The 49,761-nt window shown below is 40.2% G+C and carries 43 protein-coding genes, 1 tRNA gene and 3 pseudogenes; 25 read left to right on the top strand and 22 right to left on the bottom strand.

Annotation, left to right across the window (positions count from 1 at the left end; all coding sequences use genetic code 11):
* A pseudogene (locus GBN19_RS06590) lies at window positions 1-126 on the bottom strand (IS3 family transposase); the annotation flags it as partial.
* A gap of 278 nt (window positions 127-404) precedes the next feature.
* Between GBN19_RS06590 and GBN19_RS06585 the strand changes: the two are divergent.
* From GBN19_RS06585 to GBN19_RS06575, 3 genes are all read left to right on the top strand, one after another.
* The gene (locus tag GBN19_RS06585; RefSeq protein ID WP_151777573.1) at window positions 405-1,328 is read left to right on the top strand and encodes a patatin-like phospholipase family protein; all 924 of its coding nucleotides are present in this window, start codon (window positions 405-407) and stop codon (window positions 1,326-1,328) included.
* Window positions 1,329-1,422: 94 nt separating this feature from the next.
* On the top strand, window positions 1,423-1,896 hold the full coding sequence (locus GBN19_RS06580) for an NfeD family protein (RefSeq protein WP_151710620.1): 474 nt from the start codon (window positions 1,423-1,425) through the stop codon (window positions 1,894-1,896).
* 4 nt (window positions 1,897-1,900) lie between these two features.
* The gene (locus GBN19_RS06575) at window positions 1,901-2,755 is read left to right on the top strand and encodes an SPFH domain-containing protein (protein ID WP_151710619.1); all 855 of its coding nucleotides are present in this window, start codon (window positions 1,901-1,903) and stop codon (window positions 2,753-2,755) included.
* A 36-nt stretch (window positions 2,756-2,791) separates the two neighbouring features.
* On the opposite strand, the gene GBN19_RS06570 is transcribed toward GBN19_RS06575, so the two are convergent.
* Window positions 2,792-3,715, bottom strand: coding sequence for a polyprenyl synthetase family protein (locus tag GBN19_RS06570; protein ID WP_375707860.1), 924 nt, complete (start codon window positions 3,713-3,715; stop codon window positions 2,792-2,794).
* A gap of 7 nt (window positions 3,716-3,722) precedes the next feature.
* Window positions 3,723-4,064, bottom strand: a complete 342-nt coding sequence (locus GBN19_RS06565) for a zinc ribbon domain-containing protein YjdM (RefSeq protein WP_111894820.1) — start codon at window positions 4,062-4,064, stop codon at window positions 3,723-3,725.
* Between the two features lie 244 nt (window positions 4,065-4,308).
* Between GBN19_RS06565 and GBN19_RS06560 the strand changes: the two genes are divergently transcribed.
* Window positions 4,309-5,664, top strand: a complete 1,356-nt coding sequence (locus GBN19_RS06560) for an amino acid permease (RefSeq protein WP_151777572.1) — start codon at window positions 4,309-4,311, stop codon at window positions 5,662-5,664.
* A 125-nt stretch (window positions 5,665-5,789) separates the two neighbouring features.
* A tRNA-Arg gene (locus GBN19_RS06555) sits at window positions 5,790-5,865 on the top strand.
* A 241-nt stretch (window positions 5,866-6,106) separates the two neighbouring features.
* On the opposite strand, the pseudogene GBN19_RS06550 reads toward GBN19_RS06555, so the two are convergent.
* A pseudogene (locus tag GBN19_RS06550) lies at window positions 6,107-7,194 on the bottom strand (IS4 family transposase).
* Between the two features lie 108 nt (window positions 7,195-7,302).
* Here GBN19_RS06550 and GBN19_RS06545 point away from each other — a divergent pair.
* The 5 genes from GBN19_RS06545 (at window position 7,303) to GBN19_RS06525 (ending at window position 14,195) form a co-directional block, all read left to right on the top strand.
* Window positions 7,303-8,532: an MFS transporter gene (locus GBN19_RS06545; RefSeq protein WP_151777571.1), complete on the top strand. Its 1,230-nt coding sequence runs from the start codon at window positions 7,303-7,305 to the stop codon at window positions 8,530-8,532.
* 240 nt (window positions 8,533-8,772) lie between these two features.
* On the top strand, window positions 8,773-10,239 hold the full coding sequence (locus GBN19_RS06540; protein ID WP_151777570.1) for a DcaP family trimeric outer membrane transporter: 1,467 nt from the start codon (window positions 8,773-8,775) through the stop codon (window positions 10,237-10,239).
* 259 nt (window positions 10,240-10,498) lie between these two features.
* Window positions 10,499-12,157: a phosphoethanolamine transferase gene (locus tag GBN19_RS06535; protein WP_151777569.1), complete on the top strand. Its 1,659-nt coding sequence runs from the start codon at window positions 10,499-10,501 to the stop codon at window positions 12,155-12,157.
* A 21-nt stretch (window positions 12,158-12,178) separates the two neighbouring features.
* Window positions 12,179-12,853 (top strand): response regulator transcription factor, encoded by a 675-nt coding sequence (locus GBN19_RS06530; RefSeq protein WP_151710613.1) that lies wholly within the window; start codon window positions 12,179-12,181, stop codon window positions 12,851-12,853.
* A 10-nt stretch (window positions 12,854-12,863) separates the two neighbouring features.
* Window positions 12,864-14,195, top strand: a complete 1,332-nt coding sequence (locus GBN19_RS06525; RefSeq protein ID WP_215903481.1) for an ATP-binding protein — start codon at window positions 12,864-12,866, stop codon at window positions 14,193-14,195.
* Here GBN19_RS06525 and GBN19_RS06520 read toward each other — a convergent pair.
* Both GBN19_RS06520 and GBN19_RS06515 read right to left on the bottom strand, forming a co-directional pair.
* Window positions 14,192-14,980: a lipopolysaccharide kinase InaA family protein gene (locus GBN19_RS06520; RefSeq protein ID WP_151777568.1), complete on the bottom strand. Its 789-nt coding sequence runs from the start codon at window positions 14,978-14,980 to the stop codon at window positions 14,192-14,194. The two genes, GBN19_RS06525 and GBN19_RS06520, sit on opposite strands and share 4 nt — an antisense overlap.
* A gap of 149 nt (window positions 14,981-15,129) precedes the next feature.
* Complete coding sequence (locus GBN19_RS06515) at window positions 15,130-16,317, bottom strand: ammonium transporter (protein WP_151777567.1); 1,188 nt, start codon at window positions 16,315-16,317, stop codon at window positions 15,130-15,132.
* Window positions 16,318-16,595: 278 nt separating this feature from the next.
* Between GBN19_RS06515 and GBN19_RS06510 the strand changes: the two genes are divergently transcribed.
* Window positions 16,596-16,955, top strand: a complete 360-nt coding sequence (locus tag GBN19_RS06510; RefSeq protein ID WP_151777566.1) for a YidH family protein — start codon at window positions 16,596-16,598, stop codon at window positions 16,953-16,955.
* A 191-nt stretch (window positions 16,956-17,146) separates the two neighbouring features.
* Window positions 17,147-18,169, top strand: a complete 1,023-nt coding sequence (locus tag GBN19_RS06505; protein WP_151777565.1) for a molecular chaperone DnaJ — start codon at window positions 17,147-17,149, stop codon at window positions 18,167-18,169.
* A 38-nt stretch (window positions 18,170-18,207) separates the two neighbouring features.
* On the opposite strand, the gene GBN19_RS06500 is transcribed toward GBN19_RS06505, so the two are convergent.
* The 3 genes from GBN19_RS06500 to GBN19_RS06490 form a co-directional block, all read right to left on the bottom strand.
* A complete protein-coding gene (locus tag GBN19_RS06500) occupies window positions 18,208-18,897 on the bottom strand; it encodes an HNH endonuclease (protein WP_151777564.1) in 690 nt (229 codons plus the stop codon).
* A complete protein-coding gene (locus GBN19_RS06495; protein WP_151777563.1) occupies window positions 18,890-20,362 on the bottom strand; it encodes an AAA family ATPase in 1,473 nt (490 codons plus the stop codon). The genes GBN19_RS06500 and GBN19_RS06495 overlap by 8 nt, the downstream gene beginning before the upstream one ends.
* Window positions 20,363-20,427: 65 nt before the next feature.
* Window positions 20,428-23,334, bottom strand: a complete 2,907-nt coding sequence (locus GBN19_RS06490; RefSeq protein ID WP_151777562.1) for a valine--tRNA ligase — start codon at window positions 23,332-23,334, stop codon at window positions 20,428-20,430.
* A 127-nt stretch (window positions 23,335-23,461) separates the two neighbouring features.
* Here GBN19_RS06490 and GBN19_RS06485 point away from each other — a divergent pair, with 127 nt between their 5' ends.
* Entirely contained in the window at window positions 23,462-24,169 is a 708-nt protein-coding gene (locus GBN19_RS06485) for a hypothetical protein (RefSeq protein ID WP_228271228.1), read from the top strand.
* 11 nt (window positions 24,170-24,180) lie between these two features.
* Complete coding sequence (locus GBN19_RS06480) at window positions 24,181-24,987, top strand: SDR family oxidoreductase (RefSeq protein ID WP_228271227.1); 807 nt, start codon at window positions 24,181-24,183, stop codon at window positions 24,985-24,987.
* 50 nt (window positions 24,988-25,037) lie between these two features.
* Here the strand turns inward: GBN19_RS06480 and adeC are convergent, their stop codons facing one another.
* The 6 genes and pseudogenes from adeC to sdsA form a co-directional block, all read right to left on the bottom strand.
* Entirely contained in the window at window positions 25,038-26,492 is a 1,455-nt protein-coding gene (gene adeC, locus GBN19_RS06475) for an AdeC/AdeK/OprM family multidrug efflux complex outer membrane factor (RefSeq protein ID WP_151777577.1), read from the bottom strand.
* Complete coding sequence (locus tag GBN19_RS06470) at window positions 26,492-29,671, bottom strand: efflux RND transporter permease subunit (protein WP_151777561.1); 3,180 nt, start codon at window positions 29,669-29,671, stop codon at window positions 26,492-26,494. The genes adeC and GBN19_RS06470 overlap by 1 nt, the downstream gene beginning before the upstream one ends.
* A 12-nt stretch (window positions 29,672-29,683) precedes the next feature.
* Complete coding sequence (locus tag GBN19_RS06465; RefSeq protein WP_151777576.1) at window positions 29,684-30,934, bottom strand: efflux RND transporter periplasmic adaptor subunit; 1,251 nt, start codon at window positions 30,932-30,934, stop codon at window positions 29,684-29,686.
* Window positions 30,924-31,571: pseudogene (locus GBN19_RS06460) on the bottom strand (phosphatase PAP2 family protein). Before GBN19_RS06460 ends, GBN19_RS06465 begins: the two are co-directional and overlap by 11 nt.
* A gap of 181 nt (window positions 31,572-31,752) precedes the next feature.
* Complete coding sequence (locus GBN19_RS06455) at window positions 31,753-33,798, bottom strand: site-specific recombinase (protein WP_151777559.1); 2,046 nt, start codon at window positions 33,796-33,798, stop codon at window positions 31,753-31,755.
* A gap of 14 nt (window positions 33,799-33,812) precedes the next feature.
* The gene (gene sdsA, locus GBN19_RS06450; protein WP_151777558.1) at window positions 33,813-34,790 is read right to left on the bottom strand and encodes an All-trans-nonaprenyl-diphosphate synthase; all 978 of its coding nucleotides are present in this window, start codon (window positions 34,788-34,790) and stop codon (window positions 33,813-33,815) included.
* Between the two features lie 320 nt (window positions 34,791-35,110).
* Between sdsA and rplU the strand changes: the two genes are divergently transcribed.
* The 7 genes from rplU (at window position 35,111) to GBN19_RS06415 (ending at window position 40,798) form a co-directional block, all read left to right on the top strand.
* Entirely contained in the window at window positions 35,111-35,422 is a 312-nt protein-coding gene (gene rplU / locus GBN19_RS06445) for a 50S ribosomal protein L21 (RefSeq protein ID WP_045792690.1), read from the top strand.
* An 18-nt stretch (window positions 35,423-35,440) separates the two neighbouring features.
* Window positions 35,441-35,698: a 50S ribosomal protein L27 gene (gene rpmA, locus GBN19_RS06440; protein ID WP_004899948.1), complete on the top strand. Its 258-nt coding sequence runs from the start codon at window positions 35,441-35,443 to the stop codon at window positions 35,696-35,698.
* 197 nt (window positions 35,699-35,895) lie between these two features.
* Window positions 35,896-36,591, top strand: coding sequence for an outer membrane lipoprotein chaperone LolA (lolA, locus tag GBN19_RS06435; RefSeq protein ID WP_151709078.1), 696 nt, complete (start codon window positions 35,896-35,898; stop codon window positions 36,589-36,591).
* 120 nt (window positions 36,592-36,711) lie between these two features.
* A complete protein-coding gene (locus GBN19_RS06430; RefSeq protein ID WP_151777557.1) occupies window positions 36,712-37,485 on the top strand; it encodes an RsiV family protein in 774 nt (257 codons plus the stop codon).
* Between the two features lie 105 nt (window positions 37,486-37,590).
* Entirely contained in the window at window positions 37,591-38,862 is a 1,272-nt protein-coding gene (gene serS / locus GBN19_RS06425; protein ID WP_151777556.1) for a serine--tRNA ligase, read from the top strand.
* Window positions 38,863-38,917: 55 nt separating this feature from the next.
* Complete coding sequence (cysG, locus tag GBN19_RS06420) at window positions 38,918-40,291, top strand: siroheme synthase CysG (protein ID WP_151709075.1); 1,374 nt, start codon at window positions 38,918-38,920, stop codon at window positions 40,289-40,291.
* A 36-nt stretch (window positions 40,292-40,327) separates the two neighbouring features.
* Window positions 40,328-40,798 (top strand): tRNA (cytidine(34)-2'-O)-methyltransferase, encoded by a 471-nt coding sequence (locus GBN19_RS06415; RefSeq protein ID WP_111894762.1) that lies wholly within the window; start codon window positions 40,328-40,330, stop codon window positions 40,796-40,798.
* A gap of 16 nt (window positions 40,799-40,814) precedes the next feature.
* Here the strand turns inward: GBN19_RS06415 and GBN19_RS06410 are convergent, their stop codons facing one another.
* A complete protein-coding gene (locus GBN19_RS06410) occupies window positions 40,815-41,195 on the bottom strand; it encodes a winged helix-turn-helix transcriptional regulator (protein WP_151709074.1) in 381 nt (126 codons plus the stop codon).
* 118 nt (window positions 41,196-41,313) lie between these two features.
* On the opposite strand from GBN19_RS06410, the gene GBN19_RS06405 reads away from it, so the two are divergent.
* Window positions 41,314-41,868 carry a flavodoxin family protein gene (locus tag GBN19_RS06405; protein ID WP_375707859.1) on the top strand — a complete coding sequence of 185 codons (555 nt, stop codon included), beginning with the start codon at window positions 41,314-41,316 and terminating at the stop codon, window positions 41,866-41,868.
* 68 nt (window positions 41,869-41,936) lie between these two features.
* On the opposite strand, the gene GBN19_RS06400 is transcribed toward GBN19_RS06405, so the two are convergent.
* The 6 genes from GBN19_RS06400 to rpoD all read right to left on the bottom strand — a co-directional run bounded on the left by GBN19_RS06400 (window position 41,937) and on the right by rpoD (window position 48,413).
* The gene (locus GBN19_RS06400; protein WP_151777555.1) at window positions 41,937-43,343 is read right to left on the bottom strand and encodes an APC family permease; all 1,407 of its coding nucleotides are present in this window, start codon (window positions 43,341-43,343) and stop codon (window positions 41,937-41,939) included.
* Between the two features lie 245 nt (window positions 43,344-43,588).
* Window positions 43,589-44,773: an iron-containing alcohol dehydrogenase gene (locus GBN19_RS06395; protein WP_151709072.1), complete on the bottom strand. Its 1,185-nt coding sequence runs from the start codon at window positions 44,771-44,773 to the stop codon at window positions 43,589-43,591.
* A 4-nt stretch (window positions 44,774-44,777) separates the two neighbouring features.
* A complete protein-coding gene (locus GBN19_RS06390) occupies window positions 44,778-45,281 on the bottom strand; it encodes a hypothetical protein (protein ID WP_151777574.1) in 504 nt (167 codons plus the stop codon).
* A gap of 75 nt (window positions 45,282-45,356) precedes the next feature.
* The gene (gene lipB, locus GBN19_RS06385; RefSeq protein WP_151709071.1) at window positions 45,357-46,025 is read right to left on the bottom strand and encodes a lipoyl(octanoyl) transferase LipB; all 669 of its coding nucleotides are present in this window, start codon (window positions 46,023-46,025) and stop codon (window positions 45,357-45,359) included.
* A gap of 58 nt (window positions 46,026-46,083) precedes the next feature.
* Window positions 46,084-46,371 carry a YbeD family protein gene (locus GBN19_RS06380; protein WP_151709070.1) on the bottom strand — a complete coding sequence of 96 codons (288 nt, stop codon included), beginning with the start codon at window positions 46,369-46,371 and terminating at the stop codon, window positions 46,084-46,086.
* A gap of 95 nt (window positions 46,372-46,466) precedes the next feature.
* Window positions 46,467-48,413 (bottom strand): RNA polymerase sigma factor RpoD, encoded by a 1,947-nt coding sequence (gene rpoD, locus GBN19_RS06375; protein ID WP_228271225.1) that lies wholly within the window; start codon window positions 48,411-48,413, stop codon window positions 46,467-46,469.
* A gap of 283 nt (window positions 48,414-48,696) precedes the next feature.
* On the opposite strand from rpoD, the gene GBN19_RS06370 reads away from it, so the two are divergent.
* The 3 genes from GBN19_RS06370 to GBN19_RS16290 form a co-directional block, all read left to right on the top strand.
* Window positions 48,697-48,900: a PA3496 family putative envelope integrity protein gene (locus GBN19_RS06370; RefSeq protein WP_151709068.1), complete on the top strand. Its 204-nt coding sequence runs from the start codon at window positions 48,697-48,699 to the stop codon at window positions 48,898-48,900.
* A 69-nt stretch (window positions 48,901-48,969) separates the two neighbouring features.
* On the top strand, window positions 48,970-49,494 hold the full coding sequence (locus tag GBN19_RS06365) for a YecA/YgfB family protein (protein WP_111894744.1): 525 nt from the start codon (window positions 48,970-48,972) through the stop codon (window positions 49,492-49,494).
* Between the two features lie 108 nt (window positions 49,495-49,602).
* Window positions 49,603-49,761 (top strand): transposase domain-containing protein (locus tag GBN19_RS16290; RefSeq protein WP_171494441.1); only part of this gene is annotated, 159 nt, incomplete at its 3' end.

The raw sequence follows: 49,761 nt of genomic DNA, 5'->3' as shown, positions 1-49,761 counted from the left end.
GATTTGGTTTTGATGTAAATCGAATTGAGTAGAAAGTTCAGCGAGTGTGTGGTCGCCTTTAATTGCTGCGAGAGCAACTTTAACTTTAAACTCTGCTGAATGATTACGACGTTTTCTTCGTGTCATGGTTGACTCCAAAAACAAGCATTTCCCATGCTTATTGGGGAGTAGATTATCACTTATAGGCATGGTCTAAAATCCTAGACCCACATCATTTACACTCAGACCGTAGACAGCATTTTTTAATACATCCTCAACACACCATCATTTAAATTTAGAAAAAAGTGAAGCCAAGAAATGGCTCTTCTCCCCATTTACGCAAACTTTTGTAAAAATACTGGTTAATATTTGTTTTTTTTGCTGAGATATGCGCTCCCATTTTTCATGCATATAATACCGTTAATATGATACTTAAAATAACACGTTGGTCTTGTATTGCCTTATTGGGCGCAGGGCTGTTGGGATGTGACACAACAGGTTCAAAAAAAACGCCCATTCCAACCATTAAACCTCGTGAACCTGTGATTGCCCTTGCCTTAGGCGGTGGCGGTGCCAAAGGTTTTGCACATATTGGGGTGATTAAAGTTCTTGAATCGCATGGGATTAAACCCAAGATTGTTACGGGAACCAGTGCAGGAAGTTTTGTCGGCAGTATTTATGCCAGTGGCAAAACGCCATATCAGTTGCAACAACTTGCTATGCAACTCAAAGAGTCAGACTTACGTGATCTCACTTTTAACCGTCAGGGCATCGTACTTGGGCAAAAACTCCAAGATTATGTCAATGCCAATGTTGGCAATAAGCAAATTCAGCAATTTCCAATACGTTTTGCAGCTGTTGCCACTCGTCTAGACAACGGTAAAAAAACTGAATTTATTCGTGGTAATGCAGGACAAGCTGTTCGTGCATCTTGCAGTATTCCCAATGTCTTTGTTCCTACAACGATTGCAAATGTAAAATATGTCGATGGCGGACTTGTCAGTCCAATTCCTGTTGGTACAGCGAAAAGTATGGGGGCAGATATTGTGATTGCCGTTGATATTTCTGCCCGTCCAACAAAAACAGGCGCAGGAAACATGCTGGGTTTACTGGATCAAACCATCAATATTATGGGACAGCAAAGTATTAACCAAGAATTACAACAAGCGACTGTGGTGATTCAACCCAAAGTCGGGAATTTAGGTGTGCTCGATTTAAGCTCAAGTCAAAATGCCATTTTAGAGGGTGAACAAGCCGCTCAGCGTAAAATGCCAGCGATCGAAGCTGCGATTGCCAACTTCAAAAAATCTCCTGCTGCACTACGCCCTGCACCTCGCGCACGTTTCTAAAAACATTCAACAAACATATTCTTTAGCTGCATCATCTGCTACATTAGTGGATGATGCAGTTTTTGCAAATAAAACCAATAAATAGAGACGACTTATGCATATTGTATTAGAGCCTTGGCACTGGGTTGTTTTAGGCGTTGCTTTAATGCTGATAGAACTGGTCGTGCCTACTTTTGCCGCCATTTGGTTTGGTATCGCAGCAATTATGGTCAGTATTTTATATTGGCTTTTCCCTTGGATGGGCTTTGCCACACAAATTGTGACGTGGACTGTTTTATCTATTTTATGCACGATTCTTTGGTTTAAATTTATCAAACCATTATCAATTGATAAAACCAAAGCAGGTCTGCCACGTGAAGCGACAATTGGGCAAATTGGCATGGTCATTCAGACTGATTTGAATCATGAACAAATCAAAGTTCGCTTTTCCCTCCCTGTATTGGGAACAGATGAATGGTTATGCCGTAGCACTTCCTCTCATTTACAAGTAGGTGACCGTGTCATTGTGACTGATATTTTAGGCAATGATCTTTTGGTTGAAGCCTACTCATCACAACAAGGAAAATAAAAACATGAGCGCAAGTATTATTGGTTTAGCACTGTTAGCTTTTGTTGCAGTGACAATTTTTAAAGGTGTCAGAATTGTACCGCAAGGTAACAAGTGGATTGTGCAGCGTTTGGGAAAATACCACACGACCCTTGGGCCGGGTTTAAGTATCATCATTCCTTATATTGATGATATTGCATACAAAGTGACCACCAAAGATATTGTCTTGGACATTCCTTCCCAAGAAGTAATTAGTCGCGACAATGCAGTATTGCTGATGAATGCAGTGGCATACATCAACCTCACTACCCCAGAAAAAGCGGTGTATGGGATTGAAAATTTTAATATTGCCATTCAAAACCTAGTTCAAACCTCATTACGTTCGATTGTTGGTGAAATGGATCTTGATGATGCTTTGTCGTCACGTGACCACATTAAAGCCAAACTGAAAGCTGCGATTTCCGATGATATTGCAGACTGGGGAATTACCTTAAAAACCGTTGAGATTCAAGATATTCAACCGTCTTCAACCATGCAGGCGGCAATGGAAGCCCAAGCAGCAGCGGAACGTCAGCGTCGTGCAACAGTCACCAAAGCAGACGGTGAAAAACAAGCCGCGATTTTGGAAGCGGATGGTCGTTTAGAAGCATCACGTCGTGATGCAGAAGCTCAGGTGGTCTTGGCTGAAGCTTCACAAAAAGCCATTGCCATGGTCAGCTCTGCTGTAGGTGATCAAGAAATTCCAGTATCTTATTTGTTGGGTGAACAGTACATTAAAGCCATGCAGGATATGTCGAAATCCAACAATGCTAAAACTGTGGTTCTGCCTGCCGATGTGTTGAATACCATTCGTGGGATTATGGGGCGTGACTTAAAATAGTCTCTCAGAAATAAAAAAGCGGCTAATGCCACTTTTTTAATGTGCTCTTGCCAGTAAAAACTGGGTAATTGCATGGAGTTGCTGAGCATCTTCACCAAAATGGCTTAAAGCTTGTAGTGCTTGATCGTGCAGTTGCTGTGCATAGGCTTGTGCAGCATCTAAACCCAACAGTGCAGGATACGTCGATTTCTCAACTTCAAGATCTTTCCCTGCGGTCTTACCTAAGACTTCAGTATCGGCTGTAATATCCAAAATATCATCTTGCACTTGAAAGGCCAGACCAATCGCTTGACCAAACTGACGCAATTGAGGAATGGCTAAATCTGTACCTTTAAAAATGGTCACCGCTGCCATCATGATTGCCGCCTGAATCAAAGCACCCGTTTTGTTGCGGTGAATATTTTCCAGTGCTTCTTGATCAACCCGCTTTCCTTCAGCTTGTAAATCAAGCACTTGACCACTGACCATTTTGGAACTCGCCGTCGCCAAAATCTGCATTTGTTTTAAAACAATACTTGGCTCAATCACGACACCTGTATCGAATAAACGGCTACCAAGTACTTCATACGCCATCGACTGTAATACATCACCCGCCAGCAAAGCCGTATTTTCCCCAAAAGCGACATGGCAAGTGGGCTGTCCACGGCGCAATGAGTCATTGTCCATACACGGTAAATCATCATGAGCCAATGAATAACAATGAATCAGTTCCACTGCAACCGCAGCGCGGCGAACTGCTGCCGATGGTGCATGAGTCTGTAAAGCAGCTGTGGCATAACACAGCGCAGGGCGCACTCGCTTACCGCCTAGCATGACAGCATGATAGACCGCCCCTTTTAAAGGTTCTGGCAATGCAAAAGCATCCAGCGCTAAAGTGAGGTCTTGCTGAATTTGTTGCTGTGCAGATTTTAAAACGTCTGCGGATATGGATGCGAGTGTTGACACATCTGCCTCGGACATATAGAAATTACGCTTTTTTGACGAATTCTGATTTAAGTTTCATAGCACCAATCCCTGTGATTTTACAGTCAATATTGTGACCATCAGTGGCATCGGCAAGTAAGCGAATATTTTTAACTTTTGTACCAACTTTAACGACTGAAGATGAACCTTTGACTTTTAAATCTTTGATGACTGTAACGCTGTCACCATCTTGTAAGGGCTGGCCATGTGCATCTACAATCTGTGCGCTGCTTTCAGTCGCTGCTTCGCCTTCTTTCCATTCATAAGAACATTCTGGACAGATCAATAAATCACCATCAGCATAGGTATATTCTGACTGACACTTTGGGCAAGCAGGAATGGTCATGTAATCAACCTCAAAATAAAAGGCATTATCGCCTGAATGTTGATTTTTTTCAAAAATATCTGAACATCTCTAATAAAATGTGCATATTGAGCCATAAATAGACTATTTTTTAATCATTAAATCTTGATGTTTTTCAAAAAGTTATAATACAAAGGTCGCACATCGATGAGTCACGCTTAACGCTAGGCTAAATTATAGCAATCTATTACAATACAAAATCTTGTGAATTACCGAGCATACGATTTTGAGTAACGAGTCATCGAAATTACAGCGTGGCTTAAAGAACAGACATATCCAACTGATTGCAATGGGTGGTGCAATTGGTACGGGTCTGTTTCTAGGCTCCGCACAAGTCATCCAATCTGCTGGGCCATCAATTATTTTAGGCTATGCAATTGGTGGTTTAATTGCTTTTTTAATTATGCGTCAACTGGGGGAAATGATTGTTCATGAGCCAACAACAGGTTCATTCAGTCACTTTGCGTATAAGTATTGGGGGAATTTTCCAGGCTTCTTAACAGGCTGGAATTACTGGATTTTATATATTTTGGTGGCAATGTCCGAACTGACGGCGGTTGCCAAATATATTAACTATTGGTGGCCATTTATCCCTGCGTGGGTGTCAGTTCTGTTCTTCTTTATTGTGATTACCCTTGTGAACTTGGGTAATGTCAAATTCTATGGAGAATCTGAATTTTGGCTGGCGATCATTAAAGTCACTGCTGTGATTGCCATGATTATTTTCGGCATCGTGCTATTGGTCACGGCTGATCCAAGCTCAGGTTCAACCATTACTAATCTTTGGACACATGGTGGTTTCTTCCCGAAAGGTTTTGATGGCTTATTTTACATGCTGGCCTTCATTATGTTTGCCTTCGGTGGGATTGAACTGATCGGGATGGCAGCAGCCGAAGCTGAACAACCTGAGAAAACCATTCCGAAAGCCATTAATCAGGTGGTTTTCCGTGTTCTGATTTTCTATGTCGGTTCACTGACGATTTTATTATCGCTGGTGCCTTGGGATAAACTGGAACTTGATGGTTTAGATAAAAGCCCATTCGTGATGATTTTCAGTCAGTTAGGTATTGGCTGGGCAGCTAGTATTTTAAACTTCATTATCTTAACGGCTGCACTTTCTGTGTATAACAGCGGTATGTACGCCAACAGCCGTATGTTGTTTGGTTTGGCTGAACAAGGCAATGCACCAAAAGTATTTTTAAAAGTTAATAAAAGTGGTACGCCAATTCCTGCGGTGTTGTTCTCTGCACTGATGATTTTTGCATGTGTATTGCTGAACTACTTTGTTCCTGAAGATGCTTTAGGACACTTGATGTATATCGTGGTCGGTGCTTTGGTACTGAACTGGGCGATGATTGCCTTGACTCACTTGAACTTCAAAAAAGTGGTGATTGCTGAAGGGATTAAAACCAAATATCCATCATTCTTATACCCAATCACGAACTACATCGTTTTAGGGTTTATTGCTGCTGTACTCTACATTATGTGGATGAAGGGCTTTAAAGAGTCGGTGATTATGATTCCAATCTGGATCGTGCTCATGTTTGTCCTCTATAAAATGCTTGCAGCGAAAAAATCTTGATGAGAATGGGTTTATTCAGAATTTTCAAAAATGAATAAACCCAATTTTCTGAGTATTTTTAAAAAGTTATTACTCAGCAATAACTTTTTTTTTATTTAAGTTTGAGGTAGAGTAATGCCTGAGTTGCGGTCTTAGCTTAACTGGATAGAGCAGTTGCCTCCTAAGCGACCGACGTGGGTTCGAGTCCCGCAGACCGCACCAACTTATAGTTTATTTTTAACTTTTACAGTCCAAATAAGATACCAACTAAAAATAAAATCAATAACTTAAATAAAGTTATTATCTACCCAAGTATAAAATACCCTATTGGAATTTAGATTTTTTTGCGGTATTTTTTACGGTAAGACTACTGATCAAAAAAATTTATACCGCAAAAATGCCAAAAATCGTTATTCCATTTACAGATACAAAGATTAAGACCATCCTCTGTACACGACAAATTTCATAGGGCCCTTGTCCTATCAGGCTTTTTCTTTCTTAAAATTGCGAGCACTTTCTTAAATTCTTCTTTTTTCCAAAACCAATCAAACGTAGAATAGCCATCTGAACATAGTCCAAACCGTAGCGAAATAAACTTACTGAAAGTCGTCCATGCTTCTTTATTTTTATCGTTTTTTCGATCATGTTGCCATTCACCTGTTCAATAGCACCAACAGAAACCGATAGCTCGCACTGCTATCAATTTCTTGACTCGTCTAGGGTCTGTTAAACGAGTATTTTCAAGATTGAATCCACGTCCTTTGAGACAACTAAATAAGGTTTCGATTTCCCAGCGTAATGCATAATCACGAATAGCAGAAGCATTAAACATAGGAGAAACAACAAGTAAAAGTTCTCCATCTTCTAATCGTAACGCACTAATATACAGTTTCACTCGACCAACCCAAATACGTCATTTACGACATTCAGTTTGACCAACTTGAAGATGACGAAATAAATCACTAATTTTATGATTCTTGGATAAGTGATTGGTCACAATAAAGTTTTTTTAACACGTATACAGAAGTTAATGTCATTTTCAATTCACCATGTAAACCACTGCTCACCGATAAACTCTCTGTCTGCGAACACATTCACAATACGGTTTTTACCAAAAATGGAGATAAAGCGTTGAATCAAAGCAATACGCTCTTTTGTATCTGAATTGCCACGTTTATTGAGCAATGTCCAAACAATAGGTATCGCTATTCCACGATAGACGATGGCTAACATCAAGATATTGATATCTCGTTTTCCCCATTTCCAGTTGGTTCTATCCAAAGTTAAGTGGACTTTATCGAATGAAAATATATTGAAAATTAACTGAGAAATTTGACGATAATCGAAATACTGATCTGCAAAGAAGCGTTGTATACGTCGATAAAATGATTGTGGTAAGCACTTGATGGGTAAGGCTTTAGATGCAGAAGAAAGATTACATGTCTGTTTTACAATTAATGCAATCATAATCAGTGTAAAACATTTTACATGTGACTTGTTCCACTTTAGATATTTATTTAAGATGAGATGTAACTCATTGAAATGTGTCATCATATTCGTCGTCAGAAAACAAGTATTATGCCATTATTTCAATGAGTTATCTTTTTTTGTCGTGTACAAAGCAAATAGATAGATCATCACTGAGCTGTTTAGGATCGCATGGACAATAAAATACCTAACATTTATTTGCTTTTATTTACATTGTATTGGGCGCAGGGCTTACCTGTCGGCTTTATGACACATGCTTTACCTGTGTTGTTACGTGCAGAAGGGGTGTCATTGGCAAAAATTGGTGGATTCGGTTTGTTGATGTTACCTTGGGCACTTAAAGCATTGTGGGCGCCATGGATTGACCAAAGACATCGCTTTCGATTTTGGATTTTATGGACTCAATTTTTTAGTATTATTCTTTTAATTATTCTTGCAAATTTATCTATTTTAAATTTACAACAACCCACTCAGCTCTATGTATTTTTTATTGTGCTGTTTTTGCTCAATAGTGCAGGTGCAACCCAAGATATTGCGACAGATGGCCTCGCGGTTCATCTTCTTCATAACCACCAACAGCATTGGGGAAATGCTTTACAGGTCATTGGCTCTCGGCTTGGTTTTATTGTGGGAGGCGGAGCAATGTTGTGGGCTGTGGGGATTTGGGGGTGGCATAATAGTTTTCTGGGTTTGGCTGTATTGATTGTACTCAATACAATTCCGATTCTCTTTTATCGACAGCATTCAGCATCATTCAATCATTTGAAAAGTAATACGATAAGCCAACGAAGTTGGCGAATCTATTTTGATTATTTTATTAAACAAAAACAACAATTAATGTGGTTGTTGGTTTTGTTGAGTTTTAAAATTGCGGATGGTTTACTGGGGCCTATGTCAAAAACCATGATGGTTGATCTAGGCTTATCTTTATCACAAATTGGGCTTTTTATCTCAATACTTGGTGCGGTTGCTGCCCTGATAGGCGCTTGTGTCGCGGCTGGTATGTTGCGTTTTCTTAGAAGAGATCAGGCATTGATTTGGCTGAGTAGTATGAAATTATTAAGCTTATTGGGTATGGTTTGGCTTGCCATCGAGTTGCAGTCACAGCATGTTGTTTCGCATTTTCTTATTTATCTATTACATGCTTTTGAAGAGTGTTGCTCTGCCATGTTACTGGTGGTTATATTTACATTAATTATGCAGTATTGCCGTATGGAATATGCTGCAACTGATTTTACTTTACAAGTTTCTGTTATGGCATTGATGAATGGGTTTTTTTATTTTTTAGGTGGAATTATCACGCAATATATAGGCTATAGCAAAATGAGTAGTTGTGTAGTTTTAATTGGTTTTATAAGTTTATATCTTATTTTTAAGTGGAAAAATGGATATATGAAATGAGAATCATATTTGAAAACTAGACGAAAATTATAAAAAAGTAATTTTTTTCGTAATTGATCTTGGAAAAAAGTAAATTTAACATTATTTTTTGTGAGCTTCTACGACTTAAGCTGTATAGAAATATATGGAATAAGTAACGAAGATTAAATTTCTTAAGGGATTGTCATAATTTTGTTACCTTAGTTTGGAATAGTAGCGATACTTTCAAAACAACAAGTTTTTATTGGAATGGAGAATACTGTGGTCAAGGTAAAAACATTAGCACTTTCAGTGGGTGCAGCTTTAGCTTGGGGAACACTTGGTTCAGCACATGCTGCAACAACAACACAACAAGTTGCAGATTTGAAAGCGCAAGTTGCGGAACTGCAACAAATGGTGCAACAGCTTTCTAGCCAACAACAATCACAAGCAGTGCAATTGCAACAAACAGCAGAAATTGCAGCAGCAAAACCAGCGCCAGTTGTAGCGCCAGTCGCAGCTAGCACAAAACCAGGTTGGTTTACCCTTCCAGATGGTCAAACTCAAGTTAAACTTTATGGTAGCGTTCGTGTAGATGCAACTTACGATACTAAAGCGAACCCTACTTCAAGTATCTACAACAATACCAACAGTGTTCCGCTTAACTCCGCAAATGGTACGAAGAACAACTTAAACGTAACAGCAGCAACTTCACGTATTGGTTTAGACATTGTACGTCCAACTGAATATGGTGATTTGGTTGGTAAAATTGAAGCTGACTTTGCAGGTAATGCAACAAATTCGTCATACATTAACGGAAATGGTACTTTCCGTGTTCGCCATGCTTATTTCTCATTGGGTAAATGGTTAGTGGGTCAAACGACTTCTCCATTCGTCAATACCGATACAGCACCTGAAACTGTCGACTTTAATGGTCCAATGGGCTATGGTTCACAACGTAATGTTCAAGTTCGCTATACACAACCAATCACGGCTAACCAAAAATTATTGTTAGCACTTGAAGGCGGTGATGTTGATAATATTAATAGTAGTAGTAATACATATACAGCAACTACTACAACTGGCTCATTTGGTGCTACTGGAATTACTACAAACTCAGGCGGTAACCGTTTACCTGCTTTAACTGCACGTTATGATATTGCAACTGCTGATAAAAAAGGTTTATTGCAAGTTCATGGTTTGGTTCATGAAAACCGTGTTTCTGTAGCGACAGCAAGTAACAATACAGGTACTAATATTGATGAAACCAAATTAGGTTGGGGTGTTGGTGTTGGTGGTAAATATAGCTTTACACCAAATGACACTGTATTTGCAAACTATTATCATGTAAAAGGTGATAATAAATATTTACTCTATACTAACCCTGCATACGTTGCTGCAATTAATGGAACCAGTTTGAAGGATACAACAGATGTATCTATTTATGAAAGTGAATATGATACAGGCTTATTGGGCTATTCACACAAATGGTCACCACAATGGCGTTCAACTGTAGCAGCAGGTGCAATTTGGTATAAAAATGATAATGATTACGCAGCTAAAGCACCAAATTTGAATAAGAAACTATATAACATTATTGTAAATAGCTTCTATTCACCAGTGAAAAACGTCGACTTAGGTGTTGAATATACTTATGGTCAACGTGAAACATTTGCAAGCAAAACGCCAATTACAGATAATCAAGGCGATTACTCTCGCGTAAACTTGATGGCTAAATATAACTTCTAATTCTTTTTCTAGAATTTTAAGTTCAAACCGTAGTCAATTGACTGCGGTTTTTTTATGCCTATTTCATTCCAAATAGATTGATTGATCAATAATATTTTTAATTTGATAATATATTAGAAAAATATCTGAAGCTTTTTTTTAGCATTTAAATCATAACTAAAGAAATAGCTAAAAAACCGCTATGAGGTCTATAAGTTGTTGTTTAAGTGTTTTTTAAGTTAGTCCTTATACATTGCAAGTTCCTTGCGGAAGAATAAATATGTTGAAAATTTTTAGTCAGGTTAAGACTCGACTTAAACCAATCAGCCTGAGTCGCTTCAATTTTATTATTGCGGCATGGTTAGCGCTTGCGCTCAATTTCACTTTTTATCAGCAATCTTTACATTATGCTGATTTAACAGGGGCACACAGTGCAATTTTTGCAATCGGATTGGGTTTAGTTTTAACACTGTATTATTTCATTTTTATGCAGATTTTATCTTGGCAGTGGAATAAAAAATGGATTGCCTGTCTTTTGCTGTTTATTGGGGGATGCAGCGCATATTTTGTGAATAGTATGGGGATTATGATTACTCCAGAACAGATTCAAAATATGATGCAAACTGATCATACCGAAGCATTAAACTTGCTCTCTTGGCAATATTTAGTGTGGTTTGTGCTGATGGTCGTTTTACCGATTGGCGTTGTAATCATTTTGCCTGTCAAAAAAGATACTTTATTGCCACTACTGGGTAAAAAGTTCGGGAGTATTATTGTCGCTGTTGCATTGGCAGGTGGTGCAGTCTACTTAAATTATATTAATTTTAGTTCATTATTTCGTGGGCATCGTGAGGTGAAAAACCTGATTTCACCCAATAATGTGTTTAGCTCAGGACTAAGTTATTATAAAAAGTTATCCTATAAACCTTTGCCTTTGCTGCAATATGGTTTGGATGCTCGGCATAATACAGCAGCCACTGTAAATCAGAAGCCTAAGTTAATGGTTTTGGTGGTTGGTGAAACAGCGCGCGCTGAAAGTTTCTCATTAAATGGTTATAGCAAAAATACCAATCCTGAATTGGCAAAAGTCACAGGATTAATTAATTTTACCCAAGCTAGCTCTTGTGGCACAGCAACAGCAGTTTCAGTTCCGTGTATGTTCTCAGGTATGCCACGTACAGAATATGATGAACGTTTGGCATCGCATCGAGAAGGTTTACTGGATATTGCCAAACGTGCAGGTTATCAGATTACATGGATCGAAAATGATTCGGGTTGTAAAGGGGTTTGTAATCGCGTCAATAATTTCGTAATTCCTGACGATATTAAGAAAAAATATTGTGAAAATCGTGATTACTGTTTAGATGGGGTATTACTTGAAAGTTTACAACGTTATTTAGAGCAGATTCCTGCAACTGATCACAGACCACAATTGGTGGTGTTGCATCAAATTGGCAGTCATGGTCCTGCATACTATCAACGGACAACCCCTGAGTTTGCGCCTTTTCAGCCAATTTGTGATACCACTGCGATTCAGAGCTGTGAACGAAGCAAATTGATCAACAGTTATGATAATAGTATCGTGTATACAGATCATATCTTAAGCAAAATTATTGGCGTATTAGCCCAAAATGATAAATATCAAACGGGTTTTTGGTACTTATCGGATCATGGAGAGTCAACAGGGGAAAATGGTTTGTATTTGCATGGTGCACCTTATGCATTAGCACCATCACAACAAACACATATTCCAATGATGATGTGGTTTTCTCCCGAATGGCAACGTTCACGCCCACAACAAGTGGCTTGTCTGATGCAACAGCGGCAAGCCAAACGAGGGCAGGACAACTTATTCCCAACTTTGCTGGGGTTGCTCGATGTTGAAAGTCAAACCATTCAACCTAAACTAAATATGTTGGCACAGTGTGCCAACCCATAAATTGTCAATAGAGTGCATCGCATGTCCAAGATCTTAATTATTGAAGATGACTTCATGATTGCAGAGTCCACCATCACCTTATTGAAATATCATGGTTTTGATGTTGAGTGGGTCAATAATGGTGTTGATGGTCTGACAGAATTATCTAAGCAAACTTTTGATATTGTGTTGCTTGATCTTGGCTTGCCGATGATGGATGGTATGCAGGTTCTCAAGCAGATTCGTCAACGTACCCAAATTCCTGTATTGATTATTTCAGCACGAGATCAGCTCGAAAACCGTGTTGATGGCCTAAATCAGGGTGCAGATGATTATTTGGTCAAACCTTATGAATTTGAGGAGTTATTTGCGCGTATTCAGGCGCTGCTACGCCGTGCAGGTGTGGGAATTAAAGCACCAAGTAATGACAAAGTCTTGCGTAATGGCGATTTGATGTTAGATATTGAACAGCATATTGCCAAATTCAAGGGACAAACCATTGAACTGTCCAACCGTGAATGGGCAATTTTGACTCCGTTGATGTCGCATCCCAATAAGATTTTTTCTAAGTCAAACTTGGAAGACAAGCTATATGATTTTGACAGTGAAGTGTCGAGTAATACGATTGAAGTATATATTCACCACTTGCGTGCCAAATTAGGTAAAGATTTTATCCGAACGATTCGTGGTTTAGGCTATCGTTTAGGGCATAACTGAGTTAGATAAGATGCAAAAACCTAAGTCATTAGGCTCAAAACTGGTTGTATTGACGTCACTCTTGAGTCTGGTGATGGCGTGTATTTTGATGTTTTCGACTTACCATATTGCCTTGAAAGAACTGACCCGCATCCTCGATACCCAAATGCAATTTTTGGCAACCCGAGCGACTACATTCAACTTAAAAAGTACCCATAGCAGTTTTAATCTTGATCATGAATATGAGCGTCAGGAACTGTTTATGGATATTTGGTCATATGATGATATTAATCAATTAAAAACCAATGATTTGCTTGTCCCTCGGGTAAATAAGGCAGGTTTTTATCAGCATGAAACAGACAATGGTACATGGTACACCTATGTGTTACCTACAGCCAAGTTTCAGATCCAAGTCAGCCAGCATGAGCGAACACGTCAGGTTTTGGCTTTAGAGCTAGCAGGAAGTATGGTATTGCCTTACATTTTGATTATGCCTTTTGCGCTGTTTATTATTTTTTGGATTATTCGAGGGAGTTTAAAACCATTAGATGATTTAAAAAATGAACTGGCTCAGCGTGATTCAAATGAGTTAAGTCATATTCAAGAAGCGCAATATCCTATTGAGTTGTTGCCTGCAGTGAATGAAATCAACTACTTATTTGATCGAATTTCTAAAACTCAGCAAGAGCAGAAGCAGTTTATAGCCGATGCTGCACATGAGTTGCGTACTCCAATTACAGCATTGAATTTACAAACTAAAATTCTCTTACGCGATTTTCCTGAAAATACAGCGCTCATCAATCTCAGTAAAGGTTTGGCTCGAATTCAACATTTAGTGAGTCAGTTGCTGGCCTTGGCGAAGCAGGATGCCTCGGTCAATAGCGTGGAAATGTCCAAAAAATTTCGTCTGAATGATGTAGCACTGAACTGCGTTGAACAGCTCATGAATTTAGCGATGGAGAAAGAAATTGACTTGGGATTTGAACGTAATGATCAGGTGATTCTACAAAGTTATGAACCGACTGTTCATTCGATTGTCTATAACTTAATTGATAATGCGATTAAATATACACCTGCAGAAGGTGTCATCAATATTTCGGTTTATGCTGATTCACAACAGCAAAAAGCCTATGTGTGTATTGAAGACAGTGGCCCAGGAATTCCTCAAGAGCAGTATGAACAGGTACTCAAGCGTTTTTATCGCGTCCATCACCATTTAGAAGTTGGAAGCGGTTTGGGCTTGTCGATTGTACAAAAGGCAATTCAACATGTGGGTGGTACACTGCGCTTCGACCGTAGTTTGGAGTTAGGGGGCTTACAAGTACTGGTGGAGTTGCCGACACATTTGGCTGCAAATGACTAATCTTCAGTTTTGAGATTGCTTAAGAAAATCAGAAAAACCTTCATACGTTTACCATCATTGCCTGTTTTTTCAACACCAACACGATTGAGCCAAGCAAAGCGATGTCCTACTTTGTGAAGTTGAAATAAAATATCTTGTCGGTCTTTCAATTCATGTTTGATCAATTGTTCAATGCTTGGGCGTTCCTGCTCATTAAAACGAAATGCTGTAGAAAATAATAAACAAAGCCAGTCACGCGCCTGACAGGTTTCTAAGTCTAAAGTTTGATGAGGGTCAGTTTCAAAATCGATAAATGAAATATTCTGCTGGCTATCGACTAAAATATTACGTGCAAATGCTTCACTTAAATAGCAATTTTTTGCATGGATTTTCTTTAGTGCATGAACTGCTGTTTCAAAAAGTTGTTTACGTTTGTTGAAATCTGGTTCACGTGCCAAAGCGTGGTCGAGTTGCATGAGTTGTTGGTCATGATTGGCAATATCTTGAATCAGTAAACCCGTATCAGATTCTGCTAGCACTTTTGGCACAGAAACCCCAATTTTTTCGAGCTGGCGAATACGTTGAGCTTCACATCGAATAGCATCTGAACCACCATAGTTAGGTACGGGTGCTAGAATTTGCATATTGAGGAGTTTAGAGAACCATTGTAATGGCAGATATAACCACCAAGGATGCCGTTTTGATGCTTTTTTAAGCCATACTTTTAAGCCATCAATTACATACGGCTGAATAGAGCGGCTTTGGTTAGAAACCGTATGTTCTAAAAAATCTTGATATTTGGGCATGCAAACAACGACACCTAATTTAGGCAGTAAACAAAACAAATCGGATTGAAAATGTATCTCAGTTTGCAAAATAAGTATAGGACTATCACCAAAATATTCGGAGGTAGTCCTGAATTTAGCATTCACATTGTTGAGGTAGTTTTTGAAATTTAAAACTTATTTTCTTCAGCATTTGCTGAAATTTTATGAATAGATAAGTCAGCACCGCGATATTCTTCTTCTTGGGTTAAGCGAATCCCCATGGTGACTTTGAGCAAGCCATAAACACAGAATCCACCTGTAAGAGCAATCACGATTGCTAGGAGTGTACCAATGATTTGTGCAACGAAAGACACACCACCTAAACCACCTAATGCTGTTTGCCCAAAAATACCCGCAGCAATGCCACCCAATGCACCACATACGCCGTGCATTGGCCATACGCCTAAAACATCATCGACCTTGAGTTTATTTTGGGTATATGTAAACAGTTTGACAAATACGATACCTGCAATACCACCAATCACTAAAGCGCCAATTGGGTGAACAATATCTGAGCCTGCGCAGATCGCGACTAAGCCTGCAAGTGGGCCATTGTGCAAGAAACCAGGGTCATCTTTGCCCATATAATTGGCTGTAATGGTGCCGCCCACCATTGCCATCAGTGAGTTGATGGCAACCAGTCCTGAGATTGCATCTAAACGCTGCGCACTCATCACGTTAAAGCCAAACCAGCCCACCATGAGAATCCATGAACCAAGCGCTAAGAATGGAATAGATGACGGTGGGTGAGCTGCCACAGCGCCATCTTTACGATAACGCCCATAGCGTGCACCTAGCAAAATGACCGCAGCAAATGCAATCCAACCGCCCATTGCATGGACAACGACTGAGCCTGCGAAGTCATGAAAGCTTGCACCAAAGGTTTGCTGTAACCAGTTTTGGAAACCGAAATTCCCATTCCAAATCAGTCCTTCAAAGAAAGGATAAACCAATCCGACCAGCAATAGGGTTGCGATGGCTTGAGTTCGCATTTTGGCACGCTCTGCGATACCGCCAGAAATAATTGCGGGGATAGCAGCAGCAAAAGTGAGCAGGAAGAAACAACGCATTAGGTTATAGCCATGTTGTTCAGCTAAAACACTGCCCGTATGGAAAAAGTGCTGACCATAAGCAATATAATAACCCACAAAAAAGTAAGCAATCGCAGAAATAGCAAAATCCGATAGAATTTTACTCAATGCATTGACCTGATTTTTATGTCGAACTGTACCCAGTTCTAAAAATGCAAAGCCAGCATGCATGGCTAGAACCAGAACTGCACCGAGCAATAAGAATAAAATATCGAAATTTTGCATTATGGTCGCTTAAAAATAGTGCTAATTTGGAAATATGCACAAGTATAGCGATGCTGATTGCACCAATATAGAAATCATTTGATGGAAATTTTAATCATGAAAATCTAAAAATACATAAGACTCGATATAAGGCATTTTATGCACTAAAACGGAAAAATGGCACAAAAATAGTGCTTAATGATTGGATGTGACCATGATCTTTATGGGTTCATGAAATGCATTTGGCAGGCATAATAAAGTTTTCAAGTTCATCGTATTTCTTTAAACAAGAGGTAAAAATGTCCAATTTGCAAGACCCTCGTGTATTTTTAGCTTTGGAGCGCACCTTACTGGCATGGAATAGGAGCAGTTTGGGGTTAATTGCATTTGGTTTTTTATTGGAGCGTTCAAGTTTGCTGATACATGTGCTTGAACCGACCCAAAACTCGCCTAAAGTTGCATTAAGCAAATGGTTTTCTGTATTGATTGTCCTCTTGGCAGTCGTGATCAGCCTTTTTTCAATACGCCAATATAAAGTTGCGTTGAAGTCGTTAAACCCTTCGGAAATGATTGTTGGTTATCGAACAGATTTACCCGTAATGCTAGGCTTGATTAACATCTTATGTGCAGCGATGCTCTTTGTGATTTTTTTCGTATAGCGATGGCTAAGTAAACTGAATTGTACTTTGACTGTTGATGTGTTTACGCATTCAAAAACTTTCTTAAAACAATGTAAAAGTATCGGAATTGGATGTTTGAAGTATTTATAAAGAGATAATAGCAATGAGTCACATTACTGCGGTGCTTTGTTAATCTTGCTATAGTGTTGCTTTTGCAAGTGTGATTGGCGATGACTTTTGATCTCAAACTAACGGTACAGAAAAAGACTGAACTTTCCCCACAGCAGAAAAAGCTCAATCGCCTGATTGATAAAATTGAACAGCAAAAAATCAGTCTGGCTGCATGGCAAAATGCACAGGATGAGATTCAGCAGTACACCCGTCAAAAACTTTTCCCTATTTATGCAGAATTGCATACGGTGTTGTTTCAGCAAATGCAGCAACTTTGGACAATGCTGAATAGCCATGAATTTTCCAAAGCCGATATGCAGCAATTGGATGAGAAAATTGCCAGTCTTGGGAAAATCTTGAAACGTTCCAAAGCACTGTCTAGTGAGCAACACACTCAAGTGACCCAAATCAATACCTTTTATCAGCAAGTTGCAGCGCAATCGAATGCTAAAAAAAGCAAAAAGTCGCAGAATATCCGTCTAGAAAATCAGGAAACTTCTCAGGAAGATGAGTTTGATATAGAGCAGGACTTTGAACAATATGCTGCCGAGCAGCAACAAGCCCGTGAACAAGCCAAGCAGCAACGGCTGCAACAAAAATGCGAGCAAGCCGAGCAAATGGCAGCACAATCACTTAAAACCGTATATTTAAAAATCGCTGCAATGATTCACCCTGACCGTGAGCAAGACGAAAGCAAGAAAGCCGAAAAAACGATGTTGTTTCAACAGGCGAGTCAGGCGTATGAACAGCAGGATTTGTTTTATTTATTCAAACTTCAATTACAGCTTGAACATAAAAAAGGTGCAGGGGCTAAAGAGTTATCTGCGGAACAAGTAAAATTTTATAAACTGGCTTTGGATGCGCAAAGTCAGCAGCTTGAAAGTCAAATTGATGAGATTTTAGATTCTTTTCAGTTGGCGAAGAAGGTGAAAGCGGAGCATGTGCATATTAGTGATGTGTATAAAACTATAGATGCAGATTGTGCTGAGTTAAAGCAGCAATTGAAGTGGGAAAAAGAGCGTTTAAAGCATATGAAAAAGGTGCGTGGGGTAGAGATGTTATTGGAGCATGGGGTGCTTTGATTGTAGTATTAGACCCTCTCAAATAGAGGGTCTATGGGTTAAGCCGATTGTTGAAGTTCTATTTTTTCAATTTCTTCTAGCGCACTTCTCCATTTAGAATCCTTTTCCATATGTCCACGTAGAATTGCAGAAAATGGGTAGTGTGATTTTAAACGGTGACGAATTTTTCTAGCTTCGACTATTTTTTCTTCATCAAGCCAATTATCTAGATTTTTGAAGAATTCGCGTCTTAGATCTAGAAAATCACTGTGAACTTCAATTATTTTTTCTCTTAGATCTTCTTTGCTGACTTCTTGAATACCACTATTTGCATTATTAAAACATCTAGTAATGAGTTCTTTAGAAGTTTCAGCTTGAGTGTGATAGGTGTTTCCGTTAGGACAAGCATTCATTACTTCAATATCTTCATCAGGCATTCGGTAATAAACCTTAATCCATTCTTCAACTAGATGATCTCTATTACAACAATCGAGCATATCATCATAGTATTTATTTTTAATGGAATTACACCGTGAACAAGCGTAATAGAGATTGTTCCAATCAAGCTTTAGTTGTTCATCATCCAAATGTGGAATGAAATGTTCAACATTAAGGTTTGGAAAATGCTTCTGTTCACAGATATAGCATTTACCATGGAAATCTTTCTTTAATTGCTTAACAACCACAGGATCTTTATAGTCCTTTGTAGTCCAATCCGTTGGTCTAGCAGATTTGGATACTTTAAACATCTAAATCCTCCAACTGATCGTTGTCTGCTAGTAGATTGATGGCTTGTAAATATAAATTTTTCAAACTTTTATCTAATAGGTCATTTTTTTCTAGTTCGACTAAGTTTTTGACTATTGATCTTATTTTCACATAATTGTTTGGGCTGTCAGTTAATAGGTTTTTTAATATTTCGATTAAATTCTTCGTGTCCGAACTAATAGGATTGACATGAAATAATCCCTTAATAACTGATTCATAAGAATAACGACTTAAATCTTCTTCAAAGAATTCTCCACTAGAAATATCGTAAACTACAGTGTCATTATCAGTAGATGTAATTACAAAGGGTGAGTGGGTACTTACAATAAATTGGACTTTAGGAAATGCTTTTATCAGAAAAGGTAAAACTTTCTTTTGTAGAGATATATGAAGATGAACGTCTATTTCGTCAATAATAGCTATACCACATAATTCTTCAGGTGAAATATTTTGAAATTGTGCGCGTACCAGTAGGTTTGCATAGATATTAAAAACAGCCTTGAAACCTGAAGAAAGCGAATCAAAAGTGAAAGATATGTTTTTATCTTTTTGGATAATTAAAACTTCATCTCCATTTTTTGTAAACGAAAGCTCTATAGTTGGATTCTCTAAAATTGATTGGAGATCATTTTCAACTTTTAAAAACCACCTTTCTATTTCGTTTGTATCGAATATACGTGCGCCAAAAGGTTTTGATGGATAATTTTGTAGTGTTCTAAATTGTATTAAGGTATTAAAAGCCATTTTTTGATCAATTAAAAAAGCTTCCAATGCTTGTTCAACATCTTTTTTTTGTTGGTTTTCTTTAAAAGTTTCAAAACTTTGAAATACTTTTAAGGTAAATTGATCAGATTTAACTCTAGATGATTCGAAGTGATATATATTTTTTGAATGATCATAAGGGAGTATTTCCAACTCTTTACTTGTTTCTAAATAAGTTTGCGTTAATTTAATCAAAGAGTTGCGGAAATTATCAATATGGTGTGGATGGTTGTAGTAGTAATATTCTTCTAAATTAGAATTTGGGTTTTCGATAATTAAATGTTCATATTGAGTTTGATGGTCTGTTTTAAGGAAATAAGCTCTCTTTTTTCTATCAAAAAGTACATGTTTTTGGTTAATTAATTTTGTAATACTTATTAGTTGTGATTTGTAACTATTTTCAGATGTATACGAATTTCTAAATTTATTTATTTCCTTAATTTCTTGAGTCTTTAAACCTAGTGAAACAGGATAATTATTAATTCCTTTTTTTAGTAATTCAGATATTTGTTCCCGTAAAATATTTCGAGTGTATAATTCGGTATCCTTATTATTTTCTAATTCTTTTACTAATGTATTAAGAAATCTTGTTTTACCTGCGCCATTCTTACCGGTAATTACTAAATGTCTTCCGTTAATTGGTATTGTTTTGCTATGAAAAGAAATAGTATCTATGAAATTCATAAAAAATTAATAAAGGGCTGAATAATCAGCCCTTTATACACAAATTAGATCAAACTAACAACACCTTAAAGCGCAGCAATCTGCTCCATATTCGCTTTAATCTTCACTAACTGGTCTGCAAACTCAGCCAATTTCGCTTTTTCACCTTCAACCACAGCCGCAGGTGCTTTCGCTACAAAACCTTCATTGCTCAGTTTAGTCGCAATTTGGTCATGCTGCTTTTGTACTTTGTCTAAGTCTTTTTGTAGGCGACCAAGTTCCGCTTTCGGGTCAATTAAACCTTTCATTGGAACGAATACAGATACGTGACCTACAACAGAAGAAGAAGACAATGGTGGTTGTTCAGCATTAGCCAAGAAGGTAATGCTTTCCACTTTCGCTAAAGCCTTAAACAACGCTTCAATACGTGTGATCTGTGCTTTTTCCGCTTCAGTGGTGTTTTGAAGCAATACTGGCAATAAACGTGCATTACCTAAGCCCATTTCACCACGAATGTTACGTACCGCACCAATCAAACCTTGCAGCCATTGCATATCGGCTTCAGCTTGTTCGTTTACACGCTCAGGGTTCGCCACAGGGTACTGCGCCAGCATAATGGTTTCGCCAGCAATACCAAGTTTTGGTGCAAGCGTCTGCCAAATTTCTTCAGTCAAATACGGCATGAGCGGATGTGCAAGACGTAAAGATGCTTCCATCACAGCAAGCAATACGCGACGAACTTCTGCTTTACGCTCTTCAGAAACTTCAGCATCGTTCAGAACTGGTTTGGTTAACTCGACATACCAGTCGCAGTATTCATTCCAAATAAATTCGTAAATGGCTTGAGCAGCCAAGTCTAAACGATAGGTCGCAAATGCTTGTTGAACCGCAGCTTCAGCTTTTTGTAAACGGCTGATGATCCATTGTTCAGGCAATTCCCACAAATCAGGACGCGCTTCGGCACCAATCGTTTGACCTTCAACATTCATCATCACGAAACGGGTTGCGTTCCAGATTTTGTTGGCAAAGTTACGGTAGCCTTCAACACGCTTCATGTCGAACTTGATGTCACGACCTGTATTGGCAAGTGCGCAGAATGTGAAACGCACCGCGTCTGTACCGTAAGCTTGAATGCCTTCTGGAAACTCTTTACGAGTTGATTTTTCAATCTTCGCCGCTTGTTTCGGGTTCATCAAACCTGTAGTACGTTTTTGAACCAAGGTTTCAAGGTCTACACCGTCAATTAAATCTAATGGGTCAAGTACGTTACCCTTAGATTTAGACATCTTCTGACCTTCGCCATCACGGACTAAACCATGCACATACACAGTTTTAAACGGAACTTGTGGCGTACCGTCTTCATTTTTCATGAAGTGCATGGTCATCATGATCATGCGCGCGACCCAGAAGAAGATGATGTCAAAACCAGTGACTAATACATCTGTCGGGTGGAAAGTATTCAGGAAATAGTTTTCCGCATCTTTTTTGGCATCACCTGTCCAATCTAAAGTCGAGAATGTCCACAGTGCAGAAGAGAACCATGTATCCAATACATCTTCGTCTTGGCTGAGTGCAACATCGGCAGGGATGTTGTTTTTCGCACGGACTTCAGCTTCGTTACGACCGACAAAGACATTACCTTCAGCATCGTACCAAGCGGGAATACGGTGACCCCACCAAAGCTGACGTGAAATACACCAGTCTTGAATGTTGTTCATCCACGCCATATACATGTTGCTGTATTGCTCTGGCACAAACTTGATGCGACCATCTTTCACCGCTTCAATTGCAGGCTCAGCCAATGGTGCAATTTTTACATACCATTGGTCGGTCAATAATGGCTCAACGATCACACCTGAACGGTCACCGCGTGGTGGTTTCAAGGTGTACGGTTGAATTTGATCTAACCAGCCTTCCGCTTCTGCCTGTTCAACCAATTTCTTACGTGCAGCAAAACGCTCTAAACCAACATAGTCAGCAGGGGCTGCGATGGTTTTAGAAATTTGCTCGCCTGCTTTGGCAATGTATTCAAATTCAGCCAAGACTTCCGCATTTTTGTTGAAGATATTGATGATTGGCAATTCGCAGCGTTTGCCCACTTCATAGTCATTGAAGTCGTGTGCAGGGGTGATTTTTACACAGCCTGTCCCGAATTCTTTGTCGACATATTCATCTTTAACGATAGGAACGGCACGACCTGTAATCGGCAGAATAATGTTCTGACCCACAAGGTGCGTATAGCGTTCATCATCCAGTGCAACTGCAACTGCTGTATCACCGAGCAATGTTTCAGGACGTGTGGTTGCGACAACGATGTGATCTTTACCATCGTGCGTGCGTAGATTTTTATCTTCAAAGAAATATTTGAAATGCCACAATGAACCTGCTTCTTCTTTATCTGACTCAACTTCTAAGTCAGAAAGCGCAGTTTGCAGTTTCGGATCCCAGTTTACGAGGCGTTTACCACGGTAAATCAAGCCGTCTTCATGCAGTTTAACGAACACTTCTTTGACTGCATTGGATAAACCTTCATCCATAGTGAAGCGTTCACGTGACCAGTCTACAGAAGAACCTAAGCGACGGATTTGACGAGTAATATTCCCGCCAGACTGTTCTTTCCATTCCCAAACTTTCTCGATGAACTGTTCACGACCCAAGTCATGACGGCTGATATTTTGCGCCGCAAGTTGGCGTTCAACCACCATTTGGGTTGCGATACCCGCATGGTCAGTCCCAGGTTGCCACAAGGTATTTTTACCTGACATACGGTTGTAGCGGGTCAAGGCATCCATAATGGCATTGTTAAAACCATGCCCCATGTGCAAGCTACCAGTGACATTTGGCGGCGGAATCATGATACAGAATGACTCACCTTGCTGAGATGGCTTAAAGTAGCCTTTCTCTTCCCAAGTTTGGTACCATTTTTTCTCGATCTCGGTAGGATCGTAAGTTGTAGCAATATTCTGAGCGGAATTCGCAGTTGCGTCAGTCATAGTTAACAGATCAAAAGTGCAAAAAAAATTGGTTTCATTGTAGCAAAAAAATCCACAAGATTAAGCTACAAAGCGTCGGCAATCTGCGGCATATCATGCGACAATGTTCAGTTAAGCGATAAATTGGATGTTCGAAGCAGGATTTTCTATGGGGTATGTGGTCAGTTTGCAGGTCAACCCGCAAAGTTATGCAGAGTTTTTGACATTACAACAGCAGTTCAATGCTGCCACCAAACATAAACTGGCACATGAGTTGGGGCAGCTTCTTGCCGATGTTGCCGTACAAATTATTCAGCAGGTATTTGTTGATTTGCTGATGCAGCAAAAGCAGCGTGTACAGCGTCCAGAAGGACATAAGATTGCCCAAGAGTCTGAAAAAGTGGTGCAGCATGTGCTCGATGCCTTGAAAAAATATTTACCGTGGTCGGTGGCGCTGCTTAGTAATGCGCGTTTGGCGGGCATTGTTAATTATTTTGCGAAATGTATTGTTGTGGAACAGGATCAGGTGTTTTTACGCTATCCTGTAACCGATGCGCTGGTTGAGCAAACTTTAACATTCATTCAAAAGATTCAGGCAGGTGATGCCAGTCAGATCAGTCCTGCTTTTCATGCACTGACTGAAATTATTGACCAAGGGGTGACACATCTGATTCGTATTCCCAAAGAAATGCTTGATTTTAATTTTGTAATCGATAAAACCTTAAATGGTGTGATTCAAATGACCACGCACATGGGTTATAAGCGCCTACATGGTTTGGGGGATGAGGTCGATTTACATGTTGCACCCTATTATATCGATCATTTTTTGAAATTTTTGATTCGTGATACACATTAAACGACAGGTACATGATGAAAGCACAAAATCTGCAAGATCAAGTGGTTTGGGTTACAGGGGCATCTTCTGGCATTGGGCAGGCTTTGGCGATTGCTTTTGCTGAATTAGGTGCGCAACTGGTTTTGTCTGCGCGCCGTGACAGTGAGTTGCAACGCGTCAAAGCATTATTACCGAATCAGGATAAGCATTTATGTGTGCCGCTAGATATTACCAATGCGCTGCAAATTGAGCAGGCTTTACAGCAGGTTTTGGCAGAAAAGGGCAGAATCGACTGGCTGATCAATAATGCAGGTTTGAGTCAGCGTGCATTAATTCAGGACACCTCAATGGAAACTGAACGAAAAATCATGGAAGTGGATTATTTTGCCCATGTGGCTATGACCAAAGCCGTTTTACCGACTTTACTGAAACAGAAGTCTGGTCATGTGGTGTTTATTTCCAGTGTGGCGGGGCTGATCGGAACGCAATATCGTGCGACGTATTCAGCAGCCAAAGCCGCGATTCATATGTGGGCAAACAGTTTACGTGCGGAAGTCGCTGCACAGGGGATTGATGTATCTGTAGTGTTTCCTGGTTTTGTCAAAACCAATGTGTCACTCAATGCTTTGACAGGTAACGGTGAAGCACAAGGTTTTCAAGATGAAGCCATTGAGCAGGGTTTGGATGCCGATGAATTTGCTCAGCAGACTGTAAAAGCATTACTGCAAAAGCAAGAATATATTGTGATTGGTGGGCGTAAGGAAAAACTGGGTGTAATGTTATCGCGTCTAGCACCGAGCATTTTGTATAAACAGATTCGTAAAGCGCAAGTGAAATAAGTGAAAATGTAAGAAAGCCCACGTTAACGTGGGCTTTCTTATGAGGAGAATTATTTTTTCTGATGACGTTCGGCACTTGAAGCAGGGTACTTTACTTCATCTGAAGTGTTGGCTTTTACCCCACCACCAAGTGTTTTATAAAGTTCAATCTGGTTGTTCAGATTGGTTTGTTCAAGTGTCAGTAGACCTTGTGCCGCAGCGTAGTTTGAACGCTGTGCATCTAGTACCGTCAAGTAGTTATCAATTCCTGCACGGAAGCGAGCCGTTGAAAGTTGATAGTTCTTGTTGGTGGCTTGAACCAAGCTGCGCTGTGCTGCCAAACGTTCATTGATATGCGCACGGGTTGCCAAAACGTCATTCACTTCACGGAATGCCGTTTGAATGGCTTTTTCATAAGCCGTCAAATATAGCTCTTGATCGACTTTTGAAATTTTGACATTGGTTTTGCGTGTACCCCAGTCAAAGATTGGCAGATCAAGCGTTGGTGCAAATTGCCAAACGGTTGAGCCTGACTTAAACAAATCGCTTAACTGATAACTCGCAAAACCTGCATTTGCAGTCAGGCTAATAGTTGGGAACATTGCTGCTTTTGCTGCACCGATGTTTGCACCTGCTGAGCTAAGTTGGTATTCAGCAGAGATAATATCAGGACGGTTGTTCAGCAAATCACTTGGTAAGCCTGCTGCCAATACTTTCTGTGAGGTAATTTGTTTCACAGTATCGGTTGGCAATAACTCATTCGGAACAATTTTACCAACCAAGACATCGAGCAAGTTTTTGGCTTGTTCAAGTTGGGTCTGATAATTTCCAACATCACTACGTGCGGTTTCAACAGAAATCTGTGATTGACGAAGTGGCACTTCGCTGTCAATACCGACATCGAAGCGTTTTTTGTTGAGATTATATGATTCTTGCTGTGCTTTTAGGGTTTGCTGAGCCAGTTTGAGATTGGCATTGGCATAAGAGTAGCTGACCCATGCCTCAGCGACTTGGCTGATTAGACTAATTTGGGTCGAGTCTTTGGCTGCGCGAGTCGACAGGTAAGTGTCAAGTGCTGCATCTTTTAAGCTACGGACACGTCCCCAAAAATCAAGTTCATAAGAGGTAACACCTAAACCTACTTGATAAGTAGAAACAGTTTTTAAACTAGAGCTGAGTGTTTTGCCGCGAGCATAGTCAACATTTGTACCGACTGTCGGGAGTTGATTGAGTTCTGTAACACGATATTGCAACTGCGCTTTTTGAATATTCAATGCCGCAGTACGTAAATCACGGTTGTTTTCCAGACTCATCTCAATCACTTTTAACAGGCGAGGATCTGAGAAGTAATCTTTGTAGCCTTGCTCAGCAACAGAAGTGCCTGTTGCTGCTTGCGATGCAAACTGATTTGGAATATCAGGTTTTGCGACAGGCTCAGGTCCGCGCATGCTTTGGCAGGCTGCCAAAGCAAGTGCAAGTGTGGAGACGGCAATGCTACGACCTGTAAGAGACCATATATTTTGCATCACGATTTATGCTCCTGAATGTGTGTATTCTTTGGTTTGTATTTAAAGATACTACGAATCCAAACGAAGAATACAGGAATAAAGAAAATACCCAATAGTGTTGAGCTAAGAACACCACCAATAACACCATAACCCACTGAGTGCTGACTACCTGCGCCTGCACCTGTTGAAATGGCAAGTGGCAATACACCAAAACCAAATGCCAATGTGGTCATGACAATTGGACGTAGACGTAGTTTTGAAGCATGCATGGTTGCTTCAAACAGATCTTCGCCTTTTTCTTGTAGCTCTTTGGCAAATTCAACAATCAAGATCGCATTCTTCGCAGAAAGACCAATTACAGCAACAATCGCGACTTGGAAGTAAATGTTATTGGACAAGTTTGGATTTCCAAGCAACTTCATACCAAGGAATGTTAATAAAACCGCACCAATCAAGCCTAGTGGAACAACAAGCAGGACTGAGAATGGAATTGACCAGCTCTCATAAAGTGCTGCCAAAATGAAGAATACAAGTAACAATGATAGTGCATACAATACGAATGTTTGACTACCCGAATCTTGTTCTTCTAATGATAAACCAGTCCACTCATAGTCATAGCCTGTGAAGCCCATAGATGGCAGCTTTTGCATGATTTCCTGCATGGCTTGCATTGCTTCACCTGAACTCACACCTGCGGCAGGTGAACCTTGGATGTTCATTGATGAAACACCGTTATAGCGTTCAAGACGAGGTGAGCCATACGTCCAGTGACCTGTTGCAAAACTTGAGAACGGTACCATCTGCCCACTAGAATTTCGCACATACCATTTGTTTAGATCTTCAGGCATCATGCGCGAATCAGGTTGACCTTGTAAATAAACTTTTTTGATACGACCACGGTCAATAAAGTCATTTACATAGCTACTACCCCAAGCCACACTCATCGTATCATTGATATCGCTTACCGTTACACCTTGAGCCGTTGCTTTGGCTTGATCGATTTCGATCTTGTACTGAGGTGTGTCCTGCATACCATTTGGACGTACCGCCATCAGACGTTTGTCTTGTGCAGCCAATCCTAATATTGCATTGCGGGCAGCCATGAGTTTTTCATGCCCTTGACCATTGGTGTCTTTTAACATGAAGTCGAAGCCTGAGCTGACTCCTAGTTCTGGCATCGCAGGTAACTGTAATGGGTAAATCATCGATGCATCTTTGATCATGCCATTCAGTGCCATTGAACGACCAATTAAACTACCAATCTGTGTTTCTGGTGTTTTACGTAGACTCCAGTCTTTGAGTTTAACAAAGGTTAGACCTTGGTTTTGTCCCTGACCTGTGAAGGAGAAACCTGCCACACTAAATACCGACTTCACACTGTCTTTTTCTTGCGTTAAGAGGTGCTGTGTAATGGTATCAAGAGTATTGGTTGTTCTTTCTAGGGTTGCATTATTTGGCAACTGAACTAAGGTCATAATCACGCCCTGATCTTCATCAGGAAGGAATGATGTTGGTAATGCTTTAAACAAGAACCCAAAAATACCAATAATAATGGCATAGAAAATTCCAGAGAGAATTTTGCTATGCGTCATATGGCTTACGCCATTCTGATAGCGTTGCGATAACTTTTCAAAGCCATTGTTAAAGCCACGGAAGAAGCGCGCAATAATATTATTGCTTTCCGGTCTATTTGGATCGTGTTGTTTGAGAATGGTTGCACAGAGGGCAGGTGTAAAGGTTAATGCAATGACTAAAGATAAAATCATGGCAGAGACGAGTGTCAGTGAGAACTGACGATAAATTACACCTGTAGTTCCGCTAAAGAATGCCATTGGGAAGAATACAGCGGTCAAAACACTGGTAATACCAATCAGTGCCCCTGTAATTTGTCCCATCGACTTTTCGGTTGCCGTGACAGGATCCAGATGTTCTTCCTGCATGACCCGTTCGACGTTTTCCACGACAACAATTGCATCATCTACCAATAGACCAATCGCCAGTACCATGGCAAACATAGATAAGGTATTAATTGAGAAACCAAACAGGTTAATAATTGCAAACGTACCCAGTACAACCACTGGAACTGCTAAAGTTGGAATAATGGTTGCTCGCCAGTTCTGCAAGAACAAGAACATGACGATAAATACTAAAACAATCGCTTCAACAAGGGTGTGAACCACGTTTTCAATCGAAAGTTTTACGAATGGTGTTGTGTCGTAAGCAATATCATCTTTTAAACCAGCAGGGTAGTTTAGACGTAATTTTACGAGTGCTGCTTCAACATTTTTTGCAGTGTCTAAGGCATTTGCACCCGTTGCTAAACGAATTGCAATACCTCCCGCTGGTTTACCGTTGAATTTCGATTCAAACTGATAATTTTCAGCCCCCAATTCAACACGTGCAACATCCTTGAGGAGAACTTTTGCACCTGTAGAAGTTGTTTTGACAATGATATTTTCAAACTGCTCAGGAGTTTGTAGCATACCTTGTGTGTTGACGGTCGCATTGATTACTTGACCTTTAACTGCAGGAGCACCACCGATCTGACCGACAGAAATCTGTGAGTTCTGAGCCGTAATTGCAGAGCTAACATCACTTGGTGTCAATTGGTAGTTGGTCAGTTTCGCAGGGTCGAGCCAAATACGCATTGCATATTGACCACCAAATACTTGAACTTCACCAACTCCTTGGACACGACTCAAAGTGTCTTTAATATTTGAGTTGACATAATCTTTAATGTAAGCGTCAGACAAGCTGTTATCGGGTGAGTAAAATGCAACAACTTGCAAGAAACTTGCACCCGATTTTTTGATGGTAATCCCTTGACGTTGTACAGCTTCAGGTAAAGATGCGGTTGCGGTCTGCAACTTATTTTGTACCTGTACTTGCGCGATGTTTGCGTCAACACCTTGCTTAAAGTTTACATCAATGGAAACAGAACCATTGGACATACTCTGAGAGCTGATATAGCGGAGGCCATCTAGTCCATTAAGTTGCTGTTCAATCACCTGTGTGACTGTATTTTCAATGGTTTCAGCCGAAGCACCTGTATAAGTTGCAGAGATACTAATCTTAGGTGGTGCAATGGTTGGATATTGTGCAATAGGCATTTGCGTCAAGGAAATGATCCCTGCCAGCATAATCACCAATGCAATCACCCATGCAAAGATTGGGCGATGAATAAAAAAGCGAGCCATTCAATCTACCCCTTAAGCATGTGCTTGCTGTTTAGATGAGCTTTGGGCTTGTGAAGCAGCATTTGCTGATTTTGCAGCAGGATTGTTTGGTGTTGTTGCGGGAGCAGCTACAGGTTTATACGGTGTTGTTTTGACCTGCTGACCTTCTTTGATTTTTGCAACCCCATCAACCACGACTTTATCACCTGATTTTAAACCACCAGTGACAATCCAATTTTGACCTTGAGTACTTGAGGTTTCAATCGTACGTGTTTCTACAACGCCTTTGGCATTTACAACAAATACAGATGCTTGACCTGTCGGAGTACGCGTCACTGCAATTTGTGGCACAAGGTAGGCATTAGGTACAATACCTTCAACAATTTGTGCAGTTGCATACATACCAGGGAGTAATAAATGATCTGGGTTTGAGAACACAGCACGAATGATGATGCTACCAGTACCACTATCAACACTTGCATCAGCAAATGCGAGATTACCTTCATTGGCATAGGTACTGCCATCTTCGAGTTTGAGTTTGACTTTGGCGTTGTTGCTATTAGCTAAGCTGCCTTTTTTCAACTCTTGACGTAGACGCAATAAGTCACTACTTGATTGAGTAATATCGACATAGATTGGATCTAAGCGTTGAATTTTAACCAAAGCATCACTCTGTCCTGCGGTGACAAGTGCACCCGCAGTGAACGATGAATGGTCAGTTTGACCTGAAATCGGTGCGCGAATGGTTGAATACCCAAGATTGATTTGAGCCGTATCTAATGCTGCACGTGCTGCTTCGACTTGAGCTTTGGCAACTTTAACTTCACCCACAAGGTCATCATAATCCTGTTTAGCAACCGCATTAATGCCAACCAATTGGTTATAACGATTCATCTTGATGGTTAAGCTATTCAAGTTTGCTTCTTGTTGAAGCAAAGATGCTTTGGAGTTTTCTACACTGGCACGGTTAGCACGAGAGTCAATTTGGTAAAGGGGTTGCCCAGCTTTGACATAACTGCCTTCAGCAAATAAGCGTTTTAAAATTACCCCACCTGTCTGAGGGCGAACCTCTGAAACCTCATAAGGCGATGTTCGCCCTGCGAGTTCAACGGTTTTCTCTACATTTTGCGGTTGAGCAACAACCACACCAACTTCAACCATTGGTGCTTGTTGGGAAGCAGCAGCTTGCTGCGCATCCTTTTTGTCATTGCTACAACCAACAAGTGCAATACTTGTTGCTAATGCGCAAGCAGTAAGGGTAGGAACCCAAAGCTTAGCTGACATCATTCTTCCACCTCTTTTAGATTTTTTTCTAAAAATGAAATTGCTTTTTACATTGATGAATTCGTGTGAATCCAAGCCAAATCAGAGCGACCCATACAAAACCGATGCCCCAACCTGCCAATACATCTGTTGGATAATGTACGCCTAAATATACTCTGGAAATTCCCATAGATATGAACCAGATGAAAGACATCAGGCAGATGCTACGAGAATATTGTTGATAAAGCAAAATTGCAAGACTGGCTAGGGTTGCTGCATAAACACTATGAGCACTCGGAAAAGATGCACCATAGCTATTGACCATATGATAGAACACGGCAGGGCGTGGACGATCAATGTACCATTTAAGAAGCCAACCTAAAACGATACTGCCACTGACTGCCAAAATGATCATAAAGGTTGTTGCATACTGTCGAAGACGTAACCAATAAACACACCAAAGTGTCGTAAAAATTAATACAAAAGGCATGCCGCCTAAGTAAGACAAGCTTTTTGCAATAGGATTCAACCACTCAATTCGATGCACACTCAAAACGTTGACAATCTGATGATCTAAGATTTGAGTGTGCATAAAATTCAGTGCACTGACACTGAAAATAAAAAAAACACAGCCAATACAAAGCATTAGATACGGCATGCAGAAACCTAGCAATTTGGATTACCAAACATTGGTATTTTTAGGAAGTAAAGTGTACTTTCCAGTACACTTTTTTTCAAGCCTGAAAATTTATAGTAATTTTATTTCAAGTTTTTTTTAACACTAAGCAAACAAACATAACAAAAAAGCATGACTGAGTCTCTTTGAAAAATCTAAACAATCAACGTTCATTTTTGTTTGAAGTGCTGTTTTCAGCCAAATTTTTCGGTGGCCAGAAGAAATCGATCGGTCGGGTCACAAAATGAGTCATGACTAACTTGGCAAGTGGTTTCCATTGTTCAAAACGAACTTGGCGGGCGCGTAGAGCGACAATAATCGTGAGTGAAAAGCTGACAAATAAGTTGGTGAGTCCAATCAAAAGCACCCCAAAACTTGAAATTAAGATCAAACCTAAATCAGGTGATTCATTAATTGACATTAAGCCTTGAACTAGATTGGCAGAAGCAAATGCAATATGTCGAATGTCTAAGGGTAAACCTAAAATAAAACCTATAGTTCCCATACTTCCGAGCATAAATCCAAACAGAAAGTTCCCTGAAAGTGCACCTAAATTACGTTCAATATAATCGGCAAATTTAAGTTGACGTTTTTCACCTAACCAGCGTTTTAAGCCATGGTGTGCTTTAAGTCGAGGGCCAAGTTTGCGATAGATCGCCATATTGTCAAAATAGCCTGCAATTAAACCCGATAAAAACAAGCAGACGCCTGCAATAGCAGCATGCGGAATAGCTAAAGAGGTAAAGGGGTCTAGACTGTGTAATAGCTCGGCTGCTTTGGCATGTTTCAGTAAAGGCTCATGTAACACATTTTGCCAAAATAGGGTAATCACTGCCGCAGTGGGAATCGCAATAGAGATATTGCCTAAAATTGCAATAAATTGAGTGCGGATAATATTGACAATTAACTCCGCCAATTCCGCTAACTGTGCGGTACGAGAGCCTTTGCGGTGTTGTACGGTTGCAGCAAGTGCAGCAGCGGTCATAGCAGGTTGTTTTGTAGCAACAGTAAAATGCAGGATATGAATAAAGACGAAACCAAAAGCATAATTGAGGCTATAGCTCAGTGCATGACTAAAGGGTGCAAGACTGAGGCGTGCTAGTAAGACTTTCAGAGTCGCCATGAGTGCGATGATACAGCCTGCGCCAGCTGCGGCACGGTACATAGCAAAAAAGCCTTTTTTGTCACTGCTTACATAATGTTCACCTGTTTTGCTTGCATTTTCAGTTACTTGGAAAGCAAGCAATTCGCTGTTTGCTGAAAGCAAAGCTCCCACACTCTTTTCATTATGATTTGCTGTGACTAAATTGGAAATTAGTTCACGGATCGCATCGGCACGGTTATGTCCTGTGTCTTGTAGTAATTTTAAAAGTAATTCAAGACGTTCTAGACTTTGCTCAAGTACAGTCAATAAATAGGTCAGATTTAGACTCACGCCGATACGTTTTGTTGCTTTACGGATATTGGCGACAATGGTTTTACATTGTTCGATCATCACAAATGCTGGTGCTGCATCGGGTGGACTATAGACACTGACCTGATTGGCATGCAGTAAAACTGCATTAAACTTGTCAATAAAACCGACAATTTCTCGGTTTTGGGCAATAAAAGGAGACTCATACTCAGTCAGTTTGGGTTCTGCATAAATCAGTTCAGGAAATAAACCAATCCCACTAATCCGATAGCTCAACACATTAATTGCTTTAATGAGATCTAGCTTTAAATTTTTTTTCTGTGTTTGATGTTGTTGATTACCATTAAAAAGTTGAAAAAATCTTCGCCATTGCTGAATTTCAATTTGCTCTAACCAATAGCGGTCAGTAGGAAGATGAAAGACTTTTTCTAATAAGTTCTGTAATTGGGTCTGATCATTCAGAGGGGGTAAAATGTGTGAAACAAAGCGTTGCCCAAGCTGATTCCAAAAACCATCTAAAGATAAAATACCACTATCGGCGTATAACTTAGTTTGATGATATTGTGTCATCAGGCGCAATAAATATTGTTGTAGCGCAATAATACTTTGTGGTGTTTGTAGCAAGGCTTGAATTAGACAATCAAACTTACTGCGTGCTTCGATGGGATCATGTGGTTGATCGGGACGTAAATAATCAACTAAATCAATCAGCGTTTGTTCATGTACAGCAGTTTGCGGAGACTCAAACTGCTGCTGTAGAGAAATAAGAATTTGGCTAATGGCTTGTTGGGTCATCTCAACATAATCTATTATTGAATGCGATCCAGCGCCATATTTGCCAAGTTAAGTAATGCCTGACGGGCAACACTCTCTGGTAAAATGGCTAAAGCATCAATCGCAAGTTGGGTTTCTTGCTGCGCACGTAAGCGACAGTAATCTAAAGCCCCAGAATTCTGCACAATACGAATCACATGCTCTAAATCAGCCAAACCACCTGTGGCGATACTTTTACGAATAATTTCATGTTCTTCGCCTGAGGTTCGGCTTAATGCTGAGATTAATGGCAAAGTTGGCTTACCTTCCATTAAATCATCGCCGATATTTTTACCTAATGTTTCAGCATCGGACGTATAGTCCAAAATATCATCGATAATTTGGAACGCATTGCCAAAGTGTCCTGCATAAGTTTTAAGTGCCTGACGGTATTCTGATTTACCCGCCAAAATCGCAGCACCTTCGGTTGCCAACTGAAATAAACGCGATGTTTTACCATGAATGATATTGAGATAGGTTTCTTCAGTTGTGTCAGGTTGATGCTGTGCTTGTAGTTGCAGAACTTCACCCTCAGCAATTTCGCAGGTACCTGTAGAGAAGTCTTTTAATAAGGTCATATTATTCAGATCGACCAATAGATCAAAAGAACGAGCAATCAGAAAATCACCGACCAACACTGCTGTCTGATTATTCCAAGTCGCATTGGCTGTTGGACGACCACGGCGCAAATTAGATTCATCGACTACATCATCGTGCACTAAAGTTGCTGTATGTAACATTTCAATGACTGCAGCGAGACGCTGAGTCCGAGTCAGGTCAGTTTCACCACAGGCTTGGGCAGCCAGTAAACACATAATCGGGCGCATACGCTTGCCGCCAGCTTCGACAACGTGTTTGCTTACGGACATGACCAAAGCGACTTTTGAGCTAATACCTTCATTGATAAATTTATCCATTGCAGCAAAGTCAGCAGCAACGGGGGCGAGAATATCTTGCTTAAAATCGATGGCCATAAACATAAAACCTGAAATCTATTTAAAACGCTTTTTACTGCCAGAAGCACCTGAAAATGGTGCGACGGAAAGCCTGTTTTATACCATAAAATAGAAGTTTTTCTTACTTCTGGGATTTTTATTTATAAATAATAATAAAAAAAACAATAAAAACAACAAATTGAAATAAAAATACTTTTTATATTTAAAAATAAAAAAGCCCACTTGTTGTTTGTATGTTTTTTACTTAAAATACTAGCCCTTTATATCCCCAGTGGCGTTCGTTTTAAGATCGATTATCCCTGATCGACACGACGACACGGGCTTGGTTGGAGTACATTATGTACGCAGTAATCCAAAGCGGTGGTAAACAGCACCGTGTGGTTGAGGGTGAAACCCTTAAAGTAGAATTGTTAAAAGCTGAAACTGGTTCAACTGTTACATTTGACGATGTACTTATGGTTGTAAACGGTGAAAGCATCCAAATCGGTGCTCCAGTTGTTGCTGGCGCTAAAGTAACTGCAGAAGTGGTTGGTCATGGTCGTCACGACAAAATCCGCATCGTAAAAATGCGTCGTCGTAAACATTACCGTAAACAACAAGGTCACCGTCAATGGTTTACCGAGTTGAAAATTACTGGTATTTCAGGCTAATCACGAGGAGTAAGAGACATGGCTCACAAGAAAGCCGGTGGTTCGACACGTAACGGTCGTGATTCAAACCCAAAAATGCTAGGTGTTAAAGCTTACGGTGGTCAAACTGTAACTGCTGGAAGCATCATCGTTCGTCAACGTGGTACTGAGTTCCACGCTGGTGCAAATGTTGGTATGGGCCGCGACCATACTTTATTTGCTACTGCTGACGGCGTAGTAAAATTCGAAGTGAAAGGTCAATTTGGCCGTCGCTACGTAAAAATTGAAGCTGTATAAGCTTTAATAAAAAAAAGCCTGCATTTGCAGGCTTTTTTTATAATTAAATTTTTCATATTTTATTCATAAGTAGAGCAAAACTCACAAACAGTGGGCATAACAAATACAAAATTGCTTATATTCTCCATTCTTAGATGGCATGATCTAGAGTAGTATGGCAAACAATTCAACTGTATTTAAAAGAAAAAGGTGAATCAATGAACATGCTTCGTAAAACATTTTGTGCTGTGGCACTTGGTGCCGTGACTTTGGCTCCAGTAGTAAGTACAACGGTTTTCGCAGCACCCGTCGCTGCTTCACAACAAGAGGCAACACAACATTTAGTCAGACAGTTAAGTGGTTTGCACAGTTTAAGTGCTAACTTTGAACAGACCACCAAAAGTAACGGCAAGAAAACCGTACAAAAAAAAGGTTTAACCGCACAGCATCTCAATCAGACATTCCGTGGTGTGATGAAAGTCGAACGTCCCGGCAAATTTTTCTGGGAAACAACAGCACCGTCTAAGCAAACGATTGTAACAACAGGAAAAACAGTTTGGATTTATGATCCAGATTTGCAACAAGCTGTGCGTCAAAGCCTGAGTGATCAAGTGGCGAATACACCTGCATTACTTTTGTCAGGCAATACGAATCAGATTATGCAATCTTATCGAGTGAGTCAGCCAGACCGTAGCAAAACCTATTACACATTGACTCCGAAAGCCAAAGATAGTGCATTCCAAAATCTAACGATCAGTTTTGGTGCGAATGGTGCACCAACCTTAATGATTCTGAATGACTCTTTAGGACAAACAACCACAGTTCGTTTTTCAAATGCGATAAAAAATGCCACGATTCCAGCATCGACCTTTAATTTTACGCCGCCTAAAGGAACCGACATTATTGATCAATAATGTCGTTTTTAAATTAGAAAAACCTGCCAAGTGCAGGTTTTTTTGTTTAGCAAGAATGCAACATAGTTGTTTACTGAAATCACTTATAGTGACAAGAGTGCTGAATGTAATGGAAATGCAATGTTGAAAAATAAGCCAAAACAATTAGGTGGTATGATTGGATTGTTGCTTATGATGAGCCTAACTGCTTGTCATGAGGAAAGTTCAACACAACAACAAACACAAGATGCATCTGCACCCAGTCAGGCTCAAAGTAAACAGCAAGATCTTCCTTTGATTCAAGCAAAAACTCAGCCGATTGTTTTACCTAAAGTTGAAGTATGCGAAAGTGATGAGTGTACGGCTTATCAATTGGCTACAGTGAAAACCAATGTCGACTGGATTGATGATTTCTTCCTAAAACGTTTGAAGAAAGATTTGCCTTTAGCTTTTAATCCGCCAGCATCTGAACCTACAGCAAGTCAGGTCGCACACATCACCCAAAGTTCAAATACCTATACTGTGCGTTATTTGGGGCAAAACGCCAACATGGCTTCTTTCGTGATTGAGTCTGAAACTTATAATCAAGGTGCAGCCCACGGCATGTATCACAAGGAATATGTGATTTTTGATTTAAAAACCAAAAAACGCATTATGGTTGATGATCTGTTACAAACCCAAGTTCAGCAAAAATTGCTGAATGCTTTATATGAAGCCAATCAAAATTGGTTGACTCAACATCAAGTGTCTAAAGATAAGTTAGAAATCACTGATAACTTTTATTTTGGTGTGCATGGAATCGTTTTTGTGTATCCACTGTATGAATTAGCACCTTATTCAGACGGAATGACGGAGTTAACGCTGCCATATTCACAGGCAAAAGGTTTGATTCGTTCTGAATACTTACCGAAATGAACTGAGCACATCACATGCTGCTGCATGATTCATCACAGGTGACTGTATTTTTTAGAATGAACCGCTTACACTATACCCAGTCTATTTTATGCAATTTGATTGGTTATGATTGACCCGAAATTACTGAGAAATAATATTGAGGCGGTAAATGCAGCGCTTGCCAAACGTGGTGTTCAACTGAATGTTGAAGAATGGGCAGCTTTAGAATCTCGTCGTAAACAAATTCAGTCGAACACTGAAAACTTACAAGCAGAACGTAACGCAGGCGCTAAACAAGTCGGGCAAATCAAAAAAGCGGGTGGCGATGCCTCCGAAATCATGACCCGCATGCAAGCCATTTCTGATGAAATTAAAGCGGCTGAAGTTGAGCTTGCTGAATTGCAAAATGAAATTGAACAAAAAGCCTTGTCGATTCCAAACTTGCCCGATGAATCTGTGCCAAATGGTAAAGATGAAAGCGATAATGTCGAAGTTTATAAGTGGGGGACACCTCGCGAGTTTGATTTTGAAATTAAAGATCATACTGACCTAGGCGAGTGGATGGGTGGTTTAGAGTTTGAAACGGCAACCAAATTAACAGGTTCACGTTTTAGTGTGCTCAAAGGGCCGCTTGCTCGTTTACAACGTGCTTTGACTCAGTTCATGCTCGACACACATACCCTCAAAAATGGTTATACCGAAGCGTATGTGCCTTATTTGGTGAATGCTGATACTCTACGTGGTACAGGTCAATTGCCTAAATTTGAAGAAGATTTATTCAAATTAAAAGGTGAGAAAGAATATTACCTGATCCCAACAGCAGAAGTGCCAATCACCAACTTTGTTCGTGATGAGATCATTGATGCAGATCGCTTACCACTCAAATACACGGCACATACCCCATGTTTCCGTAGTGAAGCAGGTTCTTATGGACGTGATACACGTGGTCTAATTCGTCAGCATCAGTTCGACAAAGTTGAAATGGTGCAAATCGTGAAGCCTGAAACCTCGATGCAAGCCTTGGAAGAATTGACTTCACATGCCGAAGGTATCTTGCAAGCATTGGGCTTACCGTATCGTAAGATCGTTCTTTGTGGTGGTGACATGGGCTTTGGTGCAACCAAAACTTATGACTTGGAAGTTTGGGTGCCAAGCCAAAACACGTATCGTGAAATTTCAAGCTGTTCAAATATGGGTGACTTCCAAGCACGCCGTATGAAAGCACGCTACCGTGTCGATCAAAAGAAACTTGAATTGGTTCACACCTTAAATGGTTCAGGTTTGGCAGTTGGTCGCACCTTGTTGGCTGTGATGGAAAACTATCAACAAGCGGATGGTAAAATTACTGTTCCTGAAGTTTTACGTCCATATATGGGTGGTGCGGAATATATTGATTAATTTCGTGCACGATTCTTGCTTGAACACGATCAGATACAAGGACTAGAGGTTTGCTGTGGAAATTTTCCCAATTTCACTTAAGTTGCAGCAGCAACGTTGTTTGATCGTGGGCGGTGGGCGAATTGCTTACCGCAAAGCGGTTTTGTTACACAAGGCAGGGGCAATCATTGATGTGGTTGCACCTGAGATTGATGCCAATTTGCTTGAGATCGTTGAGCAATCTTCAGGACAGTTCTTACAGCATCCATTTACTGAAAATGATCTGTTGCATCCTTACCGCTTAGTGATCGCAGCCACCAATGTTCCAAACGTCAATCACCGTGTATTTATTTTAGGTGAACAGCACAATTTGCTGGTTAATAGTGTCGATGATATTCCGCACTGCCGTTTTATGATGCCTGCTATTATTGATCGTTCACCTTTGGTGGTTTCTGTCGCTTCAAATGGTGCATCTCCTGTACTCTCTCGTCAGCTCCGTACACAAATTGAAGCGTTATTGCCACATGCTTTAGGTAAGCTTGCCCAATTTTCAGGACACTGGCGTAAACAGGTGAAAGAAAAAATTCCGAACCCTGACCAACGCCGTGTATTTTGGGAGGATTTGTATGCAAGTCCACTCAAAGAGCAAGTCTTTAATGATAATTTGGATGTCGCTGATCAAATGCTGCAACAGGCATTGGCTGAGTGGACTGCACCCAAAGGTGAAGTGTATTTGGTTGGTGCAGGGCCGGGTGATCCAGAGCTTTTAACCCTTAAAGCATTACGTCTTATGCAGCAAGCGGATGTGGTGATTTATGATCGTCTGGTATCTAAACCGATCTTAGAACTGTGTCGCCGTGATGCTGAAAAGGTCTATGTGGGTAAAGCACGATCTAACCATAGTGTGCCGCAGGATGGAATTAATGCCCTCTTGGTGCAATATGCTCAGCAAGGCAAACGTGTCTGTCGCTTAAAAGGTGGAGATCCCTTTATTTTTGGGCGTGGTGGCGAAGAAATTCAGGAACTCTTTGCAGCAGGTGTGCCATTCCAAGTCGTACCAGGGATTACCGCAGCTTCTGGTTGTTCTGCGTATGCAGGGATTCCGCTGACGCATCGTGATTATGCACAAAGTGTACGTTTCCTGACAGGTCATTTAAAGGAAGGTTCGCCAGAACTGCCTTGGAATGAACTGGTTTATGAAAACCAAACCTTAGTGCTCTATATGGGCTTGGTTGGATTAGAAAAAATTAGCCAAGAACTGATTGCACATGGGCAACGTCCAGATATGCCTGTGGCGCTGATTTCCAAAGGTACTACGCCAGAGCAAAAAGTATTGGTCGGAACACTGGCTGATATTGCCAGTAAAGTCACTCAATATGAAATTCATGCACCGACCCTGACAATTATTGGGGAAGTGGTGCGTTTACGTGAACAGTTACAGTGGCAATAGTTCGCTGTAACCCACTAGATAAAGTCGAGAAATGTTGTGATTCATGTGGTTTTGTACGAGCCTGAAATTCCAAGCAATACAGGAAATATTATTCGTTTATGTGCCAATACAGGTGCTCAGTTACATCTGGTCAAGCCATTAGGTTTTGAGCTTGATGATAAAAAATTAAAGCGCGCTGGTTTGGACTATCACGAATATGCTCGTATGAAAATTTGGGATAATTTTGAGCAATGCCTTGAGAACTTACACAGTCAGGGCATTGAGCATATCTTTCCATTGACCACGAAAGGTTCAGCAACACCACATACTGTTGATTTGAATCGTCCTGTGGCGTTGTTGATGGGGCCTGAAACACGTGGTTTGCCTGAGCATGTCCGCTTGATGTTTCCACAAGAACAGTGGATTCGTTTACCCATGGCAGAAAACTCTCGTAGCTTGAACTTGTCTAACGCAACAGCCGTCATTGTCTATGAAGCTTGGCGTCAACAAGGCTTTAAACCACTCTAATAGATTGATTTCTCAATCAGGCTTCGGCTTGATTGAGCGCATCATAACGTTGTTGTGCTTCTAACACATGTTCAATATTGAGTTCTGCCCATTCCTTCATCTGATACGCTGTCCTTGCAAAATCTAAACCAAATTCAGTCAGTGAATACTCAACTCGTAAAGTCGATGTTTCGATCACTTTACGTTGAATAAAACCATCGCGTTCTAGCTTTTTTAACTTTTGTGACAAGACTTTCGGTGAAATACCTTGAATGTCTTTTTTGAGTAAATTGAAATGTTTTGGCTGTTGTTTTAGGTCGTTCATGATCAGTAAGACCCATTTATCTGCCAAAGTTTCAAAAAATAACCGAGCAGGGCAATTTTGCTGATATACATTATAGCAAAGGGCTTGATTCATCATTTTACCTCAAGTGGCAGTAAATTAAGTATCTAGTTACTACTAGGTAACTAATTGACAGCTAGTTTCTAAAATATATTATAGAACGATTCTTTGATAAAAATATAGGTTGATCCTCATGGCAAAAGTAGCAGTGGTTTATTTTTCTGGTTATGATCATACAAAAGTCATTGCAGAAACCTTTGCAAATGAAATTGCAGCACAACTGATTGCAATTGATGCAAATGGAGATATTCAGGAAGCAGATTGGGAAATTTTAAATCAAGCCGATGCGATTGTATTTGGTGCTCCGACCTATATGGGAACAGCGCCTTGGCAGTTTAAGAAATTTGCAGATGCGACTTCAAAAGCGTGGTTCACTCAAGCTTGGAAAGATAAAGTATTCGCAGGTTTTACCAATAGTGCGAGTTTCAATGGCGATAAACAGGTGACCTTGATTCAACTGCAAACTTTGGCATCGCAGCATGGCGGTCTTTGGGTAAGTTTAGGTTTGTTACCTGCCAATACCAAAGCTGCAACGCGTCAAGATATCAATAATCTCGGTGGTTCAGTGGGTCTTTTGGTACAGTCTCCATCTGATGCAAGTGTAGATGAAATTCCATCAGGTGATTTAGATACTGCAAAAGCCTATGCAAAACGTGTTTTAGCGATTACTGAAAAGTTAGTGGGCTAATTCAAAGCTCAAGCTCAAAAATGAAAGCAATAAAAAACCAGCCTAGTGCTGGTTTTTTATTGAATGGTTTAGTCGTGTTTATATTGTGGTGGTGGAATTTTAAAGCCTTTGGTTTTATAGCCAAGGAATAAAATACCGATTACAGCCCACACAAGACCCCATTGCAATGCAGTATGGTTAATTTGAATCCACAAAGCACCGATTGAAACAAAGCCTAACATTGGAATGACCAAGTAGCGCCAAATATCAGCAGGGGTTTTAGTACGACCTTCACGTAATACATATTGTGAAACGACACAGAGGTTTACAAAACTAAATGCAGTGAGCGCACCAAAGCTAATCAAATTGATGACATGGTCAAGATCGGTGAAACCCGCAGAAAGTGCGATGATACCCACTAAAATGATGTTGAATGTTGGTGCATTGCTTTTTGAGCTGAGGTGCCCAAAATATTTTTTGCTAAAAATACCATCACGACCCATCACATACATGAGACGAGAAACACCTGCATGCGCAGAAATACCCGATGCCATAACAGTCACAATAGCAAATGATAAAATCACAGATTTGAACATTTCCCCACCCACAATTCGTAAGATATCAGGTTGGGTTGCATCGACATCAGAGAAATATTGGGCTGGATTACCAGGGAAATAAAGCTGCATAAAGTAAGTTGCAACAATAAAGACTATGCCTGCAATGAGTGCAGTTAAGAAGATCGCTTTAGGTAAAACTTTATCTGTTTCATGGGTTTCTTCAGCCAAAGAGCTTAATGCATCAAAACCTGTGAATGAGAAACATAAAATCGTTGCTCCAGAAATCAAAGCACCTAGTTTGGCGTTGTCGCTCCAAAAAGGCGATACTGAGACTAGCGTTCCATTATTTGCTGTAGACAATCCCATTGCGTTTTGTGCAGTATGCCCTAGAGATAAATCTTTGATAATTAAAAAAACAAAGATAGCAATCACGAGCATTTGGAACAGGACAATCAAACCATTGAGATTTGCAACAAACTTAATACCACGTAAGTTGACCCATGTCATGAGTGCAGTTAGACCAATGACCCAGACCCAATGATTGACACTTGGGAACATGTCCGTCAAGTAAATGACAGCCAGTAAAATATTGACCATTGGGCTAAGAATATAGTCGAGAAGGGAAGACCAACCCACCATAAAGCCTGCATTTGGGTGTACAGCGCGTTGCACGTAAGTATAAGCTGATCCAGAAGATGGATAGCGTTTAATCATATAGCCGTAGCTCAGCGCTGTGAATAGCACTGCCAGCAAGGCAACAAAATAAGAAGTGGGCACATGTTGAGCACTGGCTTCAGATACCATTCCGAAGGTATCGAATAAAGTCATTGGTTGGATATAGGCAAGACCTATAACAATGACATGTCCCAACAAAAGTGATTTTTGCAGTTTCGCTGCCGATGGAGTCCCAGAAGAATTTGTCAACGGCGTTATCCTCATTATCGTTGATCAAGGATCAGCTATCATTTTTAGGATCGTTTAGGACGAACGATCCCCCCATATTTTTAACAAAGAGCGCAACTTTATCGTAAAGTGATACAGGTTGTCAGTAATTAATTTCAGTATTCCTTTAGCAATTTCTCTGCCAATTCTGCGATCTTTGTGGTTTAGCTTATTCTTATATAACAAAAAACGCCCAATGCGCCAATGGCACTGGACGTTTTGATTGGATTAAGCGTAAAAATTTACCAAGCCTTTTGTAAAATTTCACGTAACTGCATCAAGGAAGCTTCTTTCGGGTTATAAATAATAGAACCATCATTGAGGGCTTTTTCAGCAACATCATCCAGTTGTTTTTCACTGACTTTACCTGTTTCCTGCAAAGTTCTTGGCAGTTTTGTTAGTTCATATAAGTGATCACGAATGCTGTAGAGAGTTTCTATTGTTTTATCTGCTCGCTGATCAGCAGGCGTTTGTGAATAAATATCTGCTCCAGCCAATGGGAGTAAAAGTTCTGCAATCTTGTTGCCATTGACCGATTTATTGTATTCGAGCACATACGGCAAGAAGAGGTTCATACATAAACCATGGGGTAAGTGTGCAACAGCACCCAGTGCATGCCCAAGAGAATGCACCAAACCAACCATTGAATTAGAGAATGCAATGCCTGCCATAGTCGATGCTTGTGCGAGTTCTAAGCGGGCTTCTGCATCTTTTGGATTTTCCAAGACTTTAAACAGGTTTTGGCTAATTTTTTTGATTGCACCTGTAGCATAAGCATCACTCAGAGGATTGGCTGCCATACACGTGTAGGCTTCAATCGCATGGGTCATGGCATCCATTGCGGTCATAGCCGTCAAATGAGGCGGCAAGGTCTGTGTCATGCGTGGATCAAGAATTGCGGCATGAGGCATTAAGTAATATGAGGCAAATGCCATTTTGACATTTTTAACAGGATCGGAAACCACAGCCACCATGGTCACCTCGGAACCCGTACCAGATGTTGTTGGAATCACAAAAAATGGTTTAAGCGGTTTTGGTAAATTATGTGCACCTGAATATTTAAGTAAGTCGTCGCCACCTTCAGTCACTAAAATATTGGTCGCTTTGGCAGTATCAATGACAGAACCACCACCTACAGCAATCAGAGCATCACATTGATGTTCACGATAATAAGCCGCAGCTTTTTTGACTGTTTCTAAGCTAGAGTCAGGGGGTACTTCATCAAAAATAAAACCAATTTCGGCATCGGTTGAGCTAAATGCAGTTTCAATCGGTTCAAGTAGGCCGTTAGTACGAACGCCTTTATCGGTAATAATCAGTGGACGTTTTGCACCTAAAGTTGCAAGTTCAAAAGGAATATGCTCTAAAGCAGCGTGACCTGCAATGACTTTGACTGGACAGAAAAATTCATAATATGCTTTTGTCATGTGCTTATGCGCTCCGTTTTAGAAAGGATTGTGCAAGTTTTAAATAGATCAGGCTGGCATTGGAAAATTTTTCTTTAAAGCCGAGTTGTTCTGGGTATTCTTTTACAGCTAAAGATGCAATGAGCTTTGGTAAAATCAGTGATTCCATTTTATTCAGGCATCGAACTAAACGGATGGCATAGGACAAGTCACCATCGGCAATCATGCGGTCATTGGCAAAAGCCTGTGCAGTGCTTTCCTGAAATGAAAACACCAAAAAAGCATGTTCAAGATGTTTAAAAATAATACAAAGATCAGGTTTGCCTTCTAGTTCATCCACCAATTCGAGTTGTTTTTGCTGATTGACTCTAGCAATAAAAGCAGAGCCATGTGGAAAAACTTTCATGGAAAGCGTGAAATTTTCAGGAAATTTAGCAATCTCTTGTTGAATTTCAGGATCGACGTGGCTTGCAACCACCAAGCCTTTGCCAATCACGCTCATCATGAGCTTGACATATGCTTGCTGCATTGCGGGTTTTAATGGCTTGGTGAACACGTTCAGTTTCCTTTTTGTATTTATATAAGAACGAGGTCAGGAAGAAACTTATTCTTCGAGAATAACCTCAATTTCTTTAAAGTACTGAGTTTGTGTTAAATATTCAATCACGTCATCACAGAGTTGTGTAAATTTCGGATGATTTTGAACAAGATCTTGGATACGCACCATTTCTAAACCCGCATAACCGCAAGGATTAATGGTTTGGAAACCGTGAAGATCACAGTCAATATTGAGTGCCAGCCCATGATAGCTACGACCTCGACGAATTTTAAAACCTAAAGAACCAATTTTACGCCCATCGACATAAACCCCAGGTGCATCGGGTTTTGCATAGGCTTCAATGTTATAAATTTTAAGTAGATCAATCATGAGCTGTTCAGCAAAGCTGACCAAGGTGCGAACATGCCATTTTAGCCGATTGAGGTCAAACATAAAGTAAGCAATCATTTGCCCAGGGCCATGCCATGTGACTTGACCACCACGATCGGACTGTACCACAGGAATATCACTGCTGATTAAGATATGTTCAGGTTTTCCAGATTGCCCTTGGGTGAGAACATCATGATGTTGCAATAACCACAGTTCATCAATGCTATCCGTTTCTCGATTTTCAGTCAGACTTTTCATTTCTGTAAATTTGCTCTGATAATCCTGCAAATTTTTGAAAATACGAATAATCAGTTTGGGCGATTGCTGAAGGGGAAGAGCATCCATGTGATGAAAAACCTTAAGTAGAAAAACAAAAACCAGATGTTTGACATCTGGTTTAGAATTAAAGCGCAGTTCGGATGTGAGGGCAAGCGGCTAAGTCTGCATAAAGCGCATGAACTTGTTCAAGTTCCTCAAAACGTAGTTGAGCAGTAATAGAATGATATTTTCCAGTACGTGATGGTTGTACGGTCAGTGTTGCTTCATCAAACTCAGGAAAGTGTTTCACTAAAATTTCGACTACGGCAACACGAAGTTCTGTACCTGCATTGCCAATCAATTTAATGGGGTAATCCATTGGAAATACCCAAAGGTCTTCACGAAGCTCACGAGAAGGAGTGCGGTCTAACATATTTGCCTCAGGAGTTGAAACGCCTGCAAGTGCAGGCGTTTTTTAATGCATAATAAGTAAAATGGGGTGCTTGATTCAAAAATCAAGCAGTCCGATTAGTCATTTTCCAAGAATGAACGCAAGTGTTCAGAGCGTGAAGGATGACGAAGTTTACGTAATGCTTTCGCTTCAATCTGACGGATACGTTCACGGGTCACATCAAACTGTTTGCCGACTTCTTCAAGGGTATGATCGGTTGGCATATCAATACCAAAACGCATTTTCAAGACTTTTGCTTCACGTTCAGTCAAGTTTTCAAGCACTTCGCGTGTCGCTTCTTTCAGGCCTTCTGAAGTCGCAGCATCTACAGGAGACGTGATGTTTTGATCTTCAATAAAATCGCCAAGATGCGAATCTTCATCATCACCAATTGGCGTTTCCATAGAAATCGGTTCTTTGGCGATTTTCAGTACTTTACGAACTTTCACTTCGTCCATTTCTAGACGTTCACCGAGTTCTTCAGGTGTTGGCTCACGTCCCATTTCTTGGAGTAACTGGCGAGATACACGGTTGATCTTGTTGATGGTCTCAATCATGTGTACAGGAATACGAATGGTACGCGCCTGATCGGCAATCGAACGAGTAATCGCCTGACGAATCCACCATGTTGCATAAGTTGAAAACTTGTAACCACGACGGTATTCAAATTTATCAACCGCTTTCATCAAGCCGATGTTACCTTCTTGAATCAAATCGAGGAATTGTAAGCCACGGTTGGTATATTTTTTCGCAATTGAGATAACCAAACGTAAGTTGGCTTCAACCATTTCCTTTTTCGCACGGCGAGCTTTGGCTTCACCAATCGCCATACGTTTAGAAATATCTTTAATTTCTTGAACGTTTAAGCCAAGTTCAGTTTCGATATCTGCAATTTTTTGTTGAAATGCCAATACATCTGGACGAACTTTCTCAAGGTGTGGTTTTACTTCTGGAGAAACTTTGGCAAGCTGTGCATCTAACCAAGCTGTATTGGATTCTTGCCCAGGGAATGATGTACGGAACTGTGTACGATCCATACGACCACGACGAACGGCATAACGCATGATCTCACGTTCAGCGGTACGGATACGCTCATGCGTACCACGAATCATTTCTGAAATAAGATCAAACAAACGTGGCGTAAACTTGAACATCATGAACACTGTTGCAAGTGTGGATAATGCTTCATCTGCTTCTTTCGAGCTACGACCATGTTGCTGAATAATAGCTTTGGTTGAGTTCCAAGCTTGTTCTAGCTCAGCAAAACGAACTTTGGCAACCTCAGGATCTGGACCAGAATCACCTTCTGAATCGTCATCACCTTCAGATTCTTCATCTTCGTCTTCATCATCAAGTTTGACGTCTTTGGTTGGTTTCGATGTTTCTTCTTCCTCATCGTCCAAATCGGTCTCTTCTTCCTCAAGAACCTCAGGAATATCATCATCAGTTTCAGGGTCAAGATAACCCGATAAAATATCAGCTAAACGACGTTCACCTGTATTAAAGTCTTCGTATTCTTTTAGGACAACTTCAACTGCATTTGGCCAGTAAGCAATCGCATTTAAAACATCACGAATTCCTTCTTCGATTCGTTTTGCAATGCTAATTTCACCTTCGCGGGTAAGCAGCTCAACTGTTCCCATTTCACGCATGTACATACGGACAGGGTCAGTGGTACGACCAGGTTCATTTTCAACTGAAGCCAGTACCGCAGCAGCTTCTTCCTCAGCGACTTCATCGGCAGCTTCGGCAGATTCGCCAAACATGGTGTCATCAGATTCAGGTGCACGTTCATGAACAGGAATGCCCACGTCTTGAAGCATTTGGATAATGTCTTCAATTTGCTCGCTTTCTGTAATTGAGTCTGGGAGATGATCGTTAACCTCAGCGTAAGTTAAGTAACCTTGCTCTTTGCCTCGGCTAATCAGAGCCGCTACTTGAGAAGTAGGGGAATGCATATCGCTCATCTTTTGCTTACTCTTTGTTGAATCTGTGGCAGTGAAAAACCGTGCATGATAGCACAATTTGCTTAAAATTTTCAGAAATCATGGTTTGTTCCCCAAATTCTGAAGATCTTTTTCATGGTTAAAGTAGAATGAATATTGAGTTGTTTTTAATTTTTTCAAGTCCATGCAAGTTTGCAATGAAAAACTACTGATTATTAATAAATACACAAAAAAAACGCTGAAAAAAAGTCGATTTTGGTGAGAATGCTGAAAATATAAATGCATAAAAAGCTTGACAAAAAACTGTAGTCGAGATAAATAGCGCGTAAAACATTTATATTTTTATGTTGAGGTAGTTTAAGTGTCTTCTACAGATTTTGAACTAGATGATAACTACGATGATGACGTCAGCTTTGATGAGGCATCGAATAAAATCAATGCCAAAGAGTCATTGGAAAAGCGTCGTTTAATTGATGACTTGCTTGCGCAACGCCGTTTGGAGCGCGAGTTAAAAGACTTTGATTATGATTTCGACGATGATGATTCGGACGATGATGATGCGTAAAAGCATTTAGGATATCATCGCGATCAATGCTATGCTCACGCCTGAGTAGTAACCAATAATGGAATCAAAATGAGTTCTTTAAATTTAGATCAGTTAAGTGATTATTTAGATGGTGACCAAAACGAATATGGTCTAGATTTTGCGGCAACTCATGGATTTTTATGTGCCATTGCAGTTGGGCCAAAATTTGATACTTGGCTAGATGCATTGTTTGATGGAAGTCCAAATAAAGTTCCGAGTGAAATTATTGCACAAGTCAAATTGTGGCTTGAGCAATTGCGCCAAAACCTTGCCAATGAAGAAGGAATCGAGTTTCCTTTTGAAATTGAAGAAGCAGATGTTGACTCAAGTCTCGGTGACTGGAGTGTTGGTTTTGTGGATGCGATGTTTTTAAATGAAGAAGCATGGTTTACCCCAGAATTTGAAGAACAGTTGGTTGATCTGACTTTGCCAGTGATGGTATTTAGCGGCATTGATGAAGAAGATCCACAAATGGAGTCTTTCCGTCGTAATGGTCAGTTGATGGATGAACTCGCAGAAGAAATTCCAGAAAACTTGAATGAACTTTATTTGATGTATCACACACCAAACTAAGCTCATTTCAGTGATAAAAAAGCACCTAAAAAGGTAATGCCAGTCAGTTAAGCAAAAAAATGCAAATTGCTGTAAAAATGAGTGTATGCAAATACACTCATTTTTTTTATGAATTTATCACATCATTTAGATTTAACACGCCAACAAACATTACCCTCACTCTCACATTTCAATGAACTCATTGATTTAAATTGGATCGAAGCTTGTTTAAAAGAAACAGGCAAGGCATCTATCCGAAAGAGAAAACTCCCTGCTGAACATGTGGTA

The organism is Acinetobacter brisouii (assembly GCF_008993995.1).
Classification (GTDB): Bacteria; Pseudomonadota; Gammaproteobacteria; order Pseudomonadales; family Moraxellaceae; genus Acinetobacter; species Acinetobacter brisouii_A.
Note: the sequence above shows the minus strand (reverse complement) of the source record. Positions and strands in the feature narration are given on the sequence as shown.

Excerpts from the sequence above, each read along its gene's own strand:
- GBN19_RS06585 (WP_151777573.1), top strand. The coding sequence starts at position 405 with ATGATACTTAAAATAACACGTTGGTCTTGTATTGCCTTATTGGGCGCA.
- GBN19_RS06580 (WP_151710620.1), top strand. The coding sequence starts at position 1,423 with ATGCATATTGTATTAGAGCCTTGGCACTGGGTTGTTTTAGGCGTTGCT.
- GBN19_RS06575 (WP_151710619.1), top strand. The coding sequence starts at position 1,901 with ATGAGCGCAAGTATTATTGGTTTAGCACTGTTAGCTTTTGTTGCAGTG.
- GBN19_RS06570 (WP_375707860.1), bottom strand. The coding sequence starts at position 3,715 with ATGTCCGAGGCAGATGTGTCAACACTCGCATCCATATCCGCAGACGTT.
- GBN19_RS06565 (WP_111894820.1), bottom strand. The coding sequence starts at position 4,064 with ATGACCATTCCTGCTTGCCCAAAGTGTCAGTCAGAATATACCTATGCT.
- GBN19_RS06545 (WP_151777571.1), top strand. The coding sequence starts at position 7,303 with ATGGACAATAAAATACCTAACATTTATTTGCTTTTATTTACATTGTAT.
- GBN19_RS06535 (WP_151777569.1), top strand. The coding sequence starts at position 10,499 with ATGTTGAAAATTTTTAGTCAGGTTAAGACTCGACTTAAACCAATCAGC.
- GBN19_RS06530 (WP_151710613.1), top strand. The coding sequence starts at position 12,179 with ATGTCCAAGATCTTAATTATTGAAGATGACTTCATGATTGCAGAGTCC.
- GBN19_RS06525 (WP_215903481.1), top strand. The coding sequence starts at position 12,864 with ATGCAAAAACCTAAGTCATTAGGCTCAAAACTGGTTGTATTGACGTCA.
- GBN19_RS06520 (WP_151777568.1), bottom strand. The coding sequence starts at position 14,980 with ATGCCCAAATATCAAGATTTTTTAGAACATACGGTTTCTAACCAAAGC.
- GBN19_RS06515 (WP_151777567.1), bottom strand. The coding sequence starts at position 16,317 with ATGCAAAATTTCGATATTTTATTCTTATTGCTCGGTGCAGTTCTGGTT.
- GBN19_RS06510 (WP_151777566.1), top strand. The coding sequence starts at position 16,596 with ATGTCCAATTTGCAAGACCCTCGTGTATTTTTAGCTTTGGAGCGCACC.
- GBN19_RS06505 (WP_151777565.1), top strand. The coding sequence starts at position 17,147 with ATGACTTTTGATCTCAAACTAACGGTACAGAAAAAGACTGAACTTTCC.
- GBN19_RS06500 (WP_151777564.1), bottom strand. The coding sequence starts at position 18,897 with ATGTTTAAAGTATCCAAATCTGCTAGACCAACGGATTGGACTACAAAG.
- GBN19_RS06495 (WP_151777563.1), bottom strand. The coding sequence starts at position 20,362 with ATGAATTTCATAGATACTATTTCTTTTCATAGCAAAACAATACCAATT.
- GBN19_RS06490 (WP_151777562.1), bottom strand. The coding sequence starts at position 23,334 with ATGACTGACGCAACTGCGAATTCCGCTCAGAATATTGCTACAACTTAC.
- GBN19_RS06485 (WP_228271228.1), top strand. The coding sequence starts at position 23,462 with ATGTTCGAAGCAGGATTTTCTATGGGGTATGTGGTCAGTTTGCAGGTC.
- GBN19_RS06480 (WP_228271227.1), top strand. The coding sequence starts at position 24,181 with ATGATGAAAGCACAAAATCTGCAAGATCAAGTGGTTTGGGTTACAGGG.
- adeC (WP_151777577.1), bottom strand. The coding sequence starts at position 26,492 with ATGCAAAATATATGGTCTCTTACAGGTCGTAGCATTGCCGTCTCCACA.
- GBN19_RS06470 (WP_151777561.1), bottom strand. The coding sequence starts at position 29,671 with ATGGCTCGCTTTTTTATTCATCGCCCAATCTTTGCATGGGTGATTGCA.
- GBN19_RS06465 (WP_151777576.1), bottom strand. The coding sequence starts at position 30,934 with ATGTCAGCTAAGCTTTGGGTTCCTACCCTTACTGCTTGCGCATTAGCA.
- GBN19_RS06455 (WP_151777559.1), bottom strand. The coding sequence starts at position 33,798 with ATGACCCAACAAGCCATTAGCCAAATTCTTATTTCTCTACAGCAGCAG.
- sdsA (WP_151777558.1), bottom strand. The coding sequence starts at position 34,790 with ATGGCCATCGATTTTAAGCAAGATATTCTCGCCCCCGTTGCTGCTGAC.
- rplU (WP_045792690.1), top strand. The coding sequence starts at position 35,111 with ATGTACGCAGTAATCCAAAGCGGTGGTAAACAGCACCGTGTGGTTGAG.
- rpmA (WP_004899948.1), top strand. The coding sequence starts at position 35,441 with ATGGCTCACAAGAAAGCCGGTGGTTCGACACGTAACGGTCGTGATTCA.
- lolA (WP_151709078.1), top strand. The coding sequence starts at position 35,896 with ATGAACATGCTTCGTAAAACATTTTGTGCTGTGGCACTTGGTGCCGTG.
- GBN19_RS06430 (WP_151777557.1), top strand. The coding sequence starts at position 36,712 with ATGTTGAAAAATAAGCCAAAACAATTAGGTGGTATGATTGGATTGTTG.
- serS (WP_151777556.1), top strand. The coding sequence starts at position 37,591 with ATGATTGACCCGAAATTACTGAGAAATAATATTGAGGCGGTAAATGCA.
- GBN19_RS06410 (WP_151709074.1), bottom strand. The coding sequence starts at position 41,195 with ATGAATCAAGCCCTTTGCTATAATGTATATCAGCAAAATTGCCCTGCT.
- GBN19_RS06405 (WP_375707859.1), top strand. The coding sequence starts at position 41,314 with ATGGCAAAAGTAGCAGTGGTTTATTTTTCTGGTTATGATCATACAAAA.
- GBN19_RS06400 (WP_151777555.1), bottom strand. The coding sequence starts at position 43,343 with ATGAGGATAACGCCGTTGACAAATTCTTCTGGGACTCCATCGGCAGCG.
- GBN19_RS06395 (WP_151709072.1), bottom strand. The coding sequence starts at position 44,773 with ATGACAAAAGCATATTATGAATTTTTCTGTCCAGTCAAAGTCATTGCA.
- GBN19_RS06390 (WP_151777574.1), bottom strand. The coding sequence starts at position 45,281 with ATGCAGCAAGCATATGTCAAGCTCATGATGAGCGTGATTGGCAAAGGC.
- lipB (WP_151709071.1), bottom strand. The coding sequence starts at position 46,025 with ATGGATGCTCTTCCCCTTCAGCAATCGCCCAAACTGATTATTCGTATT.
- GBN19_RS06380 (WP_151709070.1), bottom strand. The coding sequence starts at position 46,371 with ATGTTAGACCGCACTCCTTCTCGTGAGCTTCGTGAAGACCTTTGGGTA.
- GBN19_RS06365 (WP_111894744.1), top strand. The coding sequence starts at position 48,970 with ATGAGTTCTTTAAATTTAGATCAGTTAAGTGATTATTTAGATGGTGAC.